The sequence below is a fragment of the Arthrobacter sp. Marseille-P9274 genome, assembly GCF_946892675.1.
In the GTDB taxonomy this organism is placed as follows: Bacteria; Actinomycetota; Actinomycetes; order Actinomycetales; family Micrococcaceae; genus Crystallibacter.
In genome coordinates, this window is record NZ_CAMPOV010000002.1 from 113,848 (window position 1) to 169,104 (window position 55,257).

Annotated in this window: 57 protein-coding genes and 1 pseudogene (2 of these 58 cut by a window edge); 23 read left to right on the forward strand and 35 right to left on the reverse strand. The window is 67.6% G+C overall.

The genetic code is table 11. The features are described from left to right. The 4 genes from OC550_RS13690 to OC550_RS13705 form a co-directional block, all read left to right on the forward strand. Positions 1–1,093, forward strand: partial view of an MFS transporter gene (locus OC550_RS13690; protein ID WP_262106452.1) — the 3' portion only. Its footprint begins 266 nt before the window's first position; 1,093 of the gene's 1,359 nt are visible here — the last part of the coding sequence; its start codon lies beyond the left edge, outside the window; it ends in the stop codon at positions 1,091–1,093. A gap of 147 nt (positions 1,094–1,240) precedes the next feature. Then, entirely contained in the window at positions 1,241–1,960 is a 720-nt protein-coding gene (locus OC550_RS13695; protein ID WP_262106453.1) for a CoA transferase subunit A, read from the forward strand. A 26-nt stretch (positions 1,961–1,986) separates the two neighbouring features. Further along, on the forward strand, positions 1,987–2,679 hold the full coding sequence (locus OC550_RS13700; RefSeq protein ID WP_262106397.1) for a CoA transferase subunit B: 693 nt from the start codon (positions 1,987–1,989) through the stop codon (positions 2,677–2,679). Next, positions 2,676–3,866, forward strand: coding sequence for an acetyl-CoA acetyltransferase (locus OC550_RS13705; protein WP_262106454.1), 1,191 nt, complete (start codon positions 2,676–2,678; stop codon positions 3,864–3,866). The genes OC550_RS13700 and OC550_RS13705 overlap by 4 nt, the downstream gene beginning before the upstream one ends. Positions 3,867–3,967: 101 nt before the next feature. On the opposite strand, the gene OC550_RS13710 is transcribed toward OC550_RS13705, so the two are convergent. Continuing rightward, complete coding sequence (locus tag OC550_RS13710; RefSeq protein ID WP_262106455.1) at positions 3,968–5,248, reverse strand: Glu/Leu/Phe/Val dehydrogenase; 1,281 nt, start codon at positions 5,246–5,248, stop codon at positions 3,968–3,970. Positions 5,249–5,525: 277 nt separating this feature from the next. On the opposite strand from OC550_RS13710, the gene OC550_RS13715 reads away from it, so the two are divergent. Then, positions 5,526–6,305, forward strand: a complete 780-nt coding sequence (locus OC550_RS13715; protein WP_262106456.1) for a VOC family protein — start codon at positions 5,526–5,528, stop codon at positions 6,303–6,305. Between the two features lie 163 nt (positions 6,306–6,468). Here OC550_RS13715 and rbsD read toward each other — a convergent pair whose 3' ends face one another. The 3 genes from rbsD to OC550_RS13730 all read right to left on the reverse strand — a co-directional run bounded on the left by rbsD (position 6,469) and on the right by OC550_RS13730 (position 8,099). Further along, positions 6,469–6,849: a D-ribose pyranase gene (gene rbsD / locus OC550_RS13720; protein ID WP_262106457.1), complete on the reverse strand. Its 381-nt coding sequence runs from the start codon at positions 6,847–6,849 to the stop codon at positions 6,469–6,471. 60 nt (positions 6,850–6,909) lie between these two features. Continuing rightward, positions 6,910–7,284, reverse strand: coding sequence for a cupin domain-containing protein (locus tag OC550_RS13725; RefSeq protein WP_262106458.1), 375 nt, complete (start codon positions 7,282–7,284; stop codon positions 6,910–6,912). 200 nt (positions 7,285–7,484) lie between these two features. Further along, a complete protein-coding gene (locus tag OC550_RS13730; protein ID WP_262106459.1) occupies positions 7,485–8,099 on the reverse strand; it encodes a flavodoxin family protein in 615 nt (204 codons plus the stop codon). Between the two features lie 177 nt (positions 8,100–8,276). On the opposite strand from OC550_RS13730, the gene OC550_RS13735 reads away from it, so the two are divergent. Beyond that, on the forward strand, positions 8,277–9,671 hold the full coding sequence (locus OC550_RS13735) for an NAD-dependent succinate-semialdehyde dehydrogenase (protein ID WP_262106460.1): 1,395 nt from the start codon (positions 8,277–8,279) through the stop codon (positions 9,669–9,671). Positions 9,672–9,781: 110 nt separating this feature from the next. After that, on the forward strand, positions 9,782–11,284 hold the full coding sequence (locus OC550_RS13740; protein WP_262106461.1) for an MFS transporter: 1,503 nt from the start codon (positions 9,782–9,784) through the stop codon (positions 11,282–11,284). A gap of 16 nt (positions 11,285–11,300) precedes the next feature. On the opposite strand, the gene OC550_RS13745 is transcribed toward OC550_RS13740, so the two are convergent. After that, a complete protein-coding gene (locus OC550_RS13745) occupies positions 11,301–12,677 on the reverse strand; it encodes a CynX/NimT family MFS transporter (RefSeq protein ID WP_262106462.1) in 1,377 nt (458 codons plus the stop codon). Between the two features lie 31 nt (positions 12,678–12,708). Beyond that, positions 12,709–13,422, reverse strand: coding sequence for a PIG-L deacetylase family protein (locus tag OC550_RS13750; RefSeq protein ID WP_262106463.1), 714 nt, complete (start codon positions 13,420–13,422; stop codon positions 12,709–12,711). Positions 13,423–13,506: 84 nt separating this feature from the next. Here OC550_RS13750 and OC550_RS13755 point away from each other — a divergent pair, with 84 nt between their 5' ends. Then, on the forward strand, positions 13,507–13,890 hold the full coding sequence (locus OC550_RS13755; protein WP_262106464.1) for an RNA-binding S4 domain-containing protein: 384 nt from the start codon (positions 13,507–13,509) through the stop codon (positions 13,888–13,890). An 88-nt stretch (positions 13,891–13,978) separates the two neighbouring features. Here the strand turns inward: OC550_RS13755 and OC550_RS13760 are convergent, their stop codons facing one another. Further along, positions 13,979–15,043 carry an LLM class flavin-dependent oxidoreductase gene (locus OC550_RS13760; RefSeq protein ID WP_262106465.1) on the reverse strand — a complete coding sequence of 355 codons (1,065 nt, stop codon included), beginning with the start codon at positions 15,041–15,043 and terminating at the stop codon, positions 13,979–13,981. A 67-nt stretch (positions 15,044–15,110) separates the two neighbouring features. Between OC550_RS13760 and trxA the strand changes: the two genes are divergently transcribed. Further along, the gene (gene trxA, locus OC550_RS13765) at positions 15,111–15,542 is read left to right on the forward strand and encodes a thioredoxin (protein WP_262107170.1); all 432 of its coding nucleotides are present in this window, start codon (positions 15,111–15,113) and stop codon (positions 15,540–15,542) included. 10 nt (positions 15,543–15,552) lie between these two features. Here the strand turns inward: trxA and OC550_RS13770 are convergent, their stop codons facing one another. Together OC550_RS13770 and OC550_RS13775 are read right to left on the reverse strand one after the other, a co-directional pair. Beyond that, entirely contained in the window at positions 15,553–15,741 is a 189-nt protein-coding gene (locus OC550_RS13770) for a DUF1918 domain-containing protein (protein ID WP_262106466.1), read from the reverse strand. Positions 15,742–15,795: 54 nt separating this feature from the next. Continuing rightward, entirely contained in the window at positions 15,796–16,710 is a 915-nt protein-coding gene (locus tag OC550_RS13775; RefSeq protein WP_262106467.1) for a LysR family transcriptional regulator, read from the reverse strand. Between the two features lie 111 nt (positions 16,711–16,821). On the opposite strand from OC550_RS13775, the gene OC550_RS13780 reads away from it, so the two are divergent. Then, positions 16,822–17,862 carry a 2-hydroxyacid dehydrogenase gene (locus OC550_RS13780; protein WP_262106468.1) on the forward strand — a complete coding sequence of 347 codons (1,041 nt, stop codon included), beginning with the start codon at positions 16,822–16,824 and terminating at the stop codon, positions 17,860–17,862. 79 nt (positions 17,863–17,941) lie between these two features. On the opposite strand, the gene OC550_RS13785 is transcribed toward OC550_RS13780, so the two are convergent. The 6 genes from OC550_RS13785 to OC550_RS13810 are packed head-to-tail and all read right to left on the reverse strand — an operon-like array spanning position 17,942 to position 24,317. After that, positions 17,942–18,661: a sulfite exporter TauE/SafE family protein gene (locus tag OC550_RS13785; RefSeq protein WP_262106469.1), complete on the reverse strand. Its 720-nt coding sequence runs from the start codon at positions 18,659–18,661 to the stop codon at positions 17,942–17,944. Then, positions 18,658–19,701 carry an ABC transporter ATP-binding protein gene (locus tag OC550_RS13790; RefSeq protein ID WP_262106470.1) on the reverse strand — a complete coding sequence of 348 codons (1,044 nt, stop codon included), beginning with the start codon at positions 19,699–19,701 and terminating at the stop codon, positions 18,658–18,660. The genes OC550_RS13785 and OC550_RS13790 overlap by 4 nt, the downstream gene beginning before the upstream one ends. Then, positions 19,698–20,747 (reverse strand): ABC transporter ATP-binding protein, encoded by a 1,050-nt coding sequence (locus tag OC550_RS13795; protein WP_262106471.1) that lies wholly within the window; start codon positions 20,745–20,747, stop codon positions 19,698–19,700. The genes OC550_RS13790 and OC550_RS13795 overlap by 4 nt, the downstream gene beginning before the upstream one ends. After that, on the reverse strand, positions 20,747–21,778 hold the full coding sequence (locus OC550_RS13800) for an ABC transporter permease (protein ID WP_262106472.1): 1,032 nt from the start codon (positions 21,776–21,778) through the stop codon (positions 20,747–20,749). Before OC550_RS13800 ends, OC550_RS13795 begins: the two co-directional genes overlap by 1 nt. Before the next feature lie 8 nt (positions 21,779–21,786). Further along, positions 21,787–22,716 (reverse strand): ABC transporter permease, encoded by a 930-nt coding sequence (locus OC550_RS13805; protein WP_262106473.1) that lies wholly within the window; start codon positions 22,714–22,716, stop codon positions 21,787–21,789. A 32-nt stretch (positions 22,717–22,748) separates the two neighbouring features. After that, positions 22,749–24,317 (reverse strand): ABC transporter substrate-binding protein, encoded by a 1,569-nt coding sequence (locus tag OC550_RS13810; protein ID WP_262106474.1) that lies wholly within the window; start codon positions 24,315–24,317, stop codon positions 22,749–22,751. 304 nt (positions 24,318–24,621) lie between these two features. On the opposite strand from OC550_RS13810, the gene OC550_RS13815 reads away from it, so the two are divergent. Next, entirely contained in the window at positions 24,622–25,572 is a 951-nt protein-coding gene (locus tag OC550_RS13815) for a 2-hydroxyacid dehydrogenase (protein ID WP_306556936.1), read from the forward strand. Positions 25,573–25,595: 23 nt separating this feature from the next. Further along, positions 25,596–25,991, forward strand: coding sequence for a universal stress protein (locus OC550_RS13820; RefSeq protein WP_262106475.1), 396 nt, complete (start codon positions 25,596–25,598; stop codon positions 25,989–25,991). 56 nt (positions 25,992–26,047) lie between these two features. On the opposite strand, the gene OC550_RS13825 is transcribed toward OC550_RS13820, so the two are convergent. From OC550_RS13825 to OC550_RS13855, 7 genes are all read right to left on the reverse strand, one after another. Further along, positions 26,048–26,752: an alpha/beta fold hydrolase gene (locus tag OC550_RS13825; protein ID WP_262106476.1), complete on the reverse strand. Its 705-nt coding sequence runs from the start codon at positions 26,750–26,752 to the stop codon at positions 26,048–26,050. Positions 26,753–26,839: 87 nt separating this feature from the next. Next, positions 26,840–28,192, reverse strand: a complete 1,353-nt coding sequence (locus OC550_RS13830) for an MFS transporter (protein ID WP_262106477.1) — start codon at positions 28,190–28,192, stop codon at positions 26,840–26,842. Between the two features lie 114 nt (positions 28,193–28,306). Beyond that, positions 28,307–30,706: a bifunctional salicylyl-CoA 5-hydroxylase/oxidoreductase gene (locus OC550_RS13835; RefSeq protein WP_262106478.1), complete on the reverse strand. Its 2,400-nt coding sequence runs from the start codon at positions 30,704–30,706 to the stop codon at positions 28,307–28,309. A 12-nt stretch (positions 30,707–30,718) separates the two neighbouring features. Then, positions 30,719–32,374: an AMP-binding protein gene (locus tag OC550_RS13840; protein ID WP_262106479.1), complete on the reverse strand. Its 1,656-nt coding sequence runs from the start codon at positions 32,372–32,374 to the stop codon at positions 30,719–30,721. A gap of 78 nt (positions 32,375–32,452) precedes the next feature. Then, positions 32,453–33,331: an acyl-CoA thioesterase II gene (locus OC550_RS13845; RefSeq protein ID WP_262106480.1), complete on the reverse strand. Its 879-nt coding sequence runs from the start codon at positions 33,329–33,331 to the stop codon at positions 32,453–32,455. Then, entirely contained in the window at positions 33,328–33,810 is a 483-nt protein-coding gene (locus OC550_RS13850) for a cupin domain-containing protein (protein WP_262106481.1), read from the reverse strand. The genes OC550_RS13845 and OC550_RS13850 overlap by 4 nt, the downstream gene beginning before the upstream one ends. A gap of 13 nt (positions 33,811–33,823) precedes the next feature. Next, complete coding sequence (locus tag OC550_RS13855) at positions 33,824–34,681, reverse strand: fumarylacetoacetate hydrolase family protein (RefSeq protein ID WP_262106482.1); 858 nt, start codon at positions 34,679–34,681, stop codon at positions 33,824–33,826. A gap of 138 nt (positions 34,682–34,819) precedes the next feature. Between OC550_RS13855 and OC550_RS13860 the strand changes: the two genes are divergently transcribed. Next, positions 34,820–35,236, forward strand: coding sequence for a RidA family protein (locus OC550_RS13860; protein ID WP_262106483.1), 417 nt, complete (start codon positions 34,820–34,822; stop codon positions 35,234–35,236). Positions 35,237–35,301: 65 nt separating this feature from the next. On the opposite strand, the gene OC550_RS13865 is transcribed toward OC550_RS13860, so the two are convergent. The 3 genes from OC550_RS13865 to OC550_RS13875 all read right to left on the reverse strand — a co-directional run bounded on the left by OC550_RS13865 (position 35,302) and on the right by OC550_RS13875 (position 38,448). Then, on the reverse strand, positions 35,302–36,174 hold the full coding sequence (locus tag OC550_RS13865) for a PaaX family transcriptional regulator C-terminal domain-containing protein (RefSeq protein WP_262106484.1): 873 nt from the start codon (positions 36,172–36,174) through the stop codon (positions 35,302–35,304). A gap of 5 nt (positions 36,175–36,179) precedes the next feature. Beyond that, positions 36,180–37,925 (reverse strand): thiamine pyrophosphate-binding protein, encoded by a 1,746-nt coding sequence (locus OC550_RS13870; RefSeq protein ID WP_262106485.1) that lies wholly within the window; start codon positions 37,923–37,925, stop codon positions 36,180–36,182. Between the two features lie 70 nt (positions 37,926–37,995). Continuing rightward, entirely contained in the window at positions 37,996–38,448 is a 453-nt protein-coding gene (locus OC550_RS13875; RefSeq protein ID WP_262106486.1) for a thioesterase family protein, read from the reverse strand. A gap of 213 nt (positions 38,449–38,661) precedes the next feature. On the opposite strand from OC550_RS13875, the gene OC550_RS13880 reads away from it, so the two are divergent. The 4 genes from OC550_RS13880 to OC550_RS13895 all read left to right on the forward strand — a co-directional run bounded on the left by OC550_RS13880 (position 38,662) and on the right by OC550_RS13895 (position 42,428). Next, entirely contained in the window at positions 38,662–39,477 is an 816-nt protein-coding gene (locus OC550_RS13880) for a cyclase family protein (protein WP_262106487.1), read from the forward strand. Positions 39,478–39,659: 182 nt separating this feature from the next. Continuing rightward, positions 39,660–40,142 (forward strand): flavin reductase family protein, encoded by a 483-nt coding sequence (locus OC550_RS13885; protein WP_262106488.1) that lies wholly within the window; start codon positions 39,660–39,662, stop codon positions 40,140–40,142. 42 nt (positions 40,143–40,184) lie between these two features. Continuing rightward, positions 40,185–41,288, forward strand: a complete 1,104-nt coding sequence (locus OC550_RS13890; RefSeq protein WP_262106489.1) for an LLM class flavin-dependent oxidoreductase — start codon at positions 40,185–40,187, stop codon at positions 41,286–41,288. A 138-nt stretch (positions 41,289–41,426) separates the two neighbouring features. Next, positions 41,427–42,428 (forward strand): AraC family transcriptional regulator, encoded by a 1,002-nt coding sequence (locus OC550_RS13895; protein ID WP_262106490.1) that lies wholly within the window; start codon positions 41,427–41,429, stop codon positions 42,426–42,428. Positions 42,429–42,505: 77 nt separating this feature from the next. Here the strand turns inward: OC550_RS13895 and OC550_RS13900 are convergent, their stop codons facing one another. The 3 genes and pseudogenes from OC550_RS13900 to OC550_RS13910 all read right to left on the reverse strand — a co-directional run. Further along, positions 42,506–43,975, reverse strand: coding sequence for an MFS transporter (locus OC550_RS13900; RefSeq protein ID WP_262106491.1), 1,470 nt, complete (start codon positions 43,973–43,975; stop codon positions 42,506–42,508). After that, on the reverse strand, positions 43,972–44,652 hold the full coding sequence (locus OC550_RS13905) for an MBL fold metallo-hydrolase (protein ID WP_262107172.1): 681 nt from the start codon (positions 44,650–44,652) through the stop codon (positions 43,972–43,974). Before OC550_RS13905 ends, OC550_RS13900 begins: the two co-directional genes overlap by 4 nt. A gap of 135 nt (positions 44,653–44,787) precedes the next feature. Beyond that, a pseudogene (locus OC550_RS13910) lies at positions 44,788–45,027 on the reverse strand (MBL fold metallo-hydrolase); the annotation flags it as partial. A 203-nt stretch (positions 45,028–45,230) separates the two neighbouring features. Here OC550_RS13910 and OC550_RS13915 point away from each other — a divergent pair. Together OC550_RS13915 and OC550_RS13920 are read left to right on the forward strand one after the other, a co-directional pair. Beyond that, positions 45,231–45,716: a cupin domain-containing protein gene (locus tag OC550_RS13915; RefSeq protein ID WP_262106492.1), complete on the forward strand. Its 486-nt coding sequence runs from the start codon at positions 45,231–45,233 to the stop codon at positions 45,714–45,716. Between the two features lie 85 nt (positions 45,717–45,801). Then, on the forward strand, positions 45,802–46,575 hold the full coding sequence (locus OC550_RS13920) for a S9 family peptidase (protein WP_262106493.1): 774 nt from the start codon (positions 45,802–45,804) through the stop codon (positions 46,573–46,575). On the opposite strand, the gene OC550_RS13925 is transcribed toward OC550_RS13920, so the two are convergent. Beyond that, complete coding sequence (locus tag OC550_RS13925) at positions 46,539–47,396, reverse strand: PaaX family transcriptional regulator C-terminal domain-containing protein (protein WP_262106494.1); 858 nt, start codon at positions 47,394–47,396, stop codon at positions 46,539–46,541. The two genes, OC550_RS13920 and OC550_RS13925, sit on opposite strands and share 37 nt — an antisense overlap. Positions 47,397–47,514: 118 nt before the next feature. Between OC550_RS13925 and OC550_RS13930 the strand changes: the two genes are divergently transcribed. After that, complete coding sequence (locus OC550_RS13930; RefSeq protein WP_262106495.1) at positions 47,515–48,111, forward strand: TMEM175 family protein; 597 nt, start codon at positions 47,515–47,517, stop codon at positions 48,109–48,111. Positions 48,112–48,130: 19 nt separating this feature from the next. On the opposite strand, the gene OC550_RS13935 is transcribed toward OC550_RS13930, so the two are convergent. Next, positions 48,131–48,601: a DUF1772 domain-containing protein gene (locus OC550_RS13935; protein ID WP_262106496.1), complete on the reverse strand. Its 471-nt coding sequence runs from the start codon at positions 48,599–48,601 to the stop codon at positions 48,131–48,133. A gap of 80 nt (positions 48,602–48,681) precedes the next feature. Between OC550_RS13935 and OC550_RS13940 the strand changes: the two genes are divergently transcribed. Further along, positions 48,682–49,695 (forward strand): AraC family transcriptional regulator, encoded by a 1,014-nt coding sequence (locus OC550_RS13940; protein WP_262106497.1) that lies wholly within the window; start codon positions 48,682–48,684, stop codon positions 49,693–49,695. Between the two features lie 99 nt (positions 49,696–49,794). Here OC550_RS13940 and OC550_RS13945 read toward each other — a convergent pair whose 3' ends face one another. The 3 genes from OC550_RS13945 to OC550_RS13955 form a co-directional block, all read right to left on the reverse strand. Continuing rightward, entirely contained in the window at positions 49,795–50,250 is a 456-nt protein-coding gene (locus tag OC550_RS13945; RefSeq protein ID WP_262106498.1) for a DoxX family protein, read from the reverse strand. 121 nt (positions 50,251–50,371) lie between these two features. Next, complete coding sequence (locus OC550_RS13950; RefSeq protein WP_262106499.1) at positions 50,372–51,730, reverse strand: MFS transporter; 1,359 nt, start codon at positions 51,728–51,730, stop codon at positions 50,372–50,374. Beyond that, entirely contained in the window at positions 51,727–52,692 is a 966-nt protein-coding gene (locus tag OC550_RS13955; RefSeq protein ID WP_262106500.1) for a zinc-binding dehydrogenase, read from the reverse strand. The genes OC550_RS13950 and OC550_RS13955 overlap by 4 nt, the downstream gene beginning before the upstream one ends. 182 nt (positions 52,693–52,874) lie before the next feature. Here OC550_RS13955 and soxR point away from each other — a divergent pair, with 182 nt between their 5' ends. Then, positions 52,875–53,351: a redox-sensitive transcriptional activator SoxR gene (gene soxR, locus OC550_RS13960; protein WP_262106501.1), complete on the forward strand. Its 477-nt coding sequence runs from the start codon at positions 52,875–52,877 to the stop codon at positions 53,349–53,351. An 88-nt stretch (positions 53,352–53,439) separates the two neighbouring features. Continuing rightward, entirely contained in the window at positions 53,440–54,027 is a 588-nt protein-coding gene (locus OC550_RS13965; protein ID WP_262106502.1) for a phosphatidic acid phosphatase, read from the forward strand. Between the two features lie 75 nt (positions 54,028–54,102). Here OC550_RS13965 and OC550_RS13970 read toward each other — a convergent pair whose 3' ends face one another. Both OC550_RS13970 and OC550_RS13975 read right to left on the reverse strand, forming a co-directional pair. Continuing rightward, positions 54,103–54,246, reverse strand: a complete 144-nt coding sequence (locus tag OC550_RS13970; RefSeq protein ID WP_262106503.1) for a hypothetical protein — start codon at positions 54,244–54,246, stop codon at positions 54,103–54,105. A gap of 239 nt (positions 54,247–54,485) precedes the next feature. After that, on the reverse strand, positions 54,486–55,257 hold the 3' portion of the coding sequence (locus OC550_RS13975) for an ABC transporter substrate-binding protein (protein ID WP_262106504.1). Its footprint extends 317 nt past the window's final position; only the last 772 of its 1,089 coding nucleotides appear in the window; its start codon lies off the right edge, out of view; its stop codon occupies positions 54,486–54,488.

The window sequence follows — 55,257 nt, forward strand, 5'->3', positions numbered from 1 at the left end:
ACTGGTCCTGACCCTTGGTCTGATGGGCGGGGCGACCTTTGCCATCGGGCTGCTGCCCACCTACGCCACCATCGGGATCGCTGCACCCATCCTGCTCGTGTTCCTGCGCATCCTCCAAGGCCTGTCCGCCGGAGGTGAATGGGGCGGGGCCGCATTGCTGGCCGTTGAGCACGCCCCCGACGGTCAGCGCGGAAAGTTCGGTGTCTACCCGCAGCTGGGCGCACCGGCCGGCATGGTCCTGGCCATCGGCATGATCACGCTGCTCTCAACGATGCTGTCCGATGCGGACTTCTTCGCCTGGGGCTGGCGCATTCCGTTCCTGCTGAGCTTCGCCCTGATCATCGCCGGCATCATGATCCGCCGCAACGTCGAGGAAAGCCCCGTCTTCATGGAGCTGAAGGAAAAGAAGGCAGAGTCCGCCACACCGCTTGTCCAGCTCTTCCGCTTCAATTGGCGCCACGTCGTCCTGGGCGCGCTGATTTTCATGGGCAACGGTGTCGGAGGCTACCTGCTTGTCGGCGGCTACATCACCTCCTACGCCACCGGCGCCGTAGGCATGGACCGCAACACCGTCCTCCTGGCCGTCGTCTTTGCCTCAATGACATGGCTCCTCTTTACCTGGATCGGCGGTCCGCTCTCGGACCGCATCGGGCGCAAACGCACCTACCAGATCGGCTTCACCGCCCAGATGGCGATCGCGTTCCCCATCTTCGCTTTCATCAATACCGGCAGCTTCCCGATGCTGCTGCTGGCCGTCATACTGCTCTCCTTCGGCCAGGGCCTGACCTACGGCCCCCAGTCCGCGCTCTTCTGCGAAATGTTCCCGGCCAGAGTCAGGTACAGCGGAGCGTCCATCGCCTACGGCCTGGGCTCCCTCATCGGCGGAGCATTCGTCCCGACCATTGCCACGTACCTGTTCAGCACAACCGGGACCACGGCATCGATTTCCATCTACCTTATCGGCGCATCGATCGTTTCCATCAGCGCGGTTTCCATCATCAAAGACCGCAGCAAGGAACCCCTGGAGATCCCCCACCCGGACGCCGCGGCCAACAGCCACACGCAGCCCGCAGAAATCCACGGACCCCGCTAACCCGGCCCCTGAGCCGCGGACGCCCCCGAGCCGTCCGCGGCTCAGGAAAACCGGAAACAAACAATCCCCGCTTCACAGCACTGGCCCAACCAGACATACCGGTGAACAGCGACTAAGGCGCCACTGGCGCATAACGAGGAGCAGAAAATGTCCAAGCTTTCCGAGGCCCCGGTGGCCGCACTTCACGATGTGCTCGCCGACGGGATCACCATCGCCGTCGGGGGTTTCGGCCTGTCCGGGATTCCCATGGACCTGATCGACGCGGTCCGCGATTCGGGCGTGAAGGACCTGACCATCATCTCCAACAACATGGGCGTGGACGGCAAGGGCCTGGGCGTCCTGCTCGAGGGCGGCCAGGTGCGCAAGGTGCTGGGCTCCTACATCGGCGAGAACAAGCTCTGCGCCGAGCAGTTCCTGGCCGGCAAGCTGGAGGTGGAATTCAACCCGCAGGGCACCCTCGCCGAGCGGCTGCGCGCGGGTGGCGCCGGCATCCCCGCCTTCTACACCAAGACCGGCGTCGGCACCCAGATCGCCGAGGGCAAGCCGCACGCCGAGTTCGACGGCCAGCTCTACGTCCAGGAGCGCGGGATCGTCGCCGACCTCGCGCTGGTGCACGCCCACACCGCGGACACGGACGGCAACCTCATCTACCGGTACACCGCGCGCAACTTCAACCCGGTCGTCGCCACCGCCGGCAAGGTCACGGTCGCCGAGGCCGAGGTCATCGTCGAGCCAGGCCAGCTGGATCCGAACAACATCGTCACCCCCGGCGTCTTCGTCCAGCGGCTCATCAAGGCCACGGACCGCACCAAGCACATCGAAAAGCTGACCACCCGCCCCCGGCCCGCCGCCGTCGTCGGCGCCTGAAGCTGCAAACGCAAGGAGAAAAAGCCATGGCCTGGACACGAGACCAAATGGCGGCCATCGCCGCGACCGAACTGAACGACGGCGACTACGTCAACCTCGGCATCGGTATCCCCACCCTGGTGGCCAACAACCTGCCCGAGGGCACGCGCGTGGTGCTGCAGAGCGAGAACGGCCTGCTCGGCATGGGCCCGTTCCCCTACGAGGGCGACGAGGACCCGGACCTGATCAACGCCGGCAAGCAGACCGTCACCGTGCTGCCCGGCGGCTCCATCTTCGACTCGGCCGCCAGCTTCGGCATGATCCGCGGCGGGCACGTCAAGGTCGCCATCCTCGGCGCCATGCAGGTTTCCGGCGCAGGCGACCTGGCCAACTGGACCATCCCCGGCAAGATGGTCAAGGGCATGGGCGGCGCGATGGACCTGGTCGCCGGCACGCCGCGCGTGGTGGTGCTGACCGAGCATGTCGCCAAGGACGGCAGCCCGAAGATCGTCACCGAATGCACCCTGCCGCTGACCGGGGTGCGGGTGGTGGACCGGATCATCACGGACCTTGCGGACTTTGACATTAACGACGACGGCGCCACTCCCCGGCTGGTGCTCAACCAGCTCGCCGACGGCGTCACGCTTCAGGAGGTCCGGGAGAAGACCGAGGCGGAGTTCGAGCTCTCGCCCGAGCTGGCGGCGCAGCTCGAAGACGTCCTGGAAGGAACCACCAAGTGAGCCTGAAGGAACAGTTCGGCAAGGACATCCTGCTGGCCGGCTGGGGCCATTCCCCGTTCGGCAAGCTGGCCGACGAGACGCTCGAATCCCTGATCGTCGGCGTGGCCACCGAGGCGATCGCCAACGCCGGGCTGGAGCCGGGGCAGATCGACGAGATCTACCTGGGCCAGTTCAACTCCGGCATGGTGCCGCTGGGCTTCGCGTCCTCGCTGGCGCTGCAGGTGTCCGACCAGCTGGCGAACGTCCCGGCCACGCGCGTCGAGAACGCCTGCGCCTCCGGGTCCGCCGCACTCCAGCAGGGGGCGAAGGCCCTGCTGGCCGGCACCGCGCGGAACGTGCTGGTGATCGGTGCCGAAAAGATGACGCACGCCGGCGCGGACGTCGTCGGTGCGGCGCTGCTCGGCGCGGATTACGAGGCCGCGGGCAAGCCCTCCTCCACCGGTTTCGCCGGGCTGTTCGCCGAGACCGCCAAGCACTACGAGAAGCGGCACGGGGCCGTCGGCGACGTGCTCGGCTCCATCGCCGCGAAGAACCACCGCAACGGCGTAGCCAATCCCTACGCCCAGCTGCGCAAGGACCTCGGCGAGGAGTTCTGCCGCACGGTCTCGGACAAGAACCCGATGGTGGCCGAGCCGCTGCGCCGCACTGACTGCTCCCCCGTCTCGGACGGAGCGGCCGCCGTCGTGCTCACGTCCGGCCCTGCGCCCTCGAATGCCGCCGCCGCACCGGTCCGGCTCGCCGGCTTCGGCCACGCGAACGACTTCATGCCCGCGGCCAAGCGCGACCCGATCGCCTTCGCCGGCAGCGTGGCCGCCTGGCAGCGGGCGCTCGGCATGGCCGGCGTCTCCTTGGAGGACCTGGACCTGGCCGAAGTGCACGACTGCTTCACCATCGCCGAGCTGATCATGTACGAAGTCATCGGGCTCACCCCCGCCGGCGAAGGCCGCCGCGCCATCGAGGAAGGCTGGGTCTACCGGGACGGGAAACTCCCGGTCAACCTCTCCGGCGGGCTCAAGGCCAAGGGCCACCCGGTCGGCGCCACCGGCGTCTCCCAGCACGTGGTCACCGCCATGCAGCTCTCCGGCACCGCCGGCGATATGCAGCTGGCCGGCGCCCGCCGCGCCGCCGTGCACAACATGGGCGGCCTCGCCATCGCCAACTACGTCAGCGTCCTCGAGGCCGTCTAGGCACCGCCCGGCGGCGGCAAGCCCCCAGGCCCGGACAAGCAGGCGCCGGCCCCTCCGCGAGGAAGGACCGGCGCCTCTGTCATGCCGGATGATCCGCCGGTTTACGGGTAGAGCCCGCGCGTCAGGTGGGCTTCCGCCACGCGCTCCACGGCCGTCACGGTTGCCGCCTCGCGCAAGGTGATGCCGCGCGCGGTGGAGACCGCCAGCACGTTCTCCCAGGCGGCCAGCATCCGTCGGGCCAGCCGGTCCTCCACCTCATCGGCGGTCCACCAGTAGGCCTGGTTGCCCTGCACCCACTCGAAGTAGGAGACGATCACGCCGCCGGCGTTGGCCAGGATGTCGGGTACCACCAGGACGCCGTTGGCCAGCAGGATGGGATCGGCCTCAGCCGTGGTCGGCCCGTTGGCCCCTTCCACCACGACCTTGGCCCGCACCCGCCCGGCGTTGCCTGCGTGCAGGACGCCTTCGACGGCGGCCGGCACCAGCAGGTCCACGTCCAGTTCCAGCAGGGCGCCGGCGTCCATCGGTTCGGCCCCGGCGAAGCCGACCACGCTCCCCGTCGCCTCGACGTGCGCCGCGAGCGCCGGAACGTCGATGCCGCCGGCGGCGTGGATGGCCCCGTACTGGTCGCTGATGGCCCGCACCTCGACGCCCGCTTCGGCCAGGAACGCGGCCGCGCCGGCACCGACCTTGCCGAAGCCCTGCACCGCGGCGGTGCTGCGGCCCGGTTCCAGCCCGGCATGGGACAGGGCGGCGAGCGCTATCTGGACCACGCCGCGCGAAGTGGCGCTCGGCCGGCCCAGCGAGCCGCCCACGCTCACGGGCTTGCCGGTCACGACGCCGGGCACGGTGTAGCCAACATTGACGGAGTAGGTGTCCATCATCCAGGCCATGGTCCGCTCATCGGTTCCAATGTCCGGAGCCGGTATGTCCTTTTCGGGACCGATGATCGGCAGGATTTCGGACGTGTAGCGCCGCGTGACGCGCTCGAGCTCTCGGACCGAGTAGTTGCGCGGGTCGATCGTGATGCCGCCCTTGGCCCCGCCGTAGGGCACGTCCAGCAGGGCGCACTTCCAGGTCATCCACATCGCGAGCGCCCGCACTTCGTCCAAATCCACTGCCGGGCTGTAGCGAAGTCCGCCCTTGGCAGGACCGCGGGAGAAATTGTGCTGTACCCGGTAGCCGGTCAGCAGCTCGACCGCTCCGTCATCCCGGTGCAGCGGGATGGAGACGGTCATTTCCCGCCGCGGGCTGGCGAGCAGCTGATGCAGCCCGGTGCCGTAACCGAGCGCCTCCACGGCGGCGGCAAGCTGGGCCTGCGCGTTCGCCAACGGGCCGCTCGCCGCGGTCGGGAGGGGCGTGGCTAAGAGTTCTGTCGTCATTGACATGCGTCCTTGAGGTCAAACAGGATAGGTACCCCTCGACGCTATGGGCAGCGCTTCGGCCTGTCAGTGTGGCAACGCACACATATGCGGCGCCGGCACTGTGCACAAGTACGACGGCGGCGCCAGGCTTCGCGGCGCCCCTCCCCCGTGCGCGGCGCCCGTCCCCTATGCTCGGCGGCCGCTGCTGGGCCAGGACCCCGGACCATTGCCGGTGCCAGGGGCGGCCGCTAGAGTCGCAGCTGTCAGTACCTCCCAATATCGACAGGAGTACCGCATGCCCACGCCCAAGATCGAGAACGGCTCCCCCTGCTGGATCGACCTCATGACGGCCAACCCGGAACAGTCCAAGGACTTCTACCAGCAGCTGATGGGCTGGACCTACGAAACCGGTGATGAAGAAAAGTACGGCGGCTACATCATGGCCTTCAAGGACGGCAGGCCCGTGGCCGGGATGATGAAAAACGACGGGCAGTCCGGCTACCCGGACGTCTGGAGCACCTACCTGCGGGTGGAGGACATCAATGCCGCAGCCGAGGCCGCCGCGGCTTCCGGCGGGCAGGTCTACATGCCGCCGATGGAGGTGCCGGAGCAGGGGCACATGGCCTTGTTCGGTGATGCCGGCGGCGCGGCAGTCGGAGCGTGGCAGTTCGGCGAAATGACGGGCTTCGAGGCCCATGACGAGTCCGGCGCCCCGGTGTGGCACGAGCTGCAGACCCGCGACTACGCGGCGGCGGTGAAGTTCTACCAGGATGTCTTCGGCTGGCAGACGGACGTCATGAGCGACACTCCCGAATTCCGCTACACCACCCTGGGCGCGGGCGACGATGCCCGGGCCGGCATCATGGACGCGGCAGCCTTCCTGCCCGAGGGAGTGCCCTCCAACTGGCAGGTCTACTTCGGCGTCGAGAACGTCGATGCGGCCATCGAGACGGCGCTGGGCCTCGGCGGACGGCTGCTGCAGCCGGCGGAAGACACGCCGTTCGGCAGGATGGCGACGCTCGCCGATCCGACGGGGGCGGTGTTCCGCATTAACGAGGTCCAGCCCGGCGCCTGACCGCGGCGGGCCTTCGCGCTGCCTACCTGGCCGCCCACTGCCTTCCATCCGGTGTGCCCGCCGGTGCCCTTTCCACGTCGGTAAGGGCGCCGGCGGCGCCCTTACCGGCCGGCGCCCTCATCGTCGGGATCCGCAGACCCGCCGCTGGCCGGCACCGCGCGGCTCAGGACGGCAGCCCGCAGCGCAGCACTATGTTGGCGAACGGCGTGGCTTCCCCGGTCCGGATGATCAGCGCAGCCTGCGGCAGCATCGCCTTGAGCTCTTCGTGCTCGATGCGAACCGGTCCAACCCCGGCGCCGTCGAACCACGATTGCACTTCCGGACCGGCTTCAGCCGCCGCGAAGCTCGCCTCGATCTCCAGCTCGGCCAGGACCGCATCCAGTACCTCACGGAACCGCGGCACACCCCGGACCAGGCTCAGGTCCACCACCGGCCCGCCGGCGGGCAGCGGCAGGCCACAGTCGGCGATGACCACCAGATGCCCTTCGCCCAAACGGGACAGCCCGGCGTTCAATGCCGGGTTCAGGATGCCGTTCTTCTTCACTCACGGACCTTTCCCCGCCGCCGGCTCCGCGCAGCCTAATGCGGAATCCCGCAGGCCGGCTCAGGCCTCCTTGGCGTACTCGGCGGCGCTCAGGAACTCATACCCCTCGAAGGGCTCATCGCCCTCCACCCAGGCATTGTGGCCCGGCGGGATGGAGTAGGAGTCACCGGCCTTGATGGTGATGCGGCCGCCGTCGTTGTGCTCCACGGTGATCGATCCGCCCGTGCAAATGCCAACGTGGTTGGACTGGCACGAGTCGGTCTTCGCCACCGGCTTGATGCACTCGGCCCAACTCCAGCCGGGCTGGAAGCGGAAGCGGCCCAGCGTGTAGCCGCTGACGCTCACCACGTCCACTTCGGTCTTGTCCGGACGGCGCTTCTCATCCGGCTCGTCGAAGGATCGGGATTCAAGGCTGGAAGCTGTATTGGCAGGCATGTCGATGGCCCCTTGGAATGGCATCAGCCGCAATGGTTACTGTTCCCGAGGGCGCGGCCGGGACCGTATCGGGAGCGAGGATCCGCGGCTTCCCCGGGCGCGGAACGGACAATCACCGGCTCGACAGAGCACAGCATAAAGGTTCCTCCGCTTCCGAGGCTTTGTCGAGCACCAGCTTTGGGGGCTCCGCCGCCGAGCCGTCAGCGGGCCGGATACGGCATGGATTTCAGCGCCCGGGCCAGATGGGCCGCATTGCGAGCCGCCGTGGCCGTTGTTCCCGCGGTTGCCTCCGGAGTCTCCGGCAGGTCCTGGAAATCCGTCCCCTGCATGGCCTCGCCTACCCAGTAGGTCACTCCCTGCGCCGGGATGGTGAAACCGACGTCTCCGAGACCCTGGTAGAGCTCGGCCGTCACATGGTGCGCCCCGTCTTCGTTTCCAACGACGGCGACCAGCGCCACCTTGTCGAACATGCTCGGCCGGCCCTTCCCGTCCGTCTCGGACAATTCGGCGTCCAGCCGCTCCAGCACCCTCTGGGCCAAGCTCGCCGGGTGCCCGAGCCAGATGGGTGTGGAGAGTACCAGGATGTCCGCGGCCAGCAGGCGCGCCCGGATGCCCGGCCATTCATCCCCCTCGCCCATGTCCGTCTGCACCCCTGGCTTGACGTCGTGGTCCACGACGCGGAGAAGGTCGCATTCCACGCCGTGAGTGGACAGCTGCTGGACCACCTGCCGGGCCAGCAGTTCGCTGCTCGACGGCTTGGGTGACGGGGTCAGCGTACAGACGAGGGCGAGGGCTTTGAGCGGTGTGGCATCCATGCGCCTATTGTGGCCACGTTAGACGGGCCGGAGCACCCAGAGTCCGGAAGTCGCCGTCGTCCGTTCCCTCACAGCGAAACGTAGCGGCCTTCACAGGACCGGCCAGACGGTACACAATTAGGGATAGACGCCGGGATAGCCTCTGCTCGGCTGACATCAACAAAGGAGACACTGCCAGTGACTGCCACGTCGACCACCCAGCCCGGCTACCGCGTGCTCAATCCGGCCACCGGCGAGGTGGTGGAGGAGTTCCCGACCGCCACCGATGCCGAGATCCAGGACGCCCTGGCCAGATCCCAGGAGGCCTTCCAGTCCTGGAAGGACGTGCCGATCGCCGACCGCGCCAAGATCGTGGCCAAGGTCGCCGGTCTGTTCACCGAACGGGCCGATGAGCTCGCCGCGATCATCACCGAGGAAATGGGCAAGCCGCTCTCCCAGTCCAAGGGCGAGGCCGAATTCTGCACCGACATCTTCAACTACTTCGCGACCGAGGGCCCCGGCCTGGCCGCGGACCAGGAAATCAAGGCCATCGGCGGCGGCCGTGCCCTCATCCAGCGGCTGCCGGTCGGCCCGCTGCTGGGCATCATGCCCTGGAACTACCCCTACTACCAGGTCGCCCGGTTCGCCGCGCCCAACCTGGTGCTGGGCAACACCATCATCCTCAAGCACGCCGAGACCTGCCCGCGCTCGGCGCTGGCCATCCAGCAGATCATGGACGACGCCGGCGTCCCGGCCGGCGCATACATCAACGTCTTCGCCAGCCACGAGCAGATCGCGGACATCATCGCCGACCCGCGCGTCCAGGGCATCTCGCTGACCGGCTCCGAGCGGGCCGGCGCCATCATCGGCGAACTGGCCGGCAAGAACCTCAAGAAGGCCGTGCTGGAACTCGGCGGCTCCGACCCCTACGTAGTGCTCGATACCGATGACGTCGCGGCCGCGGCGGCCGATGCCTGGGAGTTCCGGATGGAGAACACCGGCCAGGCCTGCAACTCCAACAAGCGCATGATAGTCATGGAAGACATCTACGAGGACTTCGTCGCCGAACTGACCAAGCAGGCCAAGGACCTCAAGCCCGGCAACCCGGCGGAGGAAGCCCAGGGCACCTTCGCCCCGCTGTCCTCCCGCGCCGCGGCGGAGGCCCTCGCCGAACAGCTCAAGGACGCGGTCAATAAGGGCGCCACCCTGCATGCCGGCGGCCAGCTGCAGGACGGGCCGGCAGCCTACATCGCCCCCGCCGTCCTCACCGGCGTCACCCCCGAGATGCGCGCCTACACCGAGGAGCTCTTCGGCCCGGTCGCCGTGGTCTACAAGGTCTCCTCCGACGAGGAAGCGCTCAAACTGGCCAACGACACCCAGTACGGCCTCGGCGGCGCGGTCTTCAGCACCGACGAGGAACGCGCCCGCAGGATCGCCCAGCAGCTCGAGGTCGGCATGGCCAACGTCAACGGCGTCGGCGAAGGCGCGGACATCCCCTTCGGCGGCGTCAAGCGCTCCGGCTTCGGCCGCGAACTCGGCCCGCTCGGCATGGACGAATTCGTCAACAAGCGCCTCTTCTACATCGGCGACTGACGCAAGGAACCTCGGGAGGGGCGGCGGACCCACAGACGGGTCCGCCGCCCCTCGCATCCACGGGCCCGGGACCGTGTCCGCGCCCGTGGATTGTCAGTACACTGGGACGCATGACCGAGCAGGAACCGGGCCCGTCCGGGGCTGCTGCTCCCGAGGGTAGCGCTGGTCTCCCCGCGGATTCGGCCGTCACCTCCGCGCCGGTTGATGACGGCGGGACTTCGAGCCCGGCCGACCCCGCCGTCGACACATCCGTCCGCAGCCCGGACCAGCGGTCACGCACCTTCGCGGGGATCCTTGTGAACACCGCGCTGGCCAACGTCACGACCAGCTACCTGTGGTTCGCCCTGACTTTCTGGGTATACCTGCAGACCCGCAACGTGATCGCCACCGGCGTGATCGGCGGTGCGTACATGCTGCTGATCGCCCTTTCCAGCATCAGTTTCGGCACCTTCGTGGACCGCTATCGCAAGCTGGCCGTGATGCGCTTCGCCGCCGGCTTCACCCTGGCGATGTTCGTGCTATCAGGGGTCATGTTCCTGCTGACACCCGCCGCCCGGTTGCTGGACCTGGCACAGCCGTGGTTCTGGGTCTTCTCCGTGGTCATCCTGGCCGGCGCGGTGGTGGAAAACATGCGCAACATCGCCCTGTCCACCACGGTCACGATCCTCATCGACCCGGACCGGCGGGCCAATGCCAACGGGCTGGTGGGCATGGTGCGGGGCCTGATGTTCATCGTCACCTCCGTGCTCTCCGGGCTCTCCGTCGGGCTGCTGGGCATGGGCTGGACAATTGTCGTCGCCGTTGGGCTCACCGCCCTGGCCTTCGCGCACCTGCTCACGCTGCGCATGCCCGAGGAGGTGCGCGCGGCCGCTACCGACGCGCACGGCGGATTCGACCTGCGCGGCTCCCTTGCCGCCGTGCTGGCCATTTCCGGGCTGTTCGCGCTGATCCTGTTCTCCACGTTCAACAACTTCATAGGCGGCGTCTACCTGGCGTTGATGGATCCTTACGGACTGGAGATGTTCCCCGTGGAGCTGTGGGGGACCGTCTTCGCGCTCGGTGCTACCGGGTTCATCCTGGGCGGCGCGCTGATCGGCAAGTTGGGGCTGGGCCGCAATCCGCTACGCACCATGCTCACCGCGGTCATCCTGATGGGGATCCTCGGTGCCGTGTTTACGCTGCGGGAGTGGGCGTGGCTCTACGTCGCCGGCATCTGGCTGTATATGGTCCTGGTGCCGTTCGTGGAGGCCGCCGAGCAAACAATCATCCAGCAGGTGGTGCCCCTGCCCCGGCAAGGCCGGGTCTTCGGATTCGCCATGGCGTTCGAGTCCGCGGCAGCGCCGATCACCGCGTTCCTCATCGCCCCGATCGCCCAGGTCTGGATCATCCCCTACGCCCGGTCCACAGAGGGCACGGCGCAACTGGCCCCGCTGCTGGGCGAAGGCACCTCCCGCGGCATCGCCCTGGTGTTCCTGGCGGCCGGAATCGTCATGATCGCCGCCGCGTCGCTGGCCTTCTTCACCCCGGTCTACCGTCGGGTCTCCGCCTCGTATGCGAAGGCGGCCACAGAGGCGCCGCAGGCGGCGACGCCGCCTCCTCCGGCCGGGCAGTGACGCCCGGGTAAGGGATTCAGCGGCGCTTTTCCCCGAACGACGTCGAGGGGTTCCCTTCCGCGGGCGCTGGCCGTGCCGTTGCCTCCGGCAGGGTGCCCGCGGCCGCGCCGTCGTCCTCGATGTAGCGCCGCGGGTTGATCATGACGGCGCCCACCAGCAGCACCAGCAGGCAGACCCCCAGCATGGCGAACGACGCCGTCCAGCCGCCCGTGGCCTCCTGGACCACGCCGAACAGCAGCGGCGCGAGCCCGGCCCCTGCATAGCCGATGCCCTGGCTGAAGCCGGCGAGCACCGCGGCCCCGTGCTGGGTCCGCGAGCGCAGGTTCATCATCAGCAGGGCCATCGCGAAGGTGCCCTGGCCCAGCCCGGCCAGCGTGATCCACCACCAGGTGCCGGCCGTCGGAGCCAGGTACAGGCCCAGGTGTCCGCCGGCCCAGCACGCGGCAAAAATTACGACGGCGATGATCGGGTTCCGCATTTTCGGCACCAGCAGCGGGACCAGCAGACTGACGGGCAGGCCGAGGATGGCGAAATACGCGAGCGCGGAACCCGCGGCCGCCGCGTCCACGCCCTGGCCGGTCAGGTACGGCGGCAGCCAGGTGAAGTAGACGTAGGTCTGCGCGGAGTTGCCGGCGAGGAAGATGGCCAGCCCCCAGGCCACCCGCGAGCACCACGGGTTCAGGTGCTGCACGGCCGGCGCCTGAGCTTGCGTTGTCCGGGCAGTGGCTCCTTCTCGGTGGGCGGACGCGGCGGACCCGGCACCCGCCGCAACCGGCCCCGCGAAGGCCGCGCCGCCGTCGTCGTCACGCGCCCTCCCGTCCCGCAGCAGCTGCACCCCCCAGGGCGCCAGCACCAGTGCGCTGACCGAGGCCCAGAGCGCTATCGAGACCCGCCAGTCCGCCAGCTCCGCCACAGGCACCGCCAGCTGCGGGCTGGCCGCGGTGCCCACGGCCAGGAGCGTCACGTAGCCGGCGGTGACCACGCCCATCCGGTCCGGGAAATACTTCTTCACCAGCGGCGGGAGCACCACGTTGCCCATCCCGTAGCCGGCCATCACTACGGCCGACATCCCGAGGAAGGGCCAGACCGAGTCGACAGCGGCCCGGCTCAGCTGCCCGGCGACCGCCAGCAGCACCGCCGCGGCGAGCACGCGCTCGGCGCCCTGCCAGCGGATCAACGCCGGGGTGGCCAGGCCGGCCGCGGCGAAGACCAGCGGCGGCAGCATCGCCAGCGCGCCGGTGGTCGCGGCGTCGAAGCCCAGTTCGGGGCCCATGGTTCCCAGCAGCGGCGGCACCACGGACACGGCCGCGCGGAGGCTGAGTGCCATGATGAGGATGCCGAGGAGCGCGCCTATCCGGCCGCGCCACGGCTTGCGGGGTATGAAGTAGCTCACCCGCCAACACTAGCTAAGCAACAGCGTCAGCTCAGAACCGGAAGAGCTGGAACCCCACCCGGCGCGCCGTTTCCCCGCCCGCCGTGACCAGGTCGATCTGCCGGCGGGCCTGCTCCTCGACCGGTTCATCGCTGAGCGCCTCCAGGTACATCCGGTGCTCTGACAGCGATTCGACCGCCCGCTCCACGCTCTCGGCGTCCACGTCCAGCCAGTGCGTCGGCCGCGGCGAGCACACGGCCACCCATTGCACCCCGGGGTGCGGGTCCGGGCCGCCGTAGAGCTCCGGAAAGATCCACTCGTTCGCCGCGTCCGCCACGGCGTCCATGACGGCTGCACCCAGGTGCCGGTGGTCCGCCGAGTTCCACATTCCCGGCCCCCAGGTTTCCTCGAAGTTCAGCGTGATGATCCCGTCGGGGCGGTGCCGCCGGATGGCGCTGGCGAGTTCTCGGCGCAGCACGAGCGAGTGCTCCAGCCGTCCGTCGGCGAAATCGAGGAACTCCAGCGTGTCCACTCCGACCCGCTCGCAGGCGCGCCGCTGTTCGGCCTCCCGCACGGCCGCGGCCTCCACCGGATCGAGCCCGGCGATGCCGGCTTCCCCGCGTGTGGCCAGCACGTAGCAAATTTCCTTGCCCTCCGCGATCCACTGCGCAACGGCGGCGGCGGCTCCGTATTCGGGATCATCGGGATGGGCCATGATGAGCAGGGCCCGCTGCCACTCGGAGGGCATTAACGACGACGTTTCCATCAGCAGTTCCTCCCTCTGCCGCCCAGCTTAGCCCCGCCGCCGGTGGGCGACTACGGGCAGCGGCGGCTAGACTCGTTATCCATCATGACCGCGTTGCCAACCGCCCCCTCCTCCGTCCGGATTGACGCCTGGCTCTGGGCCATCCGTGCCTACAAGACGCGCTCGGCGGCCACGGCTGCGTGCCGGGCCGGCCACGTGCGGCTGAACGGCAACCCGGCCAAGGCCTCGCAGACGGTGGTTGCCGGCGACACGATCCGGGTCCGCCAGCCGGGCTACGAACGGATCCTCGAGGTGCGCCGGCTGATCGCCAAGCGTGTCGGCGCGGAGGCAGCCTCGCACTGCTTCACCGACCACACTCCGGAGCGCCCGCCGATGCCGGCGCTCGGGCTGCCGCAGCGGGACCGCGGCGCCGGCCGGCCCACCAAGAAGGACCGCCGGGAGATGGATCGGTTACGCGGCCTGCAGTAGCCTGCCGGCAGGAAAGTCACGCGGATCGCGGGGCGCCCAACGACGGCGGTACCGGCCTGGCGCACGCCGGCACCGGTCAGCCGCCGGGTCAGTGGCGCTCCCGGACCCCGCCGTCCGCCGTCGTTGCTGCCTTGCTTCGCCACCCGAGTTCCGGCGCGATGTAGCGGGCGATGTTCTCCAGCAGCTTGGCGTTGTAGGCGACATCGAGCTGGTTCGGGACCGTGAGCATGAGCGTGTCGGCTTCCCGCACCGCGGCGTCCGCCGCGAGTTCGCGGGCCAGGACGTCCGGCTCCCCGGTGTAGGTGCGGCCGAAGCGCGAGAGCAGGCCGTCGATCATGCCGACCTGGTCGCCGCCCTGTCCGGCGCGGCCGCCGAAGTACATCCGGTCCTCGTCGTCGACGATCGGCAGCACGCTGCGACTGACCGAAACCCGTGGCCTGAACTTGTGCCCGGCGGACTGCCAGGCCTCTCGGAACATCCGGATCTGCTCGGCCTGCAGTTCGTCGAAGGGCACGCCGGTGTCCTCGGTCAGCAGCGTGGAACTCATCAGGTTCATGCCCCGTTCGGCCGCCCAGACGGCGGTCTTGCGCGTGCCGGCGCCCCACCAGATCCGCTGCGGCAGGTCGTAGGACGTCGGCTGGATCGGCAGCAGGCCGGTAGCGCCGCCGGTCAACTGCGGATCGGCCTCCGCCACTCCCGCGCCGGCGATCGCGTGCCGGAAGACCTCGGTGTGGCGCCGCGCCATGTCGGCCGGCGTCTCGCCCTCGGCCGGCACGTAGCCGAACGCGGCGGCGCCGTCCTTCGCCGGCTCGGGGGATCCCCGGCTGATGCCGAGCTGGAGCCGGCCGCCGCTGATCAGGTCAGTGGCGGCCGCTTCCTCGGCCATATAGAGCGGATTTTCATAACGCATGTCGATCACGCCCGTGCCGATCTCGATCCGGGACGTGCGCGCCGCGATCGCCGCGAGCAGCGGGAACGGCGACGCCTGCTGCCGGGCGAAGTGGTGCACCCGGAAGAACGCGCCGTCGATGCCGAGCTCCTCGGCCGCCACCGCCAGCTCAATCCCCTGCAGCAGCGCCTCGCGCGCTGAGCGGGTGCGGGACCCGCGGCCCGGCCCCCAGTGGCCAAAGGACAGAAAACCAAGACGCTCCATGTCCGGCTCAACGCCGCACCGCCGTCGTCCATTCCACCCGCTGGCCGAAGCGCAGTACACTCCCGATGTGGAGAACGCCATCGTCAAGTGCCCGCACTGCGGCAAGGCCAACCGTGTTCCCGCCGCTGCCTCGGGCCGGCCCCGCTGCGGCAGCTGCCATCAGGACCTGCCGTGGATCGTCTCGGCCGGAGACGCCGATTTCGCGGCGATCGCCGAGCAGTCCCCGGTGCCCGTGCTCGTCGACTTCTGGGCGGCCTGGTGCGGTCCCTGTCGCATGGTCAGTCCGGTGCTGGACCAGCTGGCCCGCGAACGCGCCGGGAAGATCAAGCTGGTCAAGGTGGACGTGGACGCGGCGCCCCGGCTGTCCGCGCGGTTCGGGATCCAGTCGATCCCCACCCTCATGGTGGTCGTCGACGGCCGGATCGCGGCACAGCAGGCCGGCGCGGCGCCGGCCGCGGCGCTGCGCGCGTGGTTGGACCGCTCCCTGGCCTCCGCTTAGGACCCGGGCGTTAGGACCCCGGCGGCTCCACCACGAAGTCCCCGCCCGGGAAGAGCACCGACTCGTGCCCGTCGTCGAACCTCACGAAATAGGGCGGAGCTCCGTCCTTACCCCGTACTTCCAGGATCTCCCCGTGCCGATCCGACGACTCCACGGTCCTGCCGCGGACGATGATCCTGTCACCCTGCGTTGCCTTCATTCCTGAACACCTCCCAGCCCTAGGGTACGAAGGGCCGGCCCGGGATGGAATCCCTCAAACGGGGCTTTCGTCCTCCGCCGGTGTTTCGAGCAGCGCCAGCAGCCTGCGGACGGCGGGGTTGTTGTTGTTCTCGTTCCAGGCCACCTCGAGGTCCACCCGGTTCAGGTCCTTGACGCCGCGCGAGGGCTCAAGTTCCCGGAACTGCACCCCTGCCGGGGCGAGCGACTGCGCCGAGGCCGGCACCAAAGTCAGTCCGAGACCTGCCTCCACGAACGCCAGCAGCGCGGGGACCTGGCTGGCGTACTGCGTGACGTTGGGATGGGCGCCCGCGCTGGCGAAGAGCCGCAGGACCAGGTCGTGGAAATAGCGGGCCTCGGCCGTAGAGTACATCATCAGGGGCTTGCCCTCGAGCGCCCGCACCGGCAGGGCGCCGTCGCCGGCAAGCTCACTGCCCGGCGGCAGCGCGATGACCAGACGGTCCCGCATCAGGGGCCGCGACACGATGCCCGGCCGGCCCACGATGGGCCGCAGCAGCCCGATGTCCACCGTGCCCTTGACCAGGCCGTCCATCTGGTCGGTCGACACCAGCTCGCGCAGGATCAGGGAGACGCCGGGCTGCTCATCCGCCGCCCGGCGCAGGAGTTTCGGCAGGGCGCTCTGGCCGGCGATCGCGGTGTAGGCGATCGTGACCGAGCCGGCCTCGCCCGTCGCCACGCGCCGCACGTCCAGCTCCGTCTTGACCGCCATGTCCAGGATCTGCCGCGCGCTGGGCAGCAGCGTCCTGCCGGCATCCGTCAGCTCCACCCTGCGGCTGGTCCGGTCGAAGAGCGGCGCCCGCAGTTCCTTCTCCAGCAGCTGGATCTGCCGGCTCAGCGGAGGCTGCGTCATGTTGAGCCGTTCGGCGGCCGCCCCGAAGTGCAGCTCTTCGGCGACGGCGACAAAGGACTGGAGCTGGATCAGGCTGAACATCAATACACTCCTCGCATCGTTCGGTCCATACTTTAGCTTGGACGCGCATCGATGCGGAGGCCTATCGTCGAAGCACCCCCGCCGGTGCCGCCCGAGAAGGAGCCCCTCCCCGTGACCCAGCCAATCTTTCCCAAGCTCCCGCCGGCGACGGCCGGTGCGGCGGCGGAGCCGCTGCGGATCGTGGTCACCGATCCGATCATCAGCCGGTTCGAGCAGCAGCTGAAGTACGACGGCGGCGCCCACCACTGGGTGATGGCGTCCGGGTGGAGCGCGGAGGAACAGCTGCGCGCCCTGGCCGACGCCGACGTCGTTGTTTGTTCCGCCCTGCCGCCGGGGCAGGCCGCGGCAGCGGCCCGGCTGCGGCTGGTCCACGTGACCGGCGCGGGGTTCGAGAAGATCGCCATGGACTCCTTGCCGCCGGCCGCCGCCGTCGCGAACACCTTCCACCACGCCCGGCCGATCGCGGAACACGTGGTCATGGTGACGCTCATGCTCTCCCGCCGGGTGCTCGCCGCCGACAGCGAACTGCGCCGCGGCCAATGGCGGACCATCGCCACCTCACCGGAGGTGCCCTTCCACCCAACGCTCGACGGAAGGGTGCTCGGCCTGGTGGGGCTGGGCTCCATCGGCGCCGAGGTAGCCCGCCTCGGCGGCGCACTGGGGATGCGGGTGCGGGCCGTGCGCGGCAACCCCGCCGCGGCCCATCCCGAAGGCGTGCAGCCCGAGTGGGTCGGCGGCACGGCCGAGCTGCCCAAGCTGCTCGAGACGTCGGACGTGGTCGTGGTGACCGTGCCGCTCAGCGAGGAGACGCGCGGCCTCATCGGCGCGGCCGAGCTGCTGCAGATGAAACCCTCGGCGCTGCTGGTCAACGTCGCCCGGGGCCCCGTGGTGGACCAGGCCGCCTTGTATGCCGCGCTGTCCGAGCGGCGGATCGCCGGGGCCGGCATCGACGTCTGGTGGGGCGCTCCCGCGGACGGCAAGGTGCCGCCGTCGGAATTCCCCTTTGAACGACTGGATAACGCGGTCCTCACGCCGCACCACTCCGGGCACGCCCGTACCACCTTCGAACGGCGCGCCGCGGACATCGCCGCGAATATCGCCAATCTCGCCGCCGGGCGGCCGCTCTTCAACGTGGTCCGGAGGCCACGCTAGCGGCGCCTAAGACATCGAAAACGCGGTCCGGCGTGACGATCACTAGAGGCTGGCCAATGGGATTGCTCCCACCGCGGGCTCAGCCGAGCAGGATCTGCCCGGCCAGCAGCACCGCGCCGAGTCCGGAGACCGACAGGGCGAGCAGGCGTAGGCGCCGGGCATCCAGGAAGCGGTTGACGAAGCGGGACATGGCGTAGCCGGCGACGACGGCAGGAACCATCCAGGCCACGAGCATCAGGACCTGCTCGGTCACCGCGCCCGCCACGGCCAGTGCGGCCAGCGACACGGCCGAGCCCACCATGAAGAAGGCGCTCATGGTGCCGCGCAGCCGTGCGCCTTGGTGGCGCTGCCAGATCAGGGCCATGGGGGCGCCGCCGATCGAGGTGGCGGTACCCATGATGCCGGAGGCGGCACCGGCGGTGACCAGGCTCAGCCGCCGGGGCGCGGGCTGCCAGCCCAGGAAGGCCAGGGCCACTCCTGCCAGCACGGTGACGGCCACAAGCCAGGACAGGCCTTCGCCCGGCAGCACGGCCACCAGCCAGGCGCCGCAGATGCTGCCGGGGATCCGGCCCACCAGTGCCCAGCCGGCGCCGCGCAGGTCCAGCTCCGACCGCTCGCGTGCGGTGACCATGATGGTCACCAGCAGCGCGAGCATGATGATCGTGACCGGCAGCAGCTCCGGGTCGACCAGCGCGATGATCGGCGCCGCGAGCATCCCCATGCCGAAGCCGATGGAGGCCTGCAGGCCGGCCGCGGCGAAGACGGCGAAGCCGATGACCGCGTAGTCGGCCCAACTCACGGCATGGACGCCAGTTCCCCGCTCCGGACTTTCAGGCTCTCCAGCGGGAAGTGGCACTCGGCCAGATGCGCCGGGTTGTCCCCGGCCTGCTCGGAGGCCGGTGCCTGCTCCGCGCAGATGTCCTGGGCCTTCCAGCAGCGGGTGCGGAAGCGGCAGCCCGAGGGCGGGTCCAGCGGGGAGGGGATCTCGCCCTGCAGGATGATGCGGTTCCGCTCCGCGCCGCTGACGTCCAGCTTGGGCGAGGCGGACATCAGGGCCGCGGTGTAGGGATGGCTCGGACGCTCGAAGACGTCCTCAGTGCGGCCGGTTTCGATGATCCGGCCGAGGTACATCACCGCCACCCGGTCCGCCACGTGCCGCACCACCGACAGATCGTGCGAGATGAAAACGTAGGAGACGCCGAGGCGCTGCTGCAGGTCGTTGAGCAGGTTCAGTACCTGGGCCTGGACCGACAGGTCCAGCGCGGAGACGGGCTCGTCGAGGATGATCACGTCCGGATTGAGCGCCAGGGCCCGCGCGATGCCGATGCGCTGCCGCTGGCCGCCGGAGAACTCCTGCGGCGACTTCTTCGCGTCCGAGGGCCGCAGTCCGACCATGTGCAGCAGCTCGCGCACCCTGGCCTCGCGCTCCCGCGACGTCGTGTAGAGCCCCCGGTGCGCCTTCCACGGCTCGGCGATAATCTCGCCCGCCGTCATCCGCGCGTTCAGCGAGGCGAACGGGTCCTGGAAGACCATCTGCACGCGGCGGCGCCACTCCAGCAGCTCCTTGCCGCGCAGGCCGAAGGGGTCGGTGCCGTCGAAGCGCACCGCGCCGGCGTCGGGCCGCTCCAGCATCATCAGCGTCCGGGCCAGCGTGGACTTGCCGCAGCCGGACTCCCCCACCAGGCCCAGGGTCTCACCCCGACGGACGGAGAGGTTGATGCCGTCGAGCGCCCGCAGCCGGCTGTTGCCGGAGGCGCTCTTGGCCACGTGGAAGGTCTTGGTGACGCCGTCGACCTCGATCAGCGGACGGCCTTCGGTATGGATCCGGGTCTCGGTCATTTGTCCAGCTCCTCGCTGAAGTGGCAGGCGGCGGCCCGCGGGGTTGTGCCGTCAGCAGCGGCCTGCGCCTTGGGAACCACGGGCAGCAGCTTAGGCCGCTCCGCCCGGCAGATCTCCTGCACCAGCGGGCACCGGTCCTGGTAGACGCAGCCGGAGGGGATCTTGTGCAGCTCCGGCGGGCTGCCGGGGATCGAGTTCAGCTCCGCGCCGCGCTCGGCGTTGACCGGAACCGACTCCAGCAGGCCCTTGGTGTACGGGTGGCGCGGGCCGGCGAACACGTCGGCCACCCGGCCGGTTTCCACGACGTTGCCCGCGTACATCACGGCCACCGTGTCAGCTTCCTCGGCGACGACGGCCAGGTCGTGGGTAATCAGCACGACAGCCATGTCGCTCTCCTCGCGCAGGCTCTTCAGCAGCGCCATGATCTGCGCCTGCACCGTCACGTCCAGCGCGGTGGTCGGTTCGTCCGCGATCAGCAGTTTCGGATTCAGCGCCACCGCCATGGCGATCAGGATGCGCTGGCGCATGCCGCCGGAGAACTGGTGCGGGTAGGCGTTGACCCGGGCCTCGGGCTCCGGAATGCCCACCCGGCGCATCAGGTCCACCGCCTTCTCCTTGGCCTGCTTGGCCGAGAGCCCGTGATGGATGCGGAAGGCCTCGCCCAGCTGCGTCCCCACCGGGTAGACCGGGTTCAGCGCGGTCAGCGCGTCCTGGAAGACGATGCCCAGCTCCGGCCCGGCGAACTTGCGCCGCTGCTTCGGGCTCAGCCTGGCCAGGTCCGTGCCGTTGAGCAGGATCTCCCCGCCGTCGACGTCCGCGATCGGGTCCAGCAGCCCGGCCACGGCCTTGGCCGTCATCGACTTGCCGCAGCCGGACTCCCCGAGCAGCGCCAGCGTCTGGCCGGCCCGGGCCTCGAAGCCCACGTTGTCCACGGCCCGCACGGTCCCCCGAGGGGTCCGCAGGTCCACGTTCAGGCCCTCGACCTTCAGCACCACCGGAAGGCTCCGGTCCGTCGTCGTTGTTTCTGCCGCTGTCACGGTGCTCATCACTTGTCCCCTTCAACGGTCTTGGCCGGAATCCGCGCGATCAGGCGCTTGCGCGGCAGCGCCAGCCGCCACCGCTGCGCCGGGTCCGTCGCGATCCGCAGCCACGCGGCCAGCATGTTGGCGGCTATCGTCGTCACCACGATGGCCAGGCCCGGGAAGATCGAGAGCCACCACGCGGTCTGCAGGTACTGCCGGCCCTGCGACACCATCAGGCCCCAGCTGACGTCCGGCGGCTGGATGCCGATGCCGAGGAAGCTGAGCGAGGACTCGGCCAGCATCACGTAGCAGAACTCCAGCGTGGCCAGGGTCAGCAGCGTCGGCAGGACAATCGGCACCATGTGCCGGCCGATGATCGCGTTCGGCTTGGCGCCGAAGGTCCGGGCCGCGTCCACGAACGTGCGGCTCTGCAGCTCCGCGGATTCGGCGCGCGCGGTCCGCAGATAGATCGGGATGCGGGTGAGGGCCAGGATCAGCACGATGTTCGCGATGCTTGGGTTGAACACGTAGAGAACGACGACGGCGAGCAGCAGCGACGGGAAGCTCATGATCACATCGGCAACCCGCATCGAGACCGTCTCGCGCCAGCCGCGGTGGTAGCCGGCCCAGACCCCCCACAGGGAGCCGACCACCAGGGCGATCGCGACGGCGGGCAGCGCCACCGCCACGGTGGTCCGGGTGGCGATGACCAGCCGGGCCAGCACGCTGCGGCCCAGCGAGTCGCTGCCCAGGAAGTACTCCCAGCCGTTGGCCGGGTTGAACGGCGCCTTATTGGCAAAGAGCAGGTTCTGCTTCGTCGCCAGGTCCCCCATCAGGGCGGGACCGAACACCGCGGTCAGCCCCACCAGGAGCAGGACCGCGGCAGCCGCCGTCGCGAATTTGTCCCGCAGCAGGAGCCGGAAGAGGCCCGGCCTCCTGTCCGCTGCCCCCGCCGCTTCCGCGGCGGGGGGCTCCAGCGGGGGCACCGCCGCGGGTTCGGGAAGCGCGTCCGACGTGGGCGGCTGGTGTCCGGGCTGCACGAGTGGTGTGGCCATGGTTCCTCCTAGGCCTTCACGGTGGCCGGGCGGACACGTGCATCCAGCAGCGCGTAGCCCAGGTCGATGAGGATGTTCAGGACAAAAATTGCGACGGCGGTTAGCAGCACGGCGGCCTGCAGCACCGCGAAATCGCGCTGCAGGATGGAGTCGATCATCAGCTTGCCGATGCCGGGCCAGCCGAAGATCGTCTCCACCACGACGGCGCCGTTGACCAGGCCGACGGTGAGGTCGCCGGCCACGGTCAGCGCCGGAGCCGCGGCGTTGCGCAGCGCGTGGTGCGTCACGATGCGCACGTCGCCGGCGCCCTTGCTGCGGGCCAGCTTGATGTAGGGCTCGGAGAGGGCGGAGACCATCGCGCCGCGGACGATCTGCACCAGCACGCCGAACGGGCGCAGCAGCAGCGTGGCGATCGGCAGGACCCAGGCCTCGGACCCGTTGACGCCCGAGGTCGGGAGCCAGCCGAGGGTGATCGCGAAGATCCAGATGCCGACGATGGCCAGCCAGAAGTCCGGGATGGACGCCGCCGCCATGGACACGAAGCTCGAAATCCGGTCCGCCACGCCGTTGGGCTTGAGCGCCGCCCAGCAGCCGACGATCACGGCGAGGATGATGGCCAGCACCATGGTGGTGGCGGCCAGCTGGAGGGTGGCCGGGAAAGCCCGCAGCGCCATTGCCGCCGCGGACTCCCCCGTCCTCAGGGACTCGCCGAAGTCCAGCCTGAGGACGCCGCCGAAGTAGTCGGCCATCTGGACCAGCAGCGGCTGGTCCAAGCCCATTCGGGCGGTGAAGTCCGCCCGCATCTGTTCGGTGGCGTTCAGCGGCAGGTACAGGGTGGCCGGGTTGCCGGTCAGCCGTGCCAGCGCGAACACTCCCACAATCACCACCACCAGGGGCAGTGCACTGGAGAGGATGCGCTTCCTCAGGTAGGTCAACATGAGTCCCTCGAATCCCTCGTCAGACCCGGCCGCTAGTTGGCCGGAGCCATTTCGGCCAGCCGCAGCTCGTCGCCGGTGGACGAGTTCGGCTCGTAGTTCACGCTGGCCGCCTTGCCGATCATCCCGGTCTGGTGGGCGATGTGGGCGAACTGCACCACCTTGTCGTTCTGGTAGGCGAAGACCTCCTCGAAGGCCTTCTGCCGGTCCTCGCCGGTGGCTGCGTCGGCCTTCTTGATCAGGGCGTCGAGCTCGGGGGTGCCGAAGGCGCTCTGCGCGCCGTCGGTCAGCATGTACTGGTCTACCGTGAACGCCGCGTCGCCGGCCTGGTTGCCGTGCTGCGTCATGAGCATCAGCGCGCCGTCGGACTTGGCGAACGGGCGGACCTGGTAGGTCAGGTGCTGGCTGGTCTCGAGCATCTGCAGCTTGACGTTCAGGCCGGCCTGGGTGAGCTGCTCCTGGAGCACCTGGCCCAGCTCCTCGATCTTCGGGAACTGCGCGCTGCGCACGACCATGTCGATCTGTGCGCTGGTGTCCACGCCGTCGGCCTTGGCCTCGGCCACCAGCTGCTTCGCCTTTTCCAGGTCGAACGCCCAGGGCTGCAGCGACTCGTTATGGCCGACGACGCCGGAGGGCACCAGCTGTGCCGCGGCCTTGTCGCGTCCGCCATAGAGGCTGGCGACGATGCCTTCCTTGTCGATGGCGTAGTTGACTGCCTGCCGGATCCGGATGTCGTCGAACGGAGCCTTGTCGCTGTGCATGCGCAGCGCGACCGTCTCGTTGTTCGGGTAGGAGACGCCCAGGTCGCCGATGTTGTCCTCGGGGCTCAGCCCGGTCGCGATGTCAGCCTCGCCGGAAGTGATCATCGCCGCGCGGACGCTGCTCTCGGCACGCCACTGGTACTCAGCCTTTGCGTAAGCCGGCTTCTCGCCCCAGTAGCCGTCGAACCGCGCCAGGGTGATCTTCTGGCCCGCATCCCACTGCTCGAGCTGGTAGGGGCCCGTGCCGACCGGTTCCCGGACCTTCTCCGTGTCCGAGGTTTCCGCCGGCACCACTTCGAGGAAGGACAGCCGCAGCGGCAGGATGGGGTCGGCCTCCTGGGCGGTGACCTGCAGGGTGGTGTCGTTGACTGCCTTCACGTCCAGGTCCTGGTCGCCGAAGACGTAGCCCTCGACGTTGCAGCCGAGCTTGGAGTTCACGGCACGCTCGATCGTCGCGGCGGCGTCCTCGGCGGTGAAGTCGCTGCCGTCATGGAACGTGACGCCCTCGCGCAGGGTCAGCGTCCAGGCCTTGTTGTCCTTGGACTCCCACTCGGTAGCCAGCTTCGGCTCTAGCTCGCCGCTGGTCGGGTTGCGCTCGATCAGCGGTTCGGTGATCGTCGAGCGGTCCACCACGCCGGTGCTCGTCAGGTTGGCCTCGCAGGGTTCCAGCGTCGGCGGCTCCTGCTGCAGCACCACGCGGATGGTGTCGGAGCTGGCGGCGGTCGCGCCGCCGGCGCCTTCCGAGTTGGCCACCGAGCAGCCGCTCAGCAGCAGGGTTCCGCCGGCAGCCACGGCGGAGAGCCGCAGGGCGAACTGCCCCTGGGTGCGAAGTGAAGACATCATTGAATCCTCCGGAATCTTGGTCACGCGCCCCACACGGTTGCGGCTTCGGAGCCGTCTGTGCTTGAAGCCAGGGGTCGGTGCTGGCAAACAGCTTCCCGACGAGGCTCCGATCGCGTCAAGGAATGTTTTTCCATGTCGGAGACGTGACGGAGCCCGTTGGCGGCCGTTCGCCATGTGACAACGGCCACACTTCCGCGTATTTCCGCGCCTTTTGGAACCCAGCCCGTCACCGATACCTCAAGGGCATTGATCCATCCAAATTGGGAGTTGGACCCGAATCGATGCCCTCACTACGCTCGCCGGTATGTCTATGCCTCATGCCGTCCTCCAGGTAGGCCCGTTGATGCCCGCCGTCGGAGATGCCCTCATCCATGACTACGACGCCGTCCGGCTGCCCGACGATGGCGATGAACGCAGCGCCTTCCTCGATGAGCGCGGCGCGGAGTTCACCGTGGCCGTCACGTCCGGGCGCTTCGGCGTCGGCACCGAACTGATGCGTGCCCTGCCCAACCTGCAGGCGGTCATCAATTTCGGCGTCGGCTATGACACCACCGACGTGGACCAGGCCGCGGAACGCGGCATCGGCGTCAGCAACACCCCGGATGTCCTCAACGACTGCGTCGCCGACACAGCCATCGCGCTCTACGTGGATGTGCTGCGCCGGATCAGCGCCGCCGACCGCTACGTCCGCCGCGGCGACTGGGAGGCCAAGGGCAACTACCCGCTGGCCACCAAGGCGAGCGGCAAGCGGGTCGGCATTCTCGGCCTCGGCCGGATCGGCAAGGTCATCGCCCGCCGGCTGGAGGGCTTCGACTGCACCATCGCTTACCACAACCGCCGCCCCGTCGAAGGCTCGACGTACGAGTATGTGGACTCCCTCGTGGAACTCGCCCGGTGCTCCGACGTCCTGATCGTCGCCGCGGCAGGAGGTCCGTCGTCGCAGAAGCTCGTGGACGCGGAAGTCCTGGCGGCCCTCGGCCCCGGCGGCTACCTGGTCAACATCGCCCGCGGCACCGTCGTCGACGAAACCGCCCTCGTCGACGCGCTGGCCCAGGGCCGCCTGGCCGGCGCGGGGCTGGACGTCTTCGCAGACGAGCCGCGCGTTCCCGCGCAGCTTTTGGAGATGGAGAACGTCGTCGTGCTGCCGCACCTGGGCAGCGGGACGCACGAAACCCGGGCGGACATGGCCGCCCTGACCCTGGCCAACCTTCGGCGCTTCCTCAACGAGGGCACGCTCGAAACACCGGTCAAGTAGCACCAGCCCGAGAGGATCCGAGCATGAGCGTTGCCGTGGGCTTTGTCCCGACCGACGAGGGCCGCGCCGCCCTTACCGCAGCCATCGGCGAGGCCGCCCTGCGCCGCACCGACCTGCGCATCCTCGGGCCGGGTGCGGCCGACAACACCGAGCATGCCCAGGCCGAGCTGGCCAGCCTGCTGGAGCGGGCCGAGGCCGCCGGGATCAGCACCAAAGTGCGCCACATGGTCGGTAACGACGACCCGGGGGACCTGATCGTCGACGTCTCCTACGAGGACGATGTCGAACTCGTCGTCATCGGCGTCCGCCGCCGCTCCCGCGTCGGCAAGCTGATCCTGGGCAGCACCGCCCAGCGCGTCATCCTCGAGGCCGGCTGCGCGGTGCATGCGGTCAAGCCGCCGGTCGGCCCACGGAACTGACCGCCGGAGGAAACGGGGCGTCCGCCGCCGGTTCAGTCGGTTCGGCCGCGCTGCGGTCAGGCGGTTCGGTCAACGGCGGCCAGGATCGCCCGGCCGAGGTCGGCCGGCCTGGTGAACTGCGGCCAGTGCCCGGTCGGCAGGTCCACATACTCCACATCCCGGATGCGGGCGAGCTCCGAAACGAACGGATGCCCGGCGTCGATCCATTCGCGCAACAGTGACGAGGGGAACTCGCAGGCGATGACCGTCGCGGGGACGTCGAAGCGGCGCTCGTCGGAAAGCCGCATCTTGTCGTAGGCGACCCCCTTCGGCTGCGGGATGGCCCGCGCGCGGAACTGCGCCCGCAGCTCGTCATCGAGGTCCACCAGGTCGCCGTCCTCGAACCCCTCCCACGGCGGCAGCGGCACCTCGTCGCCCTCCGCCGGCAGCTCGTCATTGATCACGCCGCCCTCCGCCAGCGGCCCCGCGTCCACGTAGATGCAGCGCACCACCGAATCCGGCCGGGCATCCGCCGCCCCGTAGATGATCGCGCCGCCGCCCGAATGCCCCACCAGGACCACCGGGCCGCCGATCCGGTCCACTTCCTTAACGACGGCGTCGATATGGTCGCGCAGTCCGATCCCCGCCCGCTGCGCCTGGCGCGATTCCAGCCCCGGCAGCGTCAGCGGATGCACCCGGTGCCCGGCAGCGGCCAGCGGCGGCGTCACCTCCGCCCATGACGAAGCATCCAGCCAGAACCCGGGAACCAGGATGATGTCCATGCGCCATAGAGTACCGTCCCGGCCTGGAGAGCAGGAGGCGTAAACAGACATGGCGCCGCCCTAGGCCGGGCGGCGCCATGTGGCAGTTCAGCGGGAGGCGATGTCGACTGTTTCGTCGCCTGACCTCTGGCCAGGCATCGCCATGGCCCTGCGCTTCGGAATCAGGGCGACCGCGATGGCGGCCAACCCGGCAATTCCCGCAAAGATCATGAAGTTCCACTCGAAGGGCAGCGCAGCACTTCCGATCCAGCCACCGATCAACGGCCCGGAGATAGCTCCAAGCCGAGCGAAGCTGAGGGCCCAGCCGGTCGCTGTAGCCCGCACGTTGGCCGGGTAGTAGTCCGCGATGTAGCCAGTAAGTACCAGCGAGGTGGAGATGGAGCCGATGCCAGCGAACGCCACAAACAACAGATTGACCACCATATTGCCGGGGAACATGAGGAGCAGGATGCCCACGCCTCCAAGCAGGTAGAACACAACGAGAATGAGCTTCTGCCCGTACTTGTCCGCAGCCCGGCCCAACGCCAGCCCTCCGGCGGCAGAGGCAAGGCTGAACACGAGAAGGAAGGCCAAGGAGGAGCCCAGATCGTAACCTGCGGACTTCATGATGGACGGCAGCCAGGTATTCAGCCCGTAGACCAGGACCATGCCGCAGAACAGGGATATCCAGAAGAACACCGTGGAACGCAGGTACCGGGGCGAGAACATGGTCGTGATTGTCCGCCACCAAGGTTCGGCAGCGTCTCCCGCTGGCTTTGCGGCAACGGACGGAACGTATGGGGCGATGCCCAGCCGGGCAGCCAGCCGGTCGGCGTCTTGGCGCCTGCCTTTGGACTCCAGATAGTCCAGCGACTCCGGCAGCATCTTGGCAATGAACGGCAGCAGTACAACCGGTAGCGCACCGATCGCGATGACCCACCGCCAACCGGCGGTTGGCAGCAGGAACAGCGCCACCAGAGCGGCAGCGACGATGCCCAGCGAGTAACCGGAGTACATGACGCCGTAGTTGTAGGAGCGCCTGTTCGGCGCCGAGTATTCGATGGTTAGCGCCGCCGCTACGGGAATGACACCACCCATCCCAAGGCCTCCGATGAGGCGGAACAGGCCGAACAGTTCGGGAGTCGGTGCCACTGCCGCCCCTACTTGCGTCAGCGTAAAGATCAGCATCGAGAGGAGCAGCATCCTTTTGCGGCCGAACAGGTCGCTGAGGGTACCGATGAAAAGGGCTCCGAAAAGCATTCCTACCAGCGCGTAGGCACCGAGTCCGCCGAGCTCCAGCGGGGTGAGATCCCACGCCCGGTATTCGGCGAGGGCGGGGAGGACCGCGCCCAGGACGCCGACGTCGTAGCCCTCTGCGAGGATGGCGAGCCAGCAGCAGAAAAGAACCAGCCGCGTGGTGCGCGGCGGTACAGTCCATGTGTTTACGGCAGCAGTTGCCACATGAGTCTCATTTCGTCATTGGAGTGAGCAGGTGGTGGTGCAGAGTGGGACGGCGGGAGGCAGGCAAGCGCTGCCTCCCGCCCGGAGATATAGCGAACCGTTATCCGCCCAAGATTACTTGGCCATCGCGGGCTCGGTGCGCTGCCTGGCTGTGGCGGGTTTCCACCGGAGGTGACCGGGCGCTTGCTCGTCCTCGGCCTCCCGCAGCAAGGACAGCCGCGGCCTGACCGCATCGGTGCGCGAGCTCGGAGGCTTGCGCCGGCCGGCGCGGAACTGCGGAATCCATTCCGCGCCCTCGCCCCTGTATTCCTGCTCGGCAGCCGCGTGCAGCGTCCATTGCGGGTTGTACAAATGGCTGCGGCCGAGGGCGATCAGGTCGGCGCGTCCGGCCAGCAGAATCGAATTGGCGTCGTCGTACGAAGAAATGGCGCCAACGGCGATCACTGCCGTCCCTGACGGTTCGGCCACCTCCTGCCGGATGCGGTCGGCGTATGGAGTCTGGTAGCTGCGGCCGTAGGCAGGCTCTTCCTCCTTGCCGACCTGGCCGGTGGACACATCAATGCCGTCCGCGCCGTGGGCGGCGAACGCCTTGGCGATTTCTACGGCGTCGTCAATGGTGTTGCCGCCCTCGATCCAGTCCGTCGCGGAAATCCGCACGGTCAGCGGCCGGTCGGCCGGCCAGGCCGCGCGCACTGCATCGAAGACTTCGAGCGGGAAGCGCAGCCGGTTGTCCAGGTTCCCGCCGTACTCATCGGTGCGCTGGTTGGCGACCGGCGAGAGGAAGGATGAGAGCAGGTAACCGTGCGCGGCGTGGACCTCGAGCAGGTCGAATCCTGCTTCGGCGGCGCGGTTCGCAGCGGCGACGAAGTCGGCCTTCACCTGGCCCATCTCTGCCCGGTCGATTTCCCGCGGGGTCTGGCTGCCGGGACCGTATGGCAGGGCCGACGGACCGACGGCTTCCCAGTTCCCGGATTCGAGCGGCTCGTCAATGCCTTCCCACATCAGGCGGGTGGAGGCCTTGCGGCCGGCATGGCCGATCTGGACACCGATCTTCGCCGTCGACTGCCCGTGGACAAAGCCCACGATGTCCTTCCAGCTGTCCTTCTGGACCTCGTTGTACAGCCCCGTGCAGCCAGGCGTGATGCGCCCCTCTTCAGAAACGCAGACCATCTCGGTCATCACTAGGCCGGCTCCGCCCAGGGCTTTGCTGCCCAAGTGCACTTTGTGGAAATCTCCCGGGACTCCATCGGTCGCGGAGTACATGTCCATCGGCGAGACGATGATCCGGTTCTTCAGCTCCAGGTCGCCGATCTTGTAAGGCTGGAACATGGCCGGCACAACCTGCTGCAGTCCCTGGGACTCGGCGAAATGGCGGTCCACCAGCCCGGCGAATTCGGGATCCCGCAACCGCAGGTTGTCCTGGGTGATGCGCCGGCTGCGCGTCAGCAGGTTGAAGGCGAACTGGGTGGGAGGCTGGTCCTTGTACTGGCCGATCCGCTCGAACCATTCCAGTGAGGCCTGCGCGGCGCGCTGGGTCGATTCGACCACCGGCCGCCGCTCGAGTTCGTAGGCAGCCAGCGCGGACTCGAGGTCCCGCTGCTCGTGCAGGCACGCCGCCAGCGCCAATGCGTCCTCCATGGCGAGCTTGGTTCCCGAGCCGATGGAGAAGTGCGCGGTGTGCGCGGCGTCGCCGAGCAGCACCACGTTCCCGTGCCGCCAGTTGCGGTTGCGTACGGTCGTGAAGTTCAGCCACTTGGAGTTGTTCGCCAGCACTTCGTAGCCGTCGAGTTCCTCGGCGAAGAGTTCGCGGACCTTCGCGATGGCCTTCTCATCGGAGACCCCGGGCGCAAACACATCGCCGGCTGTCTCGTCGAAGCCGGCCGCCCGCCACACGTCCTCGTGCATCTCCACGATGAAAGTGGAGCCCGCATCCGAGTACGGGTAGCCGTGGATCTGCATGACGCCGTGCTTCGTCTCTTTGACGAAGAACTTGAAGGCCTCGAACACCTGGTCTGTGCCCAGCCACATGAACTTGTTCGGCCGTGGATCAAGGTCCGGGCCGAAGGACTCGGCGTACTTTGCACGGATCTGCGAGTTGACTCCGTCCGCGGCCAGCACCAGGTCATAGCCGTCCTCGAGTTCCTCCACCGGCGGTGCCAGGGTCGAAAAGCGCAGGTCCACTCCGAGTTCGGTGCAGCGTCGCTGCAGCAGTTCGAGCAGTTCCTTGCGGCTCATCGCGGCGAAGCCCTGTCCGCCCACTGTGACGGTCTCATTCTTGAAATGGATGTCGATGTCAGACCAGCGGGCAAAGCGGCGGCTCATGTAGTCGGCCACTACCGGATCCGCGTTCCCGATCCCGCCGAGGGTTTCATCGGAAAATACGACGCCGAAGCCGAACGTATCGCTGGCCGCATTCCGTTCCCATACGGTCACTTCATGAGCGGGATCCAACTGCTTCATCAGTGCACCGAAGTACAACCCGCCGGGTCCCCCGCCAACAATTGCGATTTTCATGTCCTGGTCCTTTCAGCGGGCCTGGTTGGCGCCGGCTAATTCTGCAGATTCGTTCCCGAGCGCTTCGCGCAGCCTGAAATGCTGCAGCTTGCCGCTGGGGTTGCGGGGCAGTTCAGTCACGAACCGCACATCCCGCGGATACTTGTAGGGCGCGATCGTCGCCTTCACGAAGTCCTGGATGTCCTTGCGCTTGGCGTCGTCCGGCTGCACGCCTTCGCGCAGCACGATGAACGCGCAGACTACGCTGCCGCGCTCCGGATCCGGCCGGCCGATCACCGCGTTCTCCGCGACGTCCGGATGCTGGTCGATCGCCGCCTCCACCTCGGGAGCGCCGATGTTGTAGCCCGAAGAGATGATCATGTTGTCGGAGCGCGCCTGGTAATAGAAGTACCCGTCCTCGTCGCGCAGGAACGTGTCCCCGGTGATGTTCCAGCCGTCTTGGACATAGTTCAGCTGGCGCTCGTCGTTCAGGTACCGGCAGCCAGTAGGACCGATGACTGCCAGCCTGCCGGGCTCGTTCGGCGCGGCCTCGTTGGCGTCCGCCGCCAGGATCGTGGCCCGGAAGCCGGGCACCGCCACACCCGTGGCGCCGGGCCGGATGTCGGGGCCGGCGGCGGAGATGAAGACGTGCAGCATTTCCGTGGCCCCGATTCCGTTGACCAGGGAGAGGCCGGTAGCCGCCCGCACCGCTTCCCACGTTTCCTTGGGCAAATGCTCACCGGCAGAAACGGCCATGCGCAGGCCCTTGAGCAGGTCAGCCTCGCCCTCCTTCAGGATGGCCCGGTAGGCCGTCGGGGCGGTGAAGAGCACGGTGGCCCCGGCTGCGGCGGCGTGGCTGGCCAGTTCGACCGGGGTCGCTCGCTCCGTCAGCAGGGCGGATGCGCCGAAGCGCAGCGGGAAGACCACCAGGCCGCCCAACCCGAAGGTGAAGGCCAGCGGCGGCGAGCCGGCAAAGACGTCGTCGGCCGTCGGCTTGAGGATGTGCCGGGCGAAGGTATCTGCGTTGGCGAGGATGTCCCGGTGGAAGTGCATGGTGATTTTGGGCGTGCCTGTGGTCCCGGATGTTGGCCCGAGCAGCGCGACATCGTCGGCTGCCGTGGGAACGTCGTCGAACGTTCCGCTCTTACGCGCGCAGCGGGCAATGAGGTCGCCGTCGTCGTCAGCTCCATAGGTGACGACTGCGGTTCCTGCACCCACGGCGTGCACCAGCCCGGCGGCGAAACGGTGGTCCGAGATCGCTGCCACCGGACGGGTCAGTTCGCAGATCTTGGCAACTTCGCTGGCGCGCAGCACAGGCATCGTCGTGACGACGACGGCACCGGCCTTGAGCACTCCGAGCCAGGCCGCAACCAACCACGGATTGTTCGGGCCGCGCAGCAGCACCCGGTTGCCAGGCACTACACCGAGGTCCTCGGTCAGGACCCGGGCGACCTGGTTGGCGCGCTGCTGCAACAGCCCGTAGCTCCAGGTTTCGCCCTCGGGCGTGTGCAGGGCCGGACGGTCCGCGCCGAAGGTTGCCACGGCGTCATCGACGAGGACAGACGCGGCGTTGAGCCGTTCCGGATACTGCAATTCAGGAAGGGTGAATTCAAGCACCGGCCACTGCTCGGCCGGCGGGAGGTGGTCGCGCGTGAACGAGTCCACATGTGCTGACGGGGACAGTTCCATGGCGTTCCTTTCAGTGGGATGAATGGGAGGGCCGCGGAGCTGAGGCGGCATCTGGATTGCGCCGGATGCCGCCGAAGCTCAACGTGCGGCGCGGATCATGCCTTCTTGGGCAACCGTGGCCAGCAGGCGGCCCGAGCGGTCGAAGAACCGGCCCGTCGCCAGCCCCCGGTTGCGCTGTCCGGAGACGGCTTCCTGGGCGTAGAGCACCCATTCGTCGGCGCGCCCGTCGCGGTGGAACCACATCGAGTGGTCCAGGCTGGCAGTGGCCAGCCCCGGCTCGGCCCAGTAGTGGCCCTGGGCCCGCAGGATCGGTTCCAAAATGGTGTAGTCGCAGACGTAGGCCAGCGCCGTGCGGTGCAGGTCGGCGCCGTCGGGCAGCCGATCGAAGGCTTTGACCCAGACGGCCTGCTGCGGGATCGCTGCACCCTCGACCTCCACATAAACGGGACCGGGAACGTGGCGCATGTCGAAGCTGCGGCCCTGCGACCAGTAGGCAGCGGCGTCGCCTTCCACGCCAGCGAGCACTTCGGCGGCACTGCGCAGTGACTCGGGCTCCACTGCTGCAGGCATCTCCGGCTGGAACTCCGGCCCCTCCTCGGCGACCTGGAATGAGCCCATCGCCGCGAACACCGTTTTGCCGCCCTGGTAGCCGCGCACGCTGCGCGTGGAATACCCGCGGCCGTCGCGCAGTTTCTCCACCTCGTAGCGGACCACGGCACCAATGTCGACGGGCCGCATGAAGTAGCTGTGCATCGAATGGAGTTGGCGGTCGGAGGCGACAGACCGCATCATGGCCGCCGCGGATTGGGCCACCATGTCTCCGCCGTAGGCCTTGGGCCACGGGACGTACTGGGTCGTGGCTTCATAGGCCTCGTCGAAGACCTCGGCGTCGACGGCTTCCAGATCGACGGCCCGCAGGAAGGTTTCCGCGGTCAAGGTCCCGCTCATGGTGTTCATGCCCGTCGGTATCCTTCCAGCGACTCATCGGCAACGTCCTCAAGATTGACCACGATGTTTTCCGGCGTGCGCGCCGTCAGCCAGACCAACTCCTCGGTGACGGACATATTCGCCTCCACATGGGGCATGAACGGAGGAACGAACACCCAGTCGCCGGCCTTCATATCGATAAACTCGGAGTAGTCCTCGCCGAAGTAGATCCGGCCGTGGCCCCGGAGCACGTAGCCGCCGGTTTCGGCCTCACCGTGGTGGTGCGGCAGCGACCGGTATCCCGGGACATTGGAGACCTGGCCGAACCAGATCTTGGTCGCCGGCGTGTGCTGGATGCTGACGCCGGACACCCGTACGCAGTCGCCGGACTGAGCCGTGTTGGTGTCCTCGCTGCCCCCGCGGGTCACCACGGGCACGACCTTGCCGTCGGTACCGGCGTAGATCGAGTTGTCTCCCTCGGTGCGGTATTCGGTAGTTGTCTCGGTCATGTCCTGCTCCTTTTCAGTTATTCAGTGCCAGTGCACGGATCAGGACGCGGTTTTCCAACCGGCCGATCCCGTCGATTTCGGTCGTGATAGTGTCGCCGTCCTGCAGGAAGCGCGGCGGTTTCATGCCCATCCCCACTCCGCCCGGCGTCCCGGTCAGGACCAGGTCCCCCGGGCGCAGTGTGGTGAACTGCGAGATGTAGGACAGCAGCCGCGCCGGGCCGAAGACGAGCGTCCGCGTGTGGCCCCGCTGGACGAGTTCGCCGTTGACGTAGCCGCGCACCTCGAAGCCGCTGCCGTCGAACTCGTCAGCCGTGGCCAGGACCGGCCCCACCGGAGTGCTCGCGTCGAAGGCTTTGCCCTGGAACCACTGCAGGGTCCGGTTCTGCCAGTCCCTCATGGAGACGTCGTTGGCCACCGTGTAGCCGGCTATCGCCGCGGCCGCCTCGGCTTCATCGGCCCGCGTGAGCGTCGCCCCTACCACCACGGCCAGCTCGGCTTCCCAGTCCACCCTGTCGCTGCCGTGCACCTCGAGCTCGTCCAACGGACCGGTCAGCGTGTCGGCGAACTTGGCGAACAACGTCGGGTACTCCGGCAGCTCCCGCCCCATCTCCTGGATGTGGTCTCCGTAGTTCAGCCCGCAGCAGATGACTTTGCCGGCACGCGGCAGCAACGGCGCCAGTTGCGGTCCTGAGACCTGTACGACGGCGGATGCGGGGGCGGTGCGCACCGTTTCCTCTGTGCGCTCCCGCCAGGCCGGGTCCGCGATCAAGGCGCCCACATCACTCGCGGGCAGCGGCAGGTAGGTCTCCGTGCCCATCAGGACCGCCGCCGTCGTTGTCACTGCGTCCGTGCGCAGGGTGGCCAATTTCACGCTGTCGATCTCCTTTGATTTGATGTGTCGACTTTTTTACGGTCGTCACATATGCTCAACGTAGCACGGTCGAAAGGATCTGCACAGAGGTTTTTTCGGAAATTTGTGAAATCGGACACACCGAGCCAAGGAGCAGGAATGAGCAACCAGACCGCAGTCGCCAACCGCACCATCAACCCCGAATCGCTGCCGAAGCCCTCTGGCTACGCGCACGGCATTCTGGCGGGCAACACGGTTTACCTCGGCGGGCAGACCGCCTTGGACAAGGACATGAACATCGTTCCCGGCGGCATCGTGGAGCAGTTCAAGCAGGCCTTCTCCAACGTTCTGGTGACCCTGGAAGAGGCCGGCGGGCACCCCGAAGACCTGGTCAGTGTGACCATCTACCTCACCGATGTCGACGACTACATGGCCAACGGCCGCGAGATCGGCAAGCTCTGGCGCCAGATGGCCGGCACGGAGTACCCGGCGATGGCGGGAATTGGCGTCAGCCGGCTCTGGCAGAAGGAAGCCCTGATCGAGATCCAGGGCATTGCGGTGATCCAGGACCGCTAAAAGGGCAGTTCCGGCGAAGCGGCCCCGCCGGCAGAAAGCCGGCCGGGCCGCTTTGGCGTGGTTGGCTACGCCGCTTGAGCCTTGGCAGCCAGCGACATGGCATGGGCCTCGGCCAAGGGCGCGATCAGACGGTGCGTTCCGAAGAAGATGCGCCGCGCCTCGGGCCCCTGCCAGCCCTCTGGAAGGTACTCCAGCGGCAGACCCGGATCGCTGTAGGGCAGGCGCCGCCACAGCGTGAGCATAGGAACGTAATAGCGGAAGGCGTCGCGGCGCAGCTCCGCCGAAGGATTTGGCAGGGCGCTCTCTCCGTCCCCGCCCAGCAAGTCGGACCAATCGGCCAGCGCGTTCCCGTAGTAGTCCATGAATTCGGTGATCTGGGCGCCGAGGGCCTCCAGATCCCACCACTGGGCAACGCGTTGGCGCATATCGCCCTCGGCTGCGTATTCTCCGGTGAAGAATTCGACAAAGTCTGCCAAGCCGCGGGAGGCCAGCCGCCGCTTGGCACCCTCGCGCACACCGGCCGGAGCGATCCACACACCCGCCGCCATGGACCCGAAGCCCAACCGCGTCAGTTCGGTCCGGAGCTGGTGCCGCCGGTCCCGCATCGCCTCCGGGACGGAGAAAATCGCGAGCACCCACTGTCCTCCGGGCTCGCCACGGTACGGGGCAAAGATGCGTTCATCGCCCTCATTAACCATTTCGAGCGCGCGTGGCGACAGCTCGTACTTTGCCAAGCCGCCGGTCTTGACGCTGTTGAGGACACCCTTGGCCTTCAACCTGGACACGGCCGAGCGCACGCCGGGGGCATCGTGGCCGAGGTCGCCAAGCATGTCGATGAGGACCGAGACCGGAAGAAGACCGCCGCCACGTCGGCCGTAGAGTCCATAGATGGTCAGGATCAGCTGCTGGTGCCGCAGAGGAGGAGCGGGGATATCCATCTGGCTCAGTGCCCTTTGAATGCTTCGGCGAGCCACCAGGCGCCTCCGTCCGACGCGATGCGCGCGTCGATGACCAGCGGCCTCTCCCGGGGCCCGTTGACCCACTCGGCGACGGCGGCCAGGTCCTCCACGGTGCGGACCGTGACCGCCTCGGCGCCGTACCCCCGGGCGATTGAGGCGATGTCGACCAGCGGGAACCTGACCACTTCGAGGTCCTCCTCGTCGGCGTCGAAATGGTGCACCTCGGCCCCGTAGGCCGAGTCGTTGTAGACCACCGCCACCAGCGGAATCCGCTCGCGGACCACGGTTTCCAGTTCCGCAATTGACATGAGGAACCCGCCGTCTCCCGTGCCGAGCACCGGCAGCCGGTCCGGCCGGGCCCTCGCCGCACCCACCGCGGTATACAGGCCCAGCCCGATCGATTGGAATGCCTGCGTGAAGCAGAACCCGAATTCGTCCGGCACGGACAGATAGGTGCTCGGATACCCCATGAAATTCCCGGAATCTATGGACACAATCCGCTGTGCCGGCAGGATCCGGTCCAGCTCGCGGCTCAGCACCCGCGGGTCGATGGCCTCCGCCGTCGAAATATCCTCTGTGTCCACATCATTCCAACGCGACTCCGCCGCAATCCGCGCCGCCATGTCCGGCGTGCGCAGTCCGGTGGCCCGATGTCCGGTCGCCCTCAGTTCCTCCAATACGGCAGCCGCGGTCTCGGCGCTGTCACCAAGCACGCCCAGATCGACCGGACGGTTCGCACCCAACGCGGAGTCCTCCACGTCGACCTGAACGACCTTGGCGTTCGCGCCGATCAGCGAGCCATGCCGCATCGTCCACATGTTCAGCGCACACCCCCAGCCGACGACCAGGTCGGCATCCGCGATGGTCGCCGCGGTGAACGGCGAGGAAAAGCCGCCGGATATACCAAGGTTGAAGGGATCGCCATTGAACAAGCCATGTGCGACGGCGGAGGCCGCCACCAGGGCGCCGCTCGCCTCTGCGAGCGCGGCGATTTCCGCCCCTGCGCTGCGGCCCCCACGGCCAGCCACGAATACAGGGCGCCGCGCTGCGCGGAGCAGCCCGGCGAGCCGTGCGATGGCCGCGGCACTCGGCCTAACCGTCTGCGGCGCCTCCAACGGAACGACGACGGCCGGGACCCCCTCGGGGACCGGGGCCGCCTGGAGGTCAGTCGGCAGCGACAGCACCACTGTCCGCCGCTCGTTCACTGCGGTGCGATACGCCCGCAGCGTGTCCGCCACTGCACTCTGCGGCGAGTGGATACGTTCGGCTACTGCTCCGACACTCCGCGCCAAGCCGTCCTGGTCGATCTTGAAGTTCGACCGGATCGCCGATGCCGCGGCGTCTGCCGTCAGGACGATCATCGGCGTGCGGCTCTTGGCGGACTCCCCGATCCCGGTGACCGCGTTCGTCAGACCGCACCCCTGATGCGTGGAGACGACGCCGACTCGTCCGGACATCCGCCCATATGCATCAGCCATCGTCGCCGCACCGCCCTCGTGCCGAGCGGCGGTAAAGGGCACGCCGTGCCGGCGCAGCGCGTTAGTCACCACGAAGTTGCCGCTGCCTACCACGCCGAAGACGTGGCCGACTCCGAGCTGCGCCAACGTATAGCCGACGAGCTCGGCGATGTTTGCGGCAGCGCGAGGGGCCGGGTGGGAAGACGGGGCCACTGCGGCAGCGCCGGTCGCGGCGGCGCAGCTCTGCGGGGGTTGGGTGCTGGTAGCGGTCATGGAAGTCTCCTTCTGGAAAAGAGTCTGAAAAGCTGTCTGAAGAATCTGCCGGTATGGACCGGTGGTCTGTTCAGACCGAAACGGAAGATCCCCGGGCGAGGGCGGCACGAATGTGCTCCGGCCAAGGGGCCGCCCCGTCGGCCCCCTCCGGGACATAGGCCGTAGTAAAGGTGCCATACGCCGCCAGCCCGCCGGACGACTTGTCGTGCGGCTGGCCATGCACCTCGAACGCGAAGGTCAGCGAGGTACGGCCCACGTTCTGGACCTGCAGGGTTGCGGTGACGCGCTGGCCGAACCACAGTTTTGCCCGATAGTTGATGACCTGCTGCACTCGTGGAGCGCAGGGAAAATAGTCCGGCAAGTCCAACCTGCGGAACAGTTCGGCCTCGGCCGCCTCGACCCAGCGCATGATGGCTGAGTTGTGCTGGTGCCCCGCCGCATCGGTATCGGCCCACTCGACCGTCCGCTCGATACTGGCTCCAGCTAGGCACTCTGCATGCTGCTCATTCGCCTGCGCGTCCATGGTTCTCCTCTCCCCGGCGCATGGTCCCCATTCGGGGGGATTTCCGGGCCGTCCACCATCGTATGCCGGAAAAATGACGATCGTCTAGAGAAGGCGATAAAAGTTCGGCGAATGCCTAGAAATAGCCTCGCTGCGGGTGGTAGACATGTACGACCCGCCGTCCACTGTGACCGGGGCCATGCCGTGCCATCCCACGATCCGAAAGCTGGATGAATGACTTCCGAACCCACCAACACCGTAACCCACAGGGCCGCCGGACCCCTCGTCGAGCTCCTCGACGCCCTGGCGGGCAACGAGGTCGCGATCGTAGACCTCACCAACCGCCTCAGCAGTGAGACACCGACGCTCCGGCTGCCCGAGCCGTTCGCCAACCTCATCGATTTCAGTCTGGAGACCGTGAGCGAGTACGACGAGCCGGGGCCATTCTGGAAGCACCAGAATATCCACACGGGTGAGCACATCGGTACGCACATCGACGCCCCCGTCCACTGGGTGACCGGGCGGCACAGCCACGATGTCGCCGACATTCCGCTCCCCCGCCTCATCGGCCCCGCCGTCGTCCTCGATTTCACGGCGGAAGCCGCCGCAGACCCGGACTTCCTGCTCGAGGTCGAGCACGTCCGCGCCTGGGAGGAGCAGCACGGCCCGCTGCCTGAGGGCGGCTGGGTGCTGTACCGCACGGGTTGGGACGCGTTCGCGCAAGACCGGGAGAAATTCCTCAACGTCGACGATAACGGCTCCCATACCCCGGGCGTCTCCGCAGACTGTGCGCAGTGGCTGTCGCAGACCGGCATCGCCGGCTTTGGGGTGGAAACCGTGGGGATTGACGCCGGCAACGCAGGTGCGCTGGATCCGGTCTTCCCGATGCACTACTACTTGCTTGGCGCCGACAAGTACGGCCTGACCTCACTGCAGAACCTTGCCCAGCTGCCGCCGCGCGGAGCGCTGCTGATCGTCGCGCCGCTGCCGATCGTCGGCGGCACCGGCAGCCCCGCCCGGGTGCTTGCCCTCGTGCCGCGCAATTCCTGAGCCTGCCTGGCACGAAGAGCCAAAGGACCGGCGTCATAGCGACGCCGGTCCTTTTGTTGGCCGGCGCTGCTTTGCGCCAGCCATCACGCAAACCGGATAGGAGTCCGCCGGGATCGGATAGCCGCTCCTGAGTGGTGCTCGCCAAGATTGATGCAGCACCAACTTCCAACAGGAGGACGACCGTGGAAACACTGAGCATTACCGGCTGCACGGCGGACGAATTGCGTGGCGTCATGCGCCGCTGGATGACCGGCATCGCCATCGTCACTTCGGCCGGGCCGAATGGCAGGCCGGTGGGACTGGTGAGTAACAGCTTCACCTCTGTTTCGCTGGATCCGCCCCTGGTGTCCTGGTGCGCGGACCGGCGTTCGACATCGATTGGCATCTGGAGCACCACGGACGCTTTCTCGGTCCATGTGCTGGCCGAGGGGGACGCCCACCTCGTACCGCGCTTCGCAACGCGGGGCTCGGACAAGTTCGCCGGGCTGGCTCCCGGACAGAGTCTGGTAGGGGCACCAGCACTGCCGTTCGAAGGCGCGCGTCTGGACTGCCGTCTTTGGGCCCGCTACGACGGCGGCGACCACCTCATCCTGGTCGGGCAGGTCGCCGCCATTTCCGGGGCAGAGGATTTCGACCCGCTGACCGTCCAACACCTGGGTAACTGACAGCGCACCACCGCCAACTAACTACCGCCACAGGAGACAATCATGACTCGAGCAATACTTGATGGCCGCGGCTTCAAACTGGGCCTGTTCTCGCCCAACTGTTCGGGCGGGCTAGCCGTCACCAAAATCGATGAGCGGTGGAGCGCCAGCTGGGAGGACAACCTCCGGATGGCGCGCATCGCCGATGAAGCAGGCATCGACTTCCTGCTGCCGATCGCCCGCTGGATCGGTTACAAGGGGGAGACGAACTTCCACGGCCATGTGCTGGACCCGATTGTGTGGGCTGCAGGACTGCTTGCCTCCACGCAGCGGATCGCGGTTTTCTCGACCGTCCACACAGCGTTCAACCACCCTCTGGTGATTGCCAAGCAGTTGGCAACCTTGGATCAGCTCGGAGGCGGCGGCCGCGCGGGGCTGAACATCGTTGCCGGCTGGAACCAGCCGGAATACATCGCCATGGGCGTGGACATGCCGCAGGAACATGACGCCCGCTACGCGTTCGCCCAGGAGTGGTGGGACGTCATCCGGGACGCTTGGTCGCAGGAAGGCATTTTCGACCACGATGGCGAGTTCTTCCGCCTGAAGAACGTCGAGTCCGAGCCGAAGCCATTGGGCGGTCGCGTCCCGGTGCTCAACGCGGGATCCTCCGGACAAGGCCGCTCCTTTGCTGCGAAGAATTCCGATTTTGTCTTTACGATCATTCCCGATGCGGAGACCGGCCGCGGCATCGTCGCGGGCCTCAAGGAGCAGGCCCGCGCTGACAACTCGCGGGACGTCGGCGTTTTCACGCTCGGACATGTGGTGTGCCGTCCGACCCGCGCCGAAGCGGAGGAGTACGTGCGGTACTACGCCGATGAGAACGCCGACTGGGGCGCCGTCGACTACCTCATGGGACTCCAGGGCCTGCATGCGCAGTCCTTTACGCCGGAAATGCTCGCCAACATGCGCTCACGGTTCGCCTCCGGCCACGGATCGCTGCCTATTTTCGGCACGCCGGACGACGTGGCCGAGGGTATCGCCGCCGTTCACCGGGCTGGTTTCGATGGTATGACCGTGGCCTTCGTCGATTATGCGGGCGAGCTGCCCTATTTCGCCGAGGAAGTTCTCCCACGGCTCGAAGCCATGGGTGTCCGGCCCAAGAGGTAGCCGCTGCGGGCGGCCGGGACGTCCTGGACGCCCGGCCGCCCGGCACCTTGACCGGGCCTTGGGCTGTACGCCTCCCATGGCGCTGGTGACGGGCGTCACGAGGCTATATTATGATTCGGATCTTCTTGGGAGCCGCAGATGACCCTTCTCCACCGGGACGTTCCGGCCCCACCGCCGCCGACGCACCTACTGGCCGCGCACCCGTTGCTGCGCAGTGACGATCCGGCGCAAATCCGCAGTGCAGTCAACGACCTGACCGCGGACGATCACCGGCTTACCCTGCACCAGGGCCGGCGGCTGGATGGGACGGTCAATGGGCTGCGCGTTGGCGACCTGAGCATGGTGCTCGTTGCCTACGGTGCACAACTGACCGTGCAGAGCCCGCCCTCGGGCAGGCGGGTGCTTCTCGTATTTCCGCTCGGACCAATGCTTGTGGAGTGCGGCGGGCACAGCTGGATGGCCTCTACCCCGTTCGCGCTGAGTTCCGAACGGGCCACGCTCATGGAACCGGACCTGGTGAAGGGGGCCCTGGTCGGCTCGGTCGACGTGGCGGCCATCGAGGGGAGCGTGGCTGGATGCTTCGGTGCGCCACTCAACGCACCGCTGGCGCTGACGGGTGACAAGCCCTTGCAGCTGGCGGCTGCGGGTTACGTCACCTCCAGCTGGCTCGGCGCCTGCCAAGAGTTCGATGCTGAGGCGTTCGATACCCTCACGGGCAGGGCGCTGTCTGCCTCACTGTTGTCCTCCGCTGTCGTCGGCCTGGCACCCCATCTGCAGCTGGCGTCGGGAAAACAGCAACCGTCCGGACCCAACTACCTGCGGGAGGCACGCGGGTTCGTGGAGCAGCACTACGCAGAGCCGTTGACCGTGGAGCGGATCGCCGCCGCCGTGCGGATCAGTCCGAGGCAACTGCAGGCTGTGTTCACGGAACACTTGGGCAGTCCGCCCTCACAGCTGCTGAGGAACATCCGTCTGGACCGGGCCCGTGAGTTGCTTTCGGATCGCGGTGCGGCGGAACAGACTACTGTCGCTACGGCCGCAACCCGCGTCGGGTTCACTCACTTGGGCCGCTTCTCGGCCTACTACACGCAGCGCTTTGGCGAATCCCCGTCGGCGACGCTGGCGAAGACCCGCGGATAAAACCTCGTATTCCTCCGCAAGGGGCGTCATCGGAGCTTGTGCACCCGGCGATGACGCCCCTCCCCGCAGACCTTCTGTCAGCCGTTGTAAACGAACTTCTCCTGCAACCTGCTGGCCGTGCGGTCGGGGTTGAGCAGCAGGACGCTGACCACTCCAACGACTATCAGGTAAATCCCGATCATCCAGAACGCCGAGTTCATGCCCTCGGCGAGCAGGGCCGCCATCTCGGCAGTCTCCCGCACCCCTTTGGGTGCCGGCACGTAACCGGCGCTGTCCATGAGCGATCCCACCATCGCCGGAGCTATGACTCCCCCCAAGGATGCCAGACCCGTCAGCGTTGCCATGACTGCTGCACGCTGCTTGGAACACACTGCGAAGGCCACGGCGGTAGGTGCCAGAGGATAGGTCATGGCCAAACCTGCGCCGAGGGTGACCACGGCGACTGCGGCGCCTCCTTGCAGTCCCGGCAGCAGCAGGAAGCAGATTCCGGAACACAGCAGTGTCACCCCGAACAGAGCACCAAGGGCCCATCGAACGGTGACCCCGCGCCGCATGAGGAAGCGCGACCCGTAGCCCAAACCCAGAAGTGCCAGCGCACCCAGGAGCCAAGGGAAGGTCGAATAGAGCCCGATCATCTCCGGCGGAAGCGCCACCACGGATGCAAGGTACTTCGGCGACCAGGTTGTCAGGAAGCCTTGGGCCCAGAAGCAGCCGGCCCCTGCCAGCACGGCAGCCACGAACATCCGGGTCCCGAGGACCCTTCGAATGGGCACAATCTTCAGCAGATCCGCCTTGTCCGCAATACTGCGCCCCCTAGCGGAACGCCCCTCCGGGGCGGTTTCCGGCGCCGGTTCCTCCGGCGCCAGCCCGCCGGCCGTCTCTGGTTCTGCCTCACTACCCGGCTTTCGGGCGGTATGGCTGTAGGGACCGTCACGCCCAATCAGCAGCCAGCACAGAGACCATAGAAGACCAACGATGCCCAGGAAGCCGAACGCCCAGCGCCACCCGAGGGCCGGATTCGCGATGATCCATGCAAGTGCGGGAGCGGCAATGATGGGCCCCAAGGTAGACCCGATGGCCACCAGGCTGCTCGGCAGGCCGCGCTCTTTGGCGGGGAACCAGCCGTGGACATGCTGCAGGCTGATGGGAGTCGCGGGTCCTTCCGCCGCCCCGAGCAGGATACGGGTCACCAGCAGCACGGCCGCGCCGCCGCCGAAGAGCATGGGGAATTGCAGGACCGCCCAGGAAATTCCCATGGTCAGGATGATCCAGCGGGTGGGAACCTTGCCGGCCAGGAATCCCACAGCTACGGCCGCAATCGCGAACAGGAAAAAGAAGGCGCTGCCGATGAAACCAAATTCACCCGCGGTCAGCCCCAGATCCCGCATGGCGGAGTCGGCGACCAAGCCGATGACGGCTTTGTCGGCGAAATTGATGATCTGGAAAACCACCAGGGCCCCGGTCACCAGCCAGGCCCGGCGATTCATACGGCCATGGACGACGGCGGCGCGGAGGGTATGTGCCGGAATCTGGCTTTGGGCGGTCATGCCATAACCTCCGCACCTTGGCGAGCGGCGTCCCGCTCGATTGCCAGGGGCACAGCGAACCGGTCATTGTCTTCCGCGAGGTGGACCGGACCGGAAAAGTCCCGGGCGGCCGCTGCTTGCATCTTCCGCAGGTCCGCTGCCCCCGGCGTATTCGGAACAATGTGGTGCAGGACAAGCCGCCCTACTCCGGCTTCCCGGGCAACCTTGCCTACCTCGTCATAAGAGGTATGTGATTCCCGCAAGTGGATCTCGATGCCATCACGGGTGGGCCCATCCGGGAAGGTAGCCAGGATTGCTTCCAGGTCCATGACTTCATGAAGGAGCAAATCCGCCCCGCGGGCCAGGCGGATGCAGTTCTCCGAGTATGCGGTGTCACCGGAGACCACTACCGACCCGTAGGCGGAATCCAGGCGGAAGGCGAAGGCTGGATAACAAAGCCGGTGGTCTACCAGGATCGCCGTGATCGAAACAAGTTCGTCCCGGTAGATCTCAAAAGGGTCCATTGCCGGATGGCGCGCATCAATGGGATCCGCTGGCACTGATTCCGGGAGCGCAATGTCGTGGGCTACCACCCAGTTGTGGGGCTCTTCTCGACCTTCATCGGCCATGCGGATGCAAATATCGGAAGCAAAAACGCGGTCCAGCAAGGCATCGACTATCTCGACGGTTCCCGCCATACCCCGTGCGCCTATCCGCGCATCGATGTGGGCGGCGTGTTCGCTATCGAGGGCAGGTACCCGTGGGGGCCGCCCGGGCCCAAACACTTGGATTGGGCGGCTGAAGGACTCCCCCGGAACCTGCCACCCGGTGACCAGGAAAGAGCCCAGGTCATAGACATGATCCGAGTGATGGTGCGTCAGGAAAACGGCACGGAGGTCCGACCAAGCGCAGCTGGACCTGTAGTTGCGGATACTGCCCATGCCGCAGTCGATCACATACGCTGCACCGTCGACCGTAATGACGGTGCTGGTCCCGGCCCGACTGTTGGAGACGATTGGTCCGCCTCCCGTACCTAGTGTGTGGACGAACATTCCTGATGCTGAATTGCTCATAAGTGCCCCTCGTCTTCCTTGATGGGTGGGCCGATAGCGCGGCTGCGAACGCAGTCGGGCTTGCAAGATTCGCTGAGCCGGAGGACGCCGGCGGGAACGTGACTCACATCATATGTAGTACTTTTTGCGATCGCAATATCTATTGCATATCGGGTTTTGCTCTGCCAAGCTGGCTCCACTGCCAGCTCGATGAAAGGACCATCATGGAAATGCAGCAAGGAACTGAGATCATCCTCGGCGACCTGCCCAAGGGAATCACCCTCGCGAGTGAGGCAATGGGCAACAAGACGTGGAACGTGCTGGGCCACACCTACCTGGCGAAAGTCGAAAGTGCCTCCAGCTTTGCCTGGCTGTCCCTGGATCCCACCGGAACAGGGGTGCCTCCGCATGTCCATCCCACCCAGGACGAGCACATCTACGTCATGGAAGGCGTGTACACGCTGTACCTTGACGGTGAATGGACGACTGCGGGCCCCGGCGACACCGTCCGCATGCCCATGGGCCTTCCGCATGCCTACTACAACAAGGGGGAAACTCCCGGTAAATCGCTGTTTTGGGTTAGCCCGGCCGGCAAGCTTTCCGAGCTCTTCGACCAGCTGCACAACCTCACGGACCCAGAGGAAGTAGTACGCCGTTCTGCCCTGCACGACGTAGATTTCCTGCCCCCGGGATCCGTCCCCGGCGCATAAGGGACCTTCAGACCGCTTGACATCATTGCCGGCGTCAGGGGTTCCGCATACCCCGGACGCCGGCCCTCCCGGTTAGGAATGTTGCATGCCACCAGGACTTCTCCCGCCTCCGGCCACGCTGACTTACGGGCCCAACGCTCAGCAGACCGTTGAGTGCTGGGATCCGGTCGGATCCGCGGCTTGCCGGGGTGTAGCTGTCCTCATCCATGGCGGCTACTGGCGGGCCGCATTCGACGCCTCGCTGATGGTCCCTCTCGCCGACGATCTGCGGCGCAACCAATGGGCGGTAGCCAATGTCGAGTATCGCCGCGGTGGTAACGGCGGTGGGTGGCCAGCGACCGGAGAGGACGTCAGGGCTGCCGTCGCCGCCATCGCTGCATCGTCTTGGCGCGAACAACATGCCGGGCCGATGATCGGGATCGGGCATTCCGTGGGCGGCCAGCTGGCTCTGCTCGCCGCGGACTTGATGGATGCCGTCGTCGCTTTGGCCCCGGTCACGGATGTGGCCCGCACCTACCGCGAGCGGTTGGGTGAAGACGCCGCTGCCGAGTTCTTCGGCATTTCCCCCGACGAGGATCCGGCGCTCTACGAATCCGCATCACCATCGAGCCAGCTCCCGCTGGCTGTACCGGCACTGGTGGTGCACGGTGCCGCGGATCAGCGAGTCCCCGTGAGCCACTCGGTGGATTTCGTGGCGAGTGCCCGAACTGCTGGAGGCCACGTCGACTTCGACTCGCCGCACAGCTTGGACCATTTGGCTGCCATCGATCCGTCCACGCGCTCATGGGAATCAGTGCGCCAATGGATGGTCCATCTCGGTTCTCAGCTCCCGAATTTGCGGACCAGCTCTTCGGCGTAGGCGGCGGCTGGCGCCTCAAGTGCCCCATGCAATGTCAGGAACGCCTTTTTGGCCCGCGGCGCCTTCCAGCCTTCCGGAAGGTACTCCAAAGGAAGATTCGGGTCCCGGTAAGGGAACTTCCTCCACATGGTCAGCATCGGGACATAGGCGTCGAAGGCGTCGCGGCGGTCCTGGCCGGAGAGAGGGCCACCGTGACGAAGGCGCCCTTGCCACTCTTCGACGACCGCCTCGTAGCGGTCGATGAATTCCGCGTACTCCTGGTCGAGTTTTTTCAGATCCCACCACTGGGAAACATGTTTCCGGATGTCTCCGCCTTTAAGGTAGTCACCGGAGAAGTACTCCGTAAAGCCATCCAGTTTGCGGGCGGCCAACCGCTCGATGGCCTGTCCCAGCAGGCTGCTGGGGGCGATCGCAACGCCCGCGGCAACGAACCCGAATCCCAGACTGGTGAGCTCTGCCCGCAACTCATAACGCCGGTTGCGTTCGGATTCCGGAACCGAGAAGACCACCAGTGCCCACGGATCCCCTGGTTTCGAACGTTCGGGCGCAAAGATCCGCTGATCGTACGCGTAGAAGATGTCCAAAATGTCCTTCGACAGCGAATAACGCGCCACGCCGTCGTCTTTTTGGTTCAGCAGGATCCCCTTGGACTTGAGCCTGGAGATGGTCGATCTGGCCGCCTGCTGGTCGACCCCGAGAGCAGCAAGCATAGCCACCAATGTAGACACTCGGAGCAAGCCGCCTGCCCTGTCACCATAAAGCCCATACAACGTCACAATGAGCTGCTGGTGCTGCATTCGCTGGGTGCGGGGCGGCGGCATGGAGGGTTTGCTCTATTCACTGTCGATTGGGGGGACGTACCCATCCTATTTCCAGCGGCAGCGGGTGCTTCCCAAACCCGCCGGGCGGCGGCCATGATTCATGCATGAAGGACCAAACATGAACAGGAACCGGCTGGAGGCCTTCAGCGACGGCGTCCTAGCCATCATCATCACGATCATGGTGCTCGAACTCCACGTGCCGGAGGAGCCGAGCTGGGAGGCGCTGGCCCGCGAAATGCCGGGTTTCCTCAGCTACCTGCTGAGCTTTGTCTACGTGGGCATCTACTGGAACAACCACCACCACATGCTCCATCTGGCGGGGAAGATCAACGGCACGATCCTGTGGGCGAACCTGCATCTGCTGTTCTGGCTCTCGCTCTTCCCCTTCAGCACGCGTTGGATGAACGAAACAGGCTTCCCGCAGGTCCCCGTGCTCGTGTACGGGATCAACCTGCTGCTGGCCGCGGTTGCCTACTACCTGCTGGAGTCGGCGCTCATCCGGCAGCAGGGGCGGGACGGTCCGCTGGCCCGGGCCACCAACCGGGATTGGAAAGGGAAGGTCTCGCCGGCCATCTACGTCATCGGAATCGGGCTGTCATTCATCAACCCACTGCTGGCCGTCGCGGCGTATACCGTGGTCGCCGCGATCTGGCTGATCCCGGACCGGCGCGTGGAGCGATTCCTCGCCGCCGAAGCAGAGGGCAAGGGCAGATAGCGAGGGCCATCATCCGGGGTTATCGTCCCCCGACCATCAACGCAGCTCCCGCCATCGAGGCCATTGCCCGGACGGTGTTGCCGCGAGTCCAACTCCTTGCCCACTGCGGCCAAGAAGCCGCCGCTTCCGCCAGGGGCGCCATCGCCAGCCGATTGTTGAGCGGGACACTATAGGCCACGGTCAGCAGGAACCCCGACAGATAAAGTCCTGCGCCGAGGGCCCGAACCAGGCCTTTGGGATCCCCGTCGGCCACACCGTTGATCCCCACGGCAACGCTCGCTGCGGCGGTGCCGAAGAATATCGTCAAGAATGGCGGCCGGACCGCATGCCGGTTGACGGCGTTCATGGTTTCCACCGCTTCCTTCGCGGGCCGGGAGCGTAGAGCGGGCATAACGACGGCGGAAAACGCAACGTAGAAGCCGCCGGCAACGGCTGAGCCGGTTCCGGCGGCGATGGTGAGAAGCTCTGATGCTTCGAAAGTAGTAGCCACGCGTCCAGTACATCGCAGCAATTCTGGACAGAGAATGCCTGGATCCCTCAAAGACATACGATTCCGTCTAGGGTGATGGCATGGATCCTCTCACGGCTGTCCTGGCGGGCCCACGTGCCCGCGATGCCTTCCTCCTGCAGGCCCTCATGTCCCCTCCATGGTCCCTCCGGGTGGAGGACGAAGCGCCGCTGACCGTCGTCGTCGTACAGCGGGGATCGGCTTGGTTTACCCGCGCAGGGACATCGCTGGAACTCCACCCCGGCGATGCCCTGTTGATTCGCGGTCCGGAACCGTACCTGGTAACCGACAAAGCCGGGACCCCACCCACTGCGGTCATTCGCCCGGGGCAGCGCTGCAGCGGCCCCGGCGGAGAGGATCTCACCGATCGGCTCGATAGTGAACTGCGGACGTGGGGTAACGACGTCGATGGTCCGGATGCCCTGCTCATCGGCACCTACCTGACGGCGAGCGAAGTGGGACGTGCACTTCTCACCAGCTTGCCGATGCACTACCTGCTACGTAACCACCGGCAGCTGGAGCCAATCATTGGGCTGATCCTCGACGAGCTCGCGCAGTCCGCACCGGCGCGGACGACTGCCTTGGACCGGCTGCTGGATTTGCTGTTGGTCCGGATCGTCCGGCAGGCGCAGGCGGACCTGCCCGCCCATGCGAATTGGCTGTCCGCCCAGAACGACCCCATGATTCATCGTGCCCTCACGGCCATCCACCGCCGGCCCGCGGAGGCGTGGACAGTAGAGAAACTGGCCCGCGTCGGCGGGACCTCCCGGGCTAACTTCGCCCGAAGGTTCAGCGAACAGGTCGGCCAGTCGCCGATGGCCTACCTCAGCCAGCACCGCCTCAGTCTCGCCGCCGACCTGCTGCTCGGCGACGGCCGCCTCACCACGGCAGCAGTGGCGGCCAGGACTGGTTATGCGACCCCGTACAGCTTCAGCCATGCATTCAAGGCGCACCATGGCGTGAGCCCGCAAATATACCGCCGCGGTGCAGGCACAGTCGGGCAGGAGGCGGCGGGCACAAGTTCAGTGGAGGGTGCTAGGGCAACCGAGGGCGTCACCGCCGTGGAGGGCGGCTGACGGACGCGCAGAAGCGGGAGCCTGCAACCAGGCTCCCGCCGTCCGCCCGGGCTCCGCCGGCGTTATGGCCATGACCGCACTTCCGGTCATGGCCGGCATTCAGGCCAGGACCGAGATCCTGGATTCCTTCCGGCCGAAGAGGTAGCGGTCCACCGAGTACGGGCCGGGACCGATCAGCGCGATGGCCAGCGAGGCGGTGCCGAGGAGCAGCACCTGCGAGTAGCCGCCGTTCTCCACATAGAAGCCGGAGGGCAGGTGGGCGAAGATGGCCGCGCCGATCATGTCGCAGACGAACAGCAGCGCCAGCGGCCGGGTCAGCAGGCCCAGGATCAGTGCGATGCCCCCGAGGAGTTCCAGGTAGGAGATAAAGGGAGCCATCAGCTCGGGCAGGGGCACGCCGAGCGAGGTGAAGTAGCCGGTGACGCCGGCGATCGTGTTGGTGCTGATTTTCTGCCAGCCGTAGGCGACGAAGACCAGGCCGACGACGATGCGCAGCAGGGTGATGGCGATATTCGGAACGGATCTGGTGGTGCCGGTGCTGGTTGGGATGGACATGGGACTCTCCTTATGGACAGAGCGGACCAGCGTCGTCAAAGGTTGACGCGTCCAGTATCGTCCCGGGATTTGCAGAAACCTTGGGTCTCCGGTGAAAGCGGGGGGGGGTGCCTGCCTCGAGTCACCCGCCCTCGGGAGCTCCAGCCAGCCGGCGGGTCAGCAGCAGCGCCAGCAGGGCGATCGCGAAGGATCCGCCGAAGGCCGTGATGAAGCCCCAGAGCGGCGCCACCGGCAGCAGCGCGGCGAAGGCGATGCTGCCCAGCGCCAGCCAGAGCGACTGTGCCACCGCGTCGTTGATCTGCAGCGCCGAGCTGTTGGTGCCTTCTTCGCCGTCCGCCGAGTGGTCCAGCAACAGCACCGACAGCGTGGAGAACGCCATGCCGATGCCCAGGCCGGCCAGGGCCCAGCCAACAACAACGACGGCGACCGGCACCTGGGCGTTCAGGCTAAGGACCGAGAGGCCTACTCCGGCCGCGAGCAGCCCGGCGCCGAGCCGCACGCGCATTACCTTGCCGGCCAGGAACGGCAGGTTGGCCGCCAGCCAGGACCCCGAGAACCAGGCGACCGCGGAGGTGGTCAGCAGCAGCCCGGCTTCGGTGGGTGTGAAGCCCCGGTGCTCCACCAGCGCCAGCGGCAGGTAGACCTCGGCGCCGAAGAAGCCTGCGCCCACCAGGCCGCGGGCCGAGATCACCGCGGGCAAGCCGCGCCGGAACAGCCACGTCCCCTTCGGCAGCAGCCGGGGTGCGGCCAGCAGCACGGCGGCCACCGACGCGGCGGCGAGCATGACCCACCAGTCCAGGCTCTGCTGTCCCGCGAACGCCACGCCGAGGATCCCGGCGGCGACCATCGCCGCCCACGCTGTGCGTCCGCCGTCGTTCTTCCACGCCCCCTCCTGCCGCGTGCTGCGCAGCGCCGGGGCGAGGGCAAAATACGCGACGACGGCGAACAGCGGGGCACCGCCGAACACCCACCGCCAGCCGACCAGATCGTTGATGAGCCCCGCGATCGCAGGCCCCGCCAGCGCCGGCAGCACCCAGCCGCTGGTCAGCACCGTGAAGGCGCGGGCGCGCATGCCCTCGGGATACGCCCTCGCGATCAGCACGTACAGCCCCACGCCGGCCAGCCCGGAGCCGAAGCCCTGGATGCCCCGGCCCACCAGGAAGACAGGCATCGTGGGCGCGAGCGCGGCGGCGATGAGCCCGGCGACGAAGAGCCCCACGCCGATCCGCAGCGCGGGCCCGGGGCCGCGGGCGTCGATCCAGCGGCCGGCCATCGCGGTGGCGACGACGCCGACGGCCAGGGGCGCCGAGAACGCGATGGCGTAGAGCGGCAGGCCGTCCAGCTCGCGCCCCACGACCGGCATGACGGTGGCCACGGCGATCGCCTCGAAGGCGAAGAGGAAGGCGAGCGCGAAGATTCCCGCCGTGGTGGCGCGGTAGGTTTTGGACAGCAGCGGCGCCGGCGCCAGCTCCACGGTCATGCCAGGTCTCCTTCGGTCAGAAGCACTATCTTGCCGTATGTTTCGCGCGCCTCGAGCGCCCGGTGCGCCTCCGCCGCCCGGGCCAGCGGGAAGGTGCTGCCGACCAGCGGCACCCGGGTGCCGTCCGCGGCGCGGGCCAGGGCTTCTTCCTCGAGCAAGCGGAGCCGCTGTGCATCGAGCGGACCGAGCACGCCCGCCGCGGTCTTCGCCGGGTGCGAGTAGGCATTCTGTTCTCCCGAGGACCAGCCGAACACCACCTGCCGGCCGCCCTCGGCCAGCAGGTCGAACGCGACCCTGCCCGTGTGCCCGCCGACGCCGTCGAACACGAGGGTGGCCCGGGGCTGCTGCGCGAGCTCCCGTTCCCAGCCGGGGTTGCGGTAATTAACAACGACGTCGGCGCCCATGTTCCGCGCGTGGTCCGCTTTTGCATCCGTCCCGGCCAGGCCGATCACGCGGGCTCCCGCAGACTTCGCCGCCTGGACGAGCAGCGCGCCCAGGCCGCCCGCGGCCGACGGGACCAGGACAATGTCCCCGGGACGGATTTCCACTTGGTCCAGGATGAGCGCTGCGGTGCGGCCCGTGCCGATCGCAGCCACCGCGGTAGCCGCATCCATCCCGTCCGGAATTTCGTGCACCGAGGCCGCCGCGGCGAGAACCTGGTCGGCATAGCCTCCGCTGGCTGCCCCGAGATGCACCACCACCCGTCGGCCCAGCCATTCAGGGTTCAGCCCGTCGCCCACGGCGTCCACCCGGCCGGCGGCCTCCCGGCCGGGGACCATCGGCAGCTCCGGCTCGGGCAAGGTGCCAAAGCTGGTGCCGCTGCGGATGCTGGTGTCCAGCAGATGCACTCCGCTGGCCGAAACGGCTATCCGCACCTGCCCCGGTCCGGGCTGCAGCTCCGGCCGCTCCTCGTACCGCAGGACCTCCGGGCCGCCGAACGCCCGCTGGATGATGCTACGCATGTGCCGCTCCTCTGTACTGATGCCACCGGGCCGTTTTTGGCCGGCCGCGGAGCCGCGTTGGCCGCGCCCTGACCAGCAAACAACCTCAAGTAGGCTTGAGGTCAATGCCGGCACTGCGGCCGGGTAGCCGCGGCCGCCAGCCCATTCGGACAGGATGCCCGGGAAACGGAAAGGCGGAGCCGATGGACAAGCCCGATCCGAGCCACAAAGAACTCACGCCGGGCGAGCTCTCCGCCCGCACCGGCACCGCTGTGTCCGCCCTGCACTTCTACGAGAAGGAAGGGCTTATCTCCAGCCGCCGCACAGCCGGGAACCAGCGGCGCTACCGCCGGGACATGCTCCGCCGGGTGTCCTTCATCCGCGTCTCCCAGCAGTTGGGCATTCCGCTCCGGGACATCAGGGCGGCGCTGGAAACCCTGCCCCGGGACAAAGCGCCGACGAGGGCCGACTGGAAGCGGCTCTCCGCCCGTTGGCGGGACGAACTGGATGAACGGATCGGCCAGCTCCAGCGTCTGCGGGACAACCTGACCGGCTGCATCGGCTGCGGCTGCCTCTCGCTCAGGAGCTGCACACTCTACAACCCGGCGGATCAACTCGGCGGCGACGGGCCGGGACCCCGGCGGCTGCTGCCCCAGGCCCGCCCCCAGCCCGTCGACTGAGCAGACGATGACGCAGGCGCACACGTGAAAGGAAGCGGCGCCGTCGTCCGCCCCGTTCCATCTGGCCGTCGCGGCGCTACTCTGGAAAGTGTCAGACCAGCCAACCCGGCGCCACAGGACGGCGCGCCTCATCACCGAGGCGCTCGCCCCGGCTGTGCTGGTCACGCTCGTCCTGGTCGGGGCTCCCCTGGCCCTGCCGGAGGTCACCTTGGCCGAGGTGGCCGTTGCCATCCTCTTCGTCACCGCGCTGCCGTTCGGCGTCGTCTACCTGCTGGCCCGCCGCGGGACCCTGAGCGACCATCACGTGGGAAACCGTAGCCAGCGCGGCCCGGTCTTGGCCTTCACCGGTGTCTCGATGATCGTGGGCCTCTGGGTCCTGTCCCTCATGGGCGCAGCGCTGGCCTTCCACCGGCTGATCTTTACCGTGCTGCTCGGGCTCGCGCTCTCGATGGCCGTCAACCTGGTCTGGAAGGTCTCGGTCCACGCCGCCGTCGCAGCGTTTTTCGCCGCCCTGCTCGCCTCCGCCGCCATGCCGCTGGGTGTGCTCTGGGGCGTGGTGCCGCTCGCCGTCGGCTGGTCCCGGGTCCAGCTCGGGGACCATTCCTGGGCTCAGGTGCTGGCCGGCTGGGCCTCGGGCGTGGCCATGTTCGCGGTGTACAGGCTGTTCCTGCGCTGAACACCAGGCGCGGGCCCGGGACCCGCCCGGGCAGGAAAACGGCCGGCCCCGCTGCCGGGACCGGCCGCCAGCGCGTCAGCCGCGCTTCTTGATGTGGGCCACAGGATCCACGGGACCCTCGACGATATGTTTAGCCCGCTTCTCGGCGCGCTTCTGCTTGATCGTCGAGCCCTTGGCCTGCTTCTTGGGTTCATGTTTATGCGGCGACTTGTCCGGCATGGTGTCCTCCTCGAGTACCGACAGACCGGCTGATCTGCACCCCCAATCGGAAGAATACGCCCGTGCACCGCGGTTGGAAACGCCGTCGTTAGCCCAATTTCAGGAAGCCGCGATCAGGGCCTGCGGCGCCGCCTGCTTCATCCCGTTTTCGGCCACTGCAGCTGCACCTCGGTCTCGTTTTCCTTAACGACGGCGGCCGCCCCCTCGAGCGGGAGCGGCCGGCGTGCGGGCGGGGAGGATTACTGCACGAACTCGTTGGTGTAGGTCGTCGACAGGTCGATCTCCTTCTCGCCCACCTCGGGGTTGGCGATCCGCTGGGTCTTGAGCACGGCCTCGGCGCCCTCCTCGGTGAACGCCCCGTCCTTGCTGAGGGTGGCCTTCAGCTCCTCGATCACCGTGGCGTACTGGTCGACGTCGCCGCCGGCGTACTTCTCCGGCATCTCCGCCGCGATCTCCTTGCCCGAGTGCGTCTGGATGTACTCCAGCGTGCGCTTGATCGCGCTGGCCAGCTTCTTGGCGTCCTCCGGGTTCTGCTCGAGCCAGTCGGTCTTGGCGTAGAGGCTGGAGGACGGCCAGGCGTCCGTGCCGAAGACCTCCTTCAGGCCATCCAGGGTGCGGACGTCTTCGATGATGGCCGGGTCCTTGCCCAGGCGCTTGGCCAGCACGGTGACATCGGGTTCGAGCATGACGGCGGCGTCCACCTGCCCGTTTTCGACGGCGGCAACCGCGGAGGAGCCGGCGCCGATCGCGGAGACGGAGGCGTCCTCCTTGTTCATGCCGTTCTCCGACAGCAGGTACTTGACGAACATGTCCGTCGAGGAGCCCGGCGACGTGACGCCGACGTTCTTGCCCTTCAGGTCCGCAATGGACTTGATGCTGCCTTCCTGGTCCGGGGCCACCACCAGGGCGAGTCCGGAAGACAGGCCCATGTCGACGAAGGCCTTGATCGGCTGGTTCTTGGCCTGCATCTGGATGGTGTGCTCGTAGTAGCCGCTTGTTACATCGGTGCTG

Coding starts and splice junctions, on each gene's coding strand:
- OC550_RS13695 (WP_262106453.1), top strand. CDS start 1,241: ATGTCCAAGCTTTCCGAGGCCCCGGTGGCCGCACTTCACGATGTGCTC.
- OC550_RS13700 (WP_262106397.1), top strand. CDS start 1,987: ATGGCCTGGACACGAGACCAAATGGCGGCCATCGCCGCGACCGAACTG.
- OC550_RS13710 (WP_262106455.1), bottom strand. CDS start 5,248: ATGACGACAGAACTCTTAGCCACGCCCCTCCCGACCGCGGCGAGCGGC.
- OC550_RS13715 (WP_262106456.1), top strand. CDS start 5,526: ATGCCCACGCCCAAGATCGAGAACGGCTCCCCCTGCTGGATCGACCTC.
- OC550_RS13725 (WP_262106458.1), bottom strand. CDS start 7,284: ATGCCTGCCAATACAGCTTCCAGCCTTGAATCCCGATCCTTCGACGAG.
- OC550_RS13730 (WP_262106459.1), bottom strand. CDS start 8,099: ATGGATGCCACACCGCTCAAAGCCCTCGCCCTCGTCTGTACGCTGACC.
- OC550_RS13740 (WP_262106461.1), top strand. CDS start 9,782: ATGACCGAGCAGGAACCGGGCCCGTCCGGGGCTGCTGCTCCCGAGGGT.
- OC550_RS13750 (WP_262106463.1), bottom strand. CDS start 13,422: ATGGAAACGTCGTCGTTAATGCCCTCCGAGTGGCAGCGGGCCCTGCTC.
- OC550_RS13755 (WP_262106464.1), top strand. CDS start 13,507: ATGACCGCGTTGCCAACCGCCCCCTCCTCCGTCCGGATTGACGCCTGG.
- OC550_RS13760 (WP_262106465.1), bottom strand. CDS start 15,043: ATGGAGCGTCTTGGTTTTCTGTCCTTTGGCCACTGGGGGCCGGGCCGC.
- OC550_RS13770 (WP_262106466.1), bottom strand. CDS start 15,741: ATGAAGGCAACGCAGGGTGACAGGATCATCGTCCGCGGCAGGACCGTG.
- OC550_RS13775 (WP_262106467.1), bottom strand. CDS start 16,710: ATGTTCAGCCTGATCCAGCTCCAGTCCTTTGTCGCCGTCGCCGAAGAG.
- OC550_RS13790 (WP_262106470.1), bottom strand. CDS start 19,701: ATGACCGAGACCCGGATCCATACCGAAGGCCGTCCGCTGATCGAGGTC.
- OC550_RS13795 (WP_262106471.1), bottom strand. CDS start 20,747: ATGAGCACCGTGACAGCGGCAGAAACAACGACGACGGACCGGAGCCTT.
- OC550_RS13800 (WP_262106472.1), bottom strand. CDS start 21,778: ATGGCCACACCACTCGTGCAGCCCGGACACCAGCCGCCCACGTCGGAC.
- OC550_RS13805 (WP_262106473.1), bottom strand. CDS start 22,716: ATGTTGACCTACCTGAGGAAGCGCATCCTCTCCAGTGCACTGCCCCTG.
- OC550_RS13810 (WP_262106474.1), bottom strand. CDS start 24,317: ATGATGTCTTCACTTCGCACCCAGGGGCAGTTCGCCCTGCGGCTCTCC.
- OC550_RS13815 (WP_306556936.1), top strand. CDS start 24,622: ATGTCTATGCCTCATGCCGTCCTCCAGGTAGGCCCGTTGATGCCCGCC.
- OC550_RS13820 (WP_262106475.1), top strand. CDS start 25,596: ATGAGCGTTGCCGTGGGCTTTGTCCCGACCGACGAGGGCCGCGCCGCC.
- OC550_RS13825 (WP_262106476.1), bottom strand. CDS start 26,752: ATGGACATCATCCTGGTTCCCGGGTTCTGGCTGGATGCTTCGTCATGG.
- OC550_RS13835 (WP_262106478.1), bottom strand. CDS start 30,706: ATGAAAATCGCAATTGTTGGCGGGGGACCCGGCGGGTTGTACTTCGGT.
- OC550_RS13840 (WP_262106479.1), bottom strand. CDS start 32,374: ATGGAACTGTCCCCGTCAGCACATGTGGACTCGTTCACGCGCGACCAC.
- OC550_RS13845 (WP_262106480.1), bottom strand. CDS start 33,331: ATGAACACCATGAGCGGGACCTTGACCGCGGAAACCTTCCTGCGGGCC.
- OC550_RS13850 (WP_262106481.1), bottom strand. CDS start 33,810: ATGACCGAGACAACTACCGAATACCGCACCGAGGGAGACAACTCGATC.
- OC550_RS13860 (WP_262106483.1), top strand. CDS start 34,820: ATGAGCAACCAGACCGCAGTCGCCAACCGCACCATCAACCCCGAATCG.
- OC550_RS13865 (WP_262106484.1), bottom strand. CDS start 36,174: ATGGATATCCCCGCTCCTCCTCTGCGGCACCAGCAGCTGATCCTGACC.
- OC550_RS13870 (WP_262106485.1), bottom strand. CDS start 37,925: ATGACCGCTACCAGCACCCAACCCCCGCAGAGCTGCGCCGCCGCGACC.
- OC550_RS13875 (WP_262106486.1), bottom strand. CDS start 38,448: ATGGACGCGCAGGCGAATGAGCAGCATGCAGAGTGCCTAGCTGGAGCC.
- OC550_RS13880 (WP_262106487.1), top strand. CDS start 38,662: ATGACTTCCGAACCCACCAACACCGTAACCCACAGGGCCGCCGGACCC.
- OC550_RS13890 (WP_262106489.1), top strand. CDS start 40,185: ATGACTCGAGCAATACTTGATGGCCGCGGCTTCAAACTGGGCCTGTTC.
- OC550_RS13895 (WP_262106490.1), top strand. CDS start 41,427: ATGACCCTTCTCCACCGGGACGTTCCGGCCCCACCGCCGCCGACGCAC.
- OC550_RS13900 (WP_262106491.1), bottom strand. CDS start 43,975: ATGACCGCCCAAAGCCAGATTCCGGCACATACCCTCCGCGCCGCCGTC.
- OC550_RS13905 (WP_262107172.1), bottom strand. CDS start 44,652: ATGGCGGGAACCGTCGAGATAGTCGATGCCTTGCTGGACCGCGTTTTT.
- OC550_RS13915 (WP_262106492.1), top strand. CDS start 45,231: ATGGAAATGCAGCAAGGAACTGAGATCATCCTCGGCGACCTGCCCAAG.
- OC550_RS13920 (WP_262106493.1), top strand. CDS start 45,802: ATGCCACCAGGACTTCTCCCGCCTCCGGCCACGCTGACTTACGGGCCC.
- OC550_RS13925 (WP_262106494.1), bottom strand. CDS start 47,396: ATGCCGCCGCCCCGCACCCAGCGAATGCAGCACCAGCAGCTCATTGTG.
- OC550_RS13930 (WP_262106495.1), top strand. CDS start 47,515: ATGAACAGGAACCGGCTGGAGGCCTTCAGCGACGGCGTCCTAGCCATC.
- OC550_RS13940 (WP_262106497.1), top strand. CDS start 48,682: ATGGATCCTCTCACGGCTGTCCTGGCGGGCCCACGTGCCCGCGATGCC.
- OC550_RS13945 (WP_262106498.1), bottom strand. CDS start 50,250: ATGTCCATCCCAACCAGCACCGGCACCACCAGATCCGTTCCGAATATC.
- OC550_RS13950 (WP_262106499.1), bottom strand. CDS start 51,730: ATGACCGTGGAGCTGGCGCCGGCGCCGCTGCTGTCCAAAACCTACCGC.
- OC550_RS13955 (WP_262106500.1), bottom strand. CDS start 52,692: ATGCGTAGCATCATCCAGCGGGCGTTCGGCGGCCCGGAGGTCCTGCGG.
- soxR (WP_262106501.1), top strand. CDS start 52,875: ATGGACAAGCCCGATCCGAGCCACAAAGAACTCACGCCGGGCGAGCTC.
- OC550_RS13970 (WP_262106503.1), bottom strand. CDS start 54,246: ATGCCGGACAAGTCGCCGCATAAACATGAACCCAAGAAGCAGGCCAAG.